General features: G+C 69.5%; 56 protein-coding genes and 3 pseudogenes (1 of these 59 cut by a window edge). 31 read left to right on the top strand and 28 right to left on the bottom strand.

Features of this window, described 5'->3' with window-relative positions; translation table 11 throughout:
- Positions 1-427, bottom strand: partial view of a lipid-transfer protein gene (locus MCHUDSM44219_RS19015; RefSeq protein WP_048419996.1) — the 5' end (the start) only. It extends 794 nt beyond the left edge of the window; 427 of the gene's 1,221 nt are visible here — the first part of the coding sequence; its start codon is at positions 425-427; its stop codon lies off the left edge, out of view.
- 103 nt (positions 428-530) lie between these two features.
- On the opposite strand from MCHUDSM44219_RS19015, the gene MCHUDSM44219_RS19010 reads away from it, so the two are divergent.
- From MCHUDSM44219_RS19010 to MCHUDSM44219_RS18995, 4 genes are read left to right on the top strand one after another with little or no spacing between them, the layout of a single operon-like run.
- Positions 531-1,577 (top strand): NAD(P)H-dependent amine dehydrogenase family protein, encoded by a 1,047-nt coding sequence (locus MCHUDSM44219_RS19010; RefSeq protein ID WP_048419811.1) that lies wholly within the window; start codon positions 531-533, stop codon positions 1,575-1,577.
- 37 nt (positions 1,578-1,614) lie between these two features.
- Positions 1,615-2,475 (top strand): class II glutamine amidotransferase, encoded by an 861-nt coding sequence (locus tag MCHUDSM44219_RS19005; protein ID WP_048419810.1) that lies wholly within the window; start codon positions 1,615-1,617, stop codon positions 2,473-2,475.
- 14 nt (positions 2,476-2,489) lie between these two features.
- Positions 2,490-3,182 (top strand): dienelactone hydrolase family protein, encoded by a 693-nt coding sequence (locus tag MCHUDSM44219_RS19000; RefSeq protein ID WP_048419809.1) that lies wholly within the window; start codon positions 2,490-2,492, stop codon positions 3,180-3,182.
- A complete protein-coding gene (locus tag MCHUDSM44219_RS18995; RefSeq protein ID WP_048419808.1) occupies positions 3,179-4,045 on the top strand; it encodes a patatin-like phospholipase family protein in 867 nt (288 codons plus the stop codon). Before MCHUDSM44219_RS19000 ends, MCHUDSM44219_RS18995 begins: the two co-directional genes overlap by 4 nt.
- On the opposite strand, the gene MCHUDSM44219_RS18990 is transcribed toward MCHUDSM44219_RS18995, so the two are convergent.
- A complete protein-coding gene (locus tag MCHUDSM44219_RS18990; RefSeq protein ID WP_048419807.1) occupies positions 4,034-5,011 on the bottom strand; it encodes a patatin-like phospholipase family protein in 978 nt (325 codons plus the stop codon). The genes MCHUDSM44219_RS18995 and MCHUDSM44219_RS18990 overlap by 12 nt on opposite strands.
- Before the next feature lie 51 nt (positions 5,012-5,062).
- Between MCHUDSM44219_RS18990 and MCHUDSM44219_RS18985 the strand changes: the two genes are divergently transcribed.
- Positions 5,063-5,431 carry a VOC family protein gene (locus MCHUDSM44219_RS18985; RefSeq protein ID WP_048419806.1) on the top strand — a complete coding sequence of 123 codons (369 nt, stop codon included), beginning with the start codon at positions 5,063-5,065 and terminating at the stop codon, positions 5,429-5,431.
- A gap of 4 nt (positions 5,432-5,435) precedes the next feature.
- Here the strand turns inward: MCHUDSM44219_RS18985 and MCHUDSM44219_RS18980 are convergent, their stop codons facing one another.
- Positions 5,436-5,876, bottom strand: coding sequence for a lipoprotein LpqV (locus MCHUDSM44219_RS18980; RefSeq protein WP_048419805.1), 441 nt, complete (start codon positions 5,874-5,876; stop codon positions 5,436-5,438).
- Between the two features lie 194 nt (positions 5,877-6,070).
- Here MCHUDSM44219_RS18980 and MCHUDSM44219_RS18975 point away from each other — a divergent pair, with 194 nt between their 5' ends.
- On the top strand, positions 6,071-6,583 hold the full coding sequence (locus MCHUDSM44219_RS18975) for a cysteine dioxygenase (RefSeq protein WP_048419804.1): 513 nt from the start codon (positions 6,071-6,073) through the stop codon (positions 6,581-6,583).
- Between the two features lie 2 nt (positions 6,584-6,585).
- On the top strand, positions 6,586-6,957 hold the full coding sequence (locus MCHUDSM44219_RS18970) for a rhodanese-like domain-containing protein (RefSeq protein WP_048419803.1): 372 nt from the start codon (positions 6,586-6,588) through the stop codon (positions 6,955-6,957).
- Here the strand turns inward: MCHUDSM44219_RS18970 and MCHUDSM44219_RS18965 are convergent.
- From MCHUDSM44219_RS18965 to MCHUDSM44219_RS18955, 3 genes are read right to left on the bottom strand one after another with little or no spacing between them, the layout of a single operon-like run.
- Positions 6,954-8,645, bottom strand: coding sequence for an alpha/beta hydrolase (locus MCHUDSM44219_RS18965; RefSeq protein WP_048419802.1), 1,692 nt, complete (start codon positions 8,643-8,645; stop codon positions 6,954-6,956). The two genes, MCHUDSM44219_RS18970 and MCHUDSM44219_RS18965, sit on opposite strands and share 4 nt — an antisense overlap.
- A gap of 9 nt (positions 8,646-8,654) precedes the next feature.
- On the bottom strand, positions 8,655-9,437 hold the full coding sequence (locus MCHUDSM44219_RS18960; RefSeq protein ID WP_048419801.1) for an enoyl-CoA hydratase: 783 nt from the start codon (positions 9,435-9,437) through the stop codon (positions 8,655-8,657).
- Entirely contained in the window at positions 9,434-10,483 is a 1,050-nt protein-coding gene (locus MCHUDSM44219_RS18955; RefSeq protein ID WP_048419800.1) for an enoyl-CoA hydratase/isomerase family protein, read from the bottom strand. Before MCHUDSM44219_RS18955 ends, MCHUDSM44219_RS18960 begins: the two co-directional genes overlap by 4 nt.
- A 162-nt stretch (positions 10,484-10,645) precedes the next feature.
- Here MCHUDSM44219_RS18955 and MCHUDSM44219_RS18950 point away from each other — a divergent pair, with 162 nt between their 5' ends.
- Both MCHUDSM44219_RS18950 and MCHUDSM44219_RS18945 read left to right on the top strand, forming a co-directional pair.
- Positions 10,646-11,500, top strand: coding sequence for a Bax inhibitor-1/YccA family protein (locus MCHUDSM44219_RS18950; protein ID WP_048419799.1), 855 nt, complete (start codon positions 10,646-10,648; stop codon positions 11,498-11,500).
- 157 nt (positions 11,501-11,657) lie between these two features.
- On the top strand, positions 11,658-12,527 hold the full coding sequence (locus MCHUDSM44219_RS18945) for a hypothetical protein (RefSeq protein WP_048419798.1): 870 nt from the start codon (positions 11,658-11,660) through the stop codon (positions 12,525-12,527).
- 33 nt (positions 12,528-12,560) lie between these two features.
- Here the strand turns inward: MCHUDSM44219_RS18945 and MCHUDSM44219_RS18940 are convergent, their stop codons facing one another.
- Positions 12,561-13,778 (bottom strand): acetyl-CoA C-acetyltransferase, encoded by a 1,218-nt coding sequence (locus MCHUDSM44219_RS18940; RefSeq protein ID WP_048419797.1) that lies wholly within the window; start codon positions 13,776-13,778, stop codon positions 12,561-12,563.
- A 39-nt stretch (positions 13,779-13,817) separates the two neighbouring features.
- A complete protein-coding gene (locus MCHUDSM44219_RS18935; protein WP_082162277.1) occupies positions 13,818-14,795 on the bottom strand; it encodes an SGNH/GDSL hydrolase family protein in 978 nt (325 codons plus the stop codon).
- Positions 14,796-14,988: 193 nt separating this feature from the next.
- Between MCHUDSM44219_RS18935 and MCHUDSM44219_RS18930 the strand changes: the two genes are divergently transcribed.
- The 4 genes from MCHUDSM44219_RS18930 to MCHUDSM44219_RS18915 all read left to right on the top strand — a co-directional run bounded on the left by MCHUDSM44219_RS18930 (position 14,989) and on the right by MCHUDSM44219_RS18915 (position 18,993).
- Entirely contained in the window at positions 14,989-16,059 is a 1,071-nt protein-coding gene (locus tag MCHUDSM44219_RS18930; protein ID WP_048419994.1) for an alpha/beta hydrolase, read from the top strand.
- Between the two features lie 29 nt (positions 16,060-16,088).
- The gene (locus MCHUDSM44219_RS18925) at positions 16,089-17,483 is read left to right on the top strand and encodes a cystathionine beta-synthase (protein WP_048419796.1); all 1,395 of its coding nucleotides are present in this window, start codon (positions 16,089-16,091) and stop codon (positions 17,481-17,483) included.
- 142 nt (positions 17,484-17,625) lie between these two features.
- A complete protein-coding gene (locus MCHUDSM44219_RS18920; protein ID WP_053081299.1) occupies positions 17,626-18,258 on the top strand; it encodes an Rv1078 family RDD domain-containing protein in 633 nt (210 codons plus the stop codon).
- Between the two features lie 18 nt (positions 18,259-18,276).
- Positions 18,277-18,993 (top strand): Rv1078 family RDD domain-containing protein, encoded by a 717-nt coding sequence (locus MCHUDSM44219_RS18915; protein WP_048419794.1) that lies wholly within the window; start codon positions 18,277-18,279, stop codon positions 18,991-18,993.
- An 18-nt stretch (positions 18,994-19,011) separates the two neighbouring features.
- Here the strand turns inward: MCHUDSM44219_RS18915 and MCHUDSM44219_RS18910 are convergent, their stop codons facing one another.
- Complete coding sequence (locus tag MCHUDSM44219_RS18910; protein WP_048419793.1) at positions 19,012-20,190, bottom strand: acyl-CoA dehydrogenase family protein; 1,179 nt, start codon at positions 20,188-20,190, stop codon at positions 19,012-19,014.
- Positions 20,191-20,222: 32 nt separating this feature from the next.
- Between MCHUDSM44219_RS18910 and MCHUDSM44219_RS18905 the strand changes: the two genes are divergently transcribed.
- Positions 20,223-21,395 carry a cystathionine gamma-synthase gene (locus MCHUDSM44219_RS18905; RefSeq protein WP_048419792.1) on the top strand — a complete coding sequence of 391 codons (1,173 nt, stop codon included), beginning with the start codon at positions 20,223-20,225 and terminating at the stop codon, positions 21,393-21,395.
- On the opposite strand, the gene MCHUDSM44219_RS18900 is transcribed toward MCHUDSM44219_RS18905, so the two are convergent.
- The 3 genes from MCHUDSM44219_RS18900 to MCHUDSM44219_RS18890 form a co-directional block, all read right to left on the bottom strand.
- Positions 21,392-22,063 carry a GOLPH3/VPS74 family protein gene (locus MCHUDSM44219_RS18900; RefSeq protein WP_048419791.1) on the bottom strand — a complete coding sequence of 224 codons (672 nt, stop codon included), beginning with the start codon at positions 22,061-22,063 and terminating at the stop codon, positions 21,392-21,394. The two genes, MCHUDSM44219_RS18905 and MCHUDSM44219_RS18900, sit on opposite strands and share 4 nt — an antisense overlap.
- 5 nt (positions 22,064-22,068) lie before the next feature.
- Entirely contained in the window at positions 22,069-22,563 is a 495-nt protein-coding gene (greA, locus tag MCHUDSM44219_RS18895) for a transcription elongation factor GreA (protein WP_043411784.1), read from the bottom strand.
- A 227-nt stretch (positions 22,564-22,790) separates the two neighbouring features.
- Positions 22,791-23,216, bottom strand: coding sequence for a DUF4307 domain-containing protein (locus MCHUDSM44219_RS18890; protein ID WP_172506291.1), 426 nt, complete (start codon positions 23,214-23,216; stop codon positions 22,791-22,793).
- Positions 23,217-23,334: 118 nt separating this feature from the next.
- Between MCHUDSM44219_RS18890 and mca the strand changes: the two genes are divergently transcribed.
- Genes mca through MCHUDSM44219_RS18870 form a run of 4 tightly spaced genes read left to right on the top strand, consistent with a single transcriptional unit; the run spans position 23,335 to position 26,586 of the window.
- Positions 23,335-24,207 (top strand): mycothiol conjugate amidase Mca, encoded by an 873-nt coding sequence (gene mca / locus MCHUDSM44219_RS18885; RefSeq protein ID WP_048419789.1) that lies wholly within the window; start codon positions 23,335-23,337, stop codon positions 24,205-24,207.
- 4 nt (positions 24,208-24,211) lie between these two features.
- Positions 24,212-24,469, top strand: a complete 258-nt coding sequence (locus MCHUDSM44219_RS18880) for a hypothetical protein (RefSeq protein WP_048419788.1) — start codon at positions 24,212-24,214, stop codon at positions 24,467-24,469.
- Positions 24,447-26,204: a thioredoxin domain-containing protein gene (locus tag MCHUDSM44219_RS18875; protein WP_048419787.1), complete on the top strand. Its 1,758-nt coding sequence runs from the start codon at positions 24,447-24,449 to the stop codon at positions 26,202-26,204. The genes MCHUDSM44219_RS18880 and MCHUDSM44219_RS18875 overlap by 23 nt, the downstream gene beginning before the upstream one ends.
- Before the next feature lie 10 nt (positions 26,205-26,214).
- Complete coding sequence (locus MCHUDSM44219_RS18870; protein WP_048419993.1) at positions 26,215-26,586, top strand: nuclear transport factor 2 family protein; 372 nt, start codon at positions 26,215-26,217, stop codon at positions 26,584-26,586.
- 198 nt (positions 26,587-26,784) lie between these two features.
- Here the strand turns inward: MCHUDSM44219_RS18870 and trhA are convergent, their stop codons facing one another.
- Positions 26,785-27,516, bottom strand: a complete 732-nt coding sequence (trhA, locus tag MCHUDSM44219_RS18865; protein ID WP_048419992.1) for a PAQR family membrane homeostasis protein TrhA — start codon at positions 27,514-27,516, stop codon at positions 26,785-26,787.
- A gap of 55 nt (positions 27,517-27,571) precedes the next feature.
- On the opposite strand from trhA, the gene MCHUDSM44219_RS18860 reads away from it, so the two are divergent.
- The 3 genes from MCHUDSM44219_RS18860 to MCHUDSM44219_RS18850 all read left to right on the top strand — a co-directional run bounded on the left by MCHUDSM44219_RS18860 (position 27,572) and on the right by MCHUDSM44219_RS18850 (position 30,217).
- The gene (locus MCHUDSM44219_RS18860) at positions 27,572-28,363 is read left to right on the top strand and encodes a (2Z,6E)-farnesyl diphosphate synthase (protein WP_048419786.1); all 792 of its coding nucleotides are present in this window, start codon (positions 27,572-27,574) and stop codon (positions 28,361-28,363) included.
- Positions 28,364-28,375: 12 nt separating this feature from the next.
- Complete coding sequence (locus MCHUDSM44219_RS18855) at positions 28,376-29,725, top strand: hypothetical protein (protein ID WP_048419785.1); 1,350 nt, start codon at positions 28,376-28,378, stop codon at positions 29,723-29,725.
- A 78-nt stretch (positions 29,726-29,803) separates the two neighbouring features.
- The gene (locus tag MCHUDSM44219_RS18850) at positions 29,804-30,217 is read left to right on the top strand and encodes a hypothetical protein (RefSeq protein WP_048419784.1); all 414 of its coding nucleotides are present in this window, start codon (positions 29,804-29,806) and stop codon (positions 30,215-30,217) included.
- Positions 30,218-30,690: 473 nt separating this feature from the next.
- On the opposite strand, the gene coaA is transcribed toward MCHUDSM44219_RS18850, so the two are convergent.
- On the bottom strand, positions 30,691-31,629 hold the full coding sequence (gene coaA, locus MCHUDSM44219_RS18840) for a type I pantothenate kinase (RefSeq protein WP_048419782.1): 939 nt from the start codon (positions 31,627-31,629) through the stop codon (positions 30,691-30,693).
- Positions 31,630-31,659: 30 nt separating this feature from the next.
- On the opposite strand from coaA, the gene MCHUDSM44219_RS18835 reads away from it, so the two are divergent.
- The 5 genes from MCHUDSM44219_RS18835 (at position 31,660) to MCHUDSM44219_RS18815 (ending at position 37,757) form a co-directional block, all read left to right on the top strand.
- The gene (locus MCHUDSM44219_RS18835; RefSeq protein ID WP_048419781.1) at positions 31,660-32,868 is read left to right on the top strand and encodes a hypothetical protein; all 1,209 of its coding nucleotides are present in this window, start codon (positions 31,660-31,662) and stop codon (positions 32,866-32,868) included.
- A gap of 52 nt (positions 32,869-32,920) precedes the next feature.
- Positions 32,921-34,390, top strand: a complete 1,470-nt coding sequence (locus MCHUDSM44219_RS18830; RefSeq protein ID WP_048419991.1) for a glycine hydroxymethyltransferase — start codon at positions 32,921-32,923, stop codon at positions 34,388-34,390.
- A gap of 53 nt (positions 34,391-34,443) precedes the next feature.
- On the top strand, positions 34,444-35,271 hold the full coding sequence (locus MCHUDSM44219_RS18825; RefSeq protein WP_048419780.1) for an acyl-ACP desaturase: 828 nt from the start codon (positions 34,444-34,446) through the stop codon (positions 35,269-35,271).
- Between the two features lie 212 nt (positions 35,272-35,483).
- Entirely contained in the window at positions 35,484-36,797 is a 1,314-nt protein-coding gene (locus MCHUDSM44219_RS18820) for an RNA 5'-3' helicase PhoH2 (protein WP_048419990.1), read from the top strand.
- A gap of 78 nt (positions 36,798-36,875) precedes the next feature.
- Entirely contained in the window at positions 36,876-37,757 is an 882-nt protein-coding gene (locus tag MCHUDSM44219_RS18815; RefSeq protein ID WP_048419779.1) for a polysaccharide deacetylase family protein, read from the top strand.
- A 3-nt stretch (positions 37,758-37,760) separates the two neighbouring features.
- Here the strand turns inward: MCHUDSM44219_RS18815 and MCHUDSM44219_RS18810 are convergent, their stop codons facing one another.
- The 3 genes from MCHUDSM44219_RS18810 to glpX all read right to left on the bottom strand — a co-directional run bounded on the left by MCHUDSM44219_RS18810 (position 37,761) and on the right by glpX (position 40,545).
- Positions 37,761-37,934: a hypothetical protein gene (locus MCHUDSM44219_RS18810; protein WP_318280451.1), complete on the bottom strand. Its 174-nt coding sequence runs from the start codon at positions 37,932-37,934 to the stop codon at positions 37,761-37,763.
- 122 nt (positions 37,935-38,056) lie between these two features.
- Entirely contained in the window at positions 38,057-39,481 is a 1,425-nt protein-coding gene (locus MCHUDSM44219_RS18805; protein ID WP_048419777.1) for a class II fumarate hydratase, read from the bottom strand.
- A 35-nt stretch (positions 39,482-39,516) separates the two neighbouring features.
- A complete protein-coding gene (gene glpX / locus MCHUDSM44219_RS18800; protein ID WP_048419776.1) occupies positions 39,517-40,545 on the bottom strand; it encodes a class II fructose-bisphosphatase in 1,029 nt (342 codons plus the stop codon).
- Between the two features lie 55 nt (positions 40,546-40,600).
- On the opposite strand from glpX, the gene MCHUDSM44219_RS18795 reads away from it, so the two are divergent.
- Both MCHUDSM44219_RS18795 and MCHUDSM44219_RS18790 read left to right on the top strand, forming a co-directional pair.
- Complete coding sequence (locus MCHUDSM44219_RS18795; protein WP_048419775.1) at positions 40,601-41,305, top strand: DUF4245 domain-containing protein; 705 nt, start codon at positions 40,601-40,603, stop codon at positions 41,303-41,305.
- 14 nt (positions 41,306-41,319) lie between these two features.
- Positions 41,320-42,147, top strand: a complete 828-nt coding sequence (locus MCHUDSM44219_RS18790) for a dienelactone hydrolase family protein (protein WP_048419774.1) — start codon at positions 41,320-41,322, stop codon at positions 42,145-42,147.
- On the opposite strand, the gene MCHUDSM44219_RS18785 is transcribed toward MCHUDSM44219_RS18790, so the two are convergent.
- Entirely contained in the window at positions 42,128-43,318 is a 1,191-nt protein-coding gene (locus MCHUDSM44219_RS18785; RefSeq protein WP_048419773.1) for an AI-2E family transporter, read from the bottom strand. The two genes, MCHUDSM44219_RS18790 and MCHUDSM44219_RS18785, sit on opposite strands and share 20 nt — an antisense overlap.
- Positions 43,319-43,328: 10 nt before the next feature.
- Complete coding sequence (locus MCHUDSM44219_RS18780; protein WP_048419772.1) at positions 43,329-44,099, bottom strand: SDR family NAD(P)-dependent oxidoreductase; 771 nt, start codon at positions 44,097-44,099, stop codon at positions 43,329-43,331.
- 103 nt (positions 44,100-44,202) lie between these two features.
- Here MCHUDSM44219_RS18780 and MCHUDSM44219_RS18775 point away from each other — a divergent pair, with 103 nt between their 5' ends.
- A complete protein-coding gene (locus MCHUDSM44219_RS18775) occupies positions 44,203-44,667 on the top strand; it encodes an SRPBCC family protein (RefSeq protein WP_048419989.1) in 465 nt (154 codons plus the stop codon).
- Between the two features lie 146 nt (positions 44,668-44,813).
- Here MCHUDSM44219_RS18775 and MCHUDSM44219_RS18770 read toward each other — a convergent pair whose 3' ends face one another.
- From MCHUDSM44219_RS18770 to MCHUDSM44219_RS18740, 8 genes and pseudogenes are all read right to left on the bottom strand, one after another.
- Entirely contained in the window at positions 44,814-45,692 is an 879-nt protein-coding gene (locus MCHUDSM44219_RS18770) for a formylglycine-generating enzyme family protein (protein WP_048419771.1), read from the bottom strand.
- Positions 45,685-46,602: an HAD family hydrolase gene (locus MCHUDSM44219_RS18765; RefSeq protein ID WP_048419770.1), complete on the bottom strand. Its 918-nt coding sequence runs from the start codon at positions 46,600-46,602 to the stop codon at positions 45,685-45,687. Before MCHUDSM44219_RS18765 ends, MCHUDSM44219_RS18770 begins: the two co-directional genes overlap by 8 nt.
- A 2-nt stretch (positions 46,603-46,604) precedes the next feature.
- A complete protein-coding gene (locus tag MCHUDSM44219_RS18760; RefSeq protein WP_048419769.1) occupies positions 46,605-48,152 on the bottom strand; it encodes an arylsulfatase in 1,548 nt (515 codons plus the stop codon).
- A 93-nt stretch (positions 48,153-48,245) separates the two neighbouring features.
- Positions 48,246-48,974: pseudogene (locus MCHUDSM44219_RS31205) on the bottom strand (3-beta-hydroxysteroid dehydrogenase); the annotation flags it as partial.
- Positions 48,975-49,013: 39 nt separating this feature from the next.
- Positions 49,014-49,432: pseudogene (locus MCHUDSM44219_RS31200) on the bottom strand (3-beta-hydroxysteroid dehydrogenase); the annotation flags it as partial.
- Between the two features lie 62 nt (positions 49,433-49,494).
- Entirely contained in the window at positions 49,495-49,707 is a 213-nt protein-coding gene (locus tag MCHUDSM44219_RS18750; RefSeq protein ID WP_048419768.1) for an exodeoxyribonuclease VII small subunit, read from the bottom strand.
- Positions 49,704-50,945 carry an exodeoxyribonuclease VII large subunit gene (gene xseA / locus MCHUDSM44219_RS18745; protein WP_048419767.1) on the bottom strand — a complete coding sequence of 414 codons (1,242 nt, stop codon included), beginning with the start codon at positions 50,943-50,945 and terminating at the stop codon, positions 49,704-49,706. Before xseA ends, MCHUDSM44219_RS18750 begins: the two co-directional genes overlap by 4 nt.
- Positions 50,942-51,520, bottom strand: a complete 579-nt coding sequence (locus MCHUDSM44219_RS18740; RefSeq protein ID WP_048419766.1) for a lipid droplet-associated protein — start codon at positions 51,518-51,520, stop codon at positions 50,942-50,944. Before MCHUDSM44219_RS18740 ends, xseA begins: the two co-directional genes overlap by 4 nt.
- A gap of 53 nt (positions 51,521-51,573) precedes the next feature.
- Here MCHUDSM44219_RS18740 and MCHUDSM44219_RS18735 point away from each other — a divergent pair, with 53 nt between their 5' ends.
- Both MCHUDSM44219_RS18735 and MCHUDSM44219_RS18730 read left to right on the top strand, forming a co-directional pair.
- The gene (locus MCHUDSM44219_RS18735) at positions 51,574-52,587 is read left to right on the top strand and encodes a 4-hydroxy-3-methylbut-2-enyl diphosphate reductase (protein ID WP_048419765.1); all 1,014 of its coding nucleotides are present in this window, start codon (positions 51,574-51,576) and stop codon (positions 52,585-52,587) included.
- Between the two features lie 66 nt (positions 52,588-52,653).
- Positions 52,654-54,366, top strand: coding sequence for a penicillin-binding transpeptidase domain-containing protein (locus MCHUDSM44219_RS18730; protein ID WP_048419988.1), 1,713 nt, complete (start codon positions 52,654-52,656; stop codon positions 54,364-54,366).
- Here the strand turns inward: MCHUDSM44219_RS18730 and MCHUDSM44219_RS18725 are convergent.
- A pseudogene (locus MCHUDSM44219_RS18725) lies at positions 54,363-54,793 on the bottom strand (DUF6542 domain-containing protein); the annotation flags it as partial. The gene MCHUDSM44219_RS18730 and the pseudogene MCHUDSM44219_RS18725 sit on opposite strands and share 4 nt — an antisense overlap.

Below are 54,793 nucleotides of genomic sequence, written 5' to 3'. Positions count from 1 at the left end.
GTCGCTTCATCGGCGATTCCCGGTCGTCGGCACCGCCCCCGAGCGAGCCGGGCTGCATCTTCTCGAAGCCCAGCGCCAGCACGCAGTCGGCGAGCCCGCCGCGAATCGATTGCGCGGCCAGATACAGCGCGGTGGATCCGGTCGAGCAATTGTTGTTCACGTTGACGATCGGGATCCCCGTCATCCCCAACTCGTAGAGGGCTCGCTGGCCCGATGTCGAGTCCCCCGAGCAGTAGCCGACGTAGCCCTGCTCGATCTCGGTGTAGGTGACCCCGGCGTCCTCGAGCGCCTTGGTGCCGGACTCCCGCGCCATGTCGGGGTAGTCCCAGCCCTCGCGGCCGGATTCATGGTCCGCTCCGCGAGCTGCGCGTCCGCCCGGCTTCTCGAACTTCGTCATTCCCACGCCGACGACGAACACTCGGTTCATCTCTGCCATCCCTTCGTCAATCGCGCCCGACCCGCCGTGCGCTGGTGTACACCTGAAGGTAGAACACGTTCTAGTTTCGATCCAGCGAACGCGAGGAGGCGACATGGCGCTGCGCGTCGTGCAGTGGGCGACCGGCGGCGTCGGGGTCGCCGCGATCAAGGGCGTGCTCGAGCACCCCGAGCTCGAACTCGCCGGGTGCTGGGTGCATTCGGCGGCCAAAGCCGGCCGCGACGTCGGTGAGTTGATCGGCACCGGACCCCTCGGCGTCACCGCCACCGACAGCATCGACGAGATCCTCGCCCTCGACGCCGACGCGGTCGTCTACTCGCCGCTGATCGCGAACCCCGAGGAGGTCATCGCGCTGCTGCGGTCCGGCAAGAACGTCGTCACCCCGGTCGGCTGGCTCTATCCCAGTGAGCGCAGTGGCGCCCCGCTGCGGGAGGCGGCCCTGGCCGGCAACGCGACCCTGCACGGCACCGGCATCGCCCCGGGCGGCATCAGCGAGAAGTTCCCGCTGATGCTCTCGGCGATGGCGACGGGCGTGACCTTCGTTCGCGCGGAGGAGTTCTCCGATCTGCGCACCTACGAGGCGCCGGACGTGCTGCGTCACGTGATGGGGTTCGGTGAGACGCCCGACAAGGCCCTGACGGGCCCGATGCAGAAGATGCTCGACGCCGGGTTCATCCAGGCCGTCCGGATGTGCGTCGACCAGCTCGGGTTCCATGCCGACCCCAGGGTGCGGGCCACCCAGGAGATCGCGGTGGCCACGGCCACCATCGACTCCCCGATGGGGCCGATCGAGCCGGGGCAGGTCGCCGGACGGAAGTTCCATTGGGAGGCGCTGGTCGACGGTGAGCCGGTGGTGCGAGTGACGGTCAACTGGCTGATGGGGGAGGAGCATCTCGACCCCGCGTGGTCGTTCGGCCCGGCGGGGCAGCGCTACGAGATGGAGGTGCGCGGCAACCCCGATTTCACCGTGTCGGTGACGGGCTTCCAGTCCGAGGTCGGCGGCGAAGGACCGGAGTACGGCGTGGTCGGTACGGCCGCGCACTGCGTGAACTCGGTGCCGGCGGTGTGTGCGGCGCCGCCGGGGATCGCCACCTACCTGGATCTCCCGCTGATCAGCGGCAGGGCGGCGCCCGGGCTGTAGGTGACTACCATCGCGGTATGCCCGGAGCCGCGCGCTGATGTGCCGACTGTTCGGGTTGCACGCCGGCACCCCGGTGCCGGCGACGTTCTGGTTGCTCGATGCGCCCGACAGCCTGGCCGAGCAGAGCCGGCGCAACCCCGACGGCACCGGGCTCGGATACTTCGACGCGACCGGCCGGCCGATGGTCGACAAGCAGCCCCTGGCCGCCTGGGAGGACGCGGAGTTCGCCCGGGAGGCCCGTGAGGTGACGGCGACGACCGTCCTCGCCCACGTGCGCTACGCCTCCACCGGTGGCCCCGACGCGGCCAACACCCACCCGTTCCTGCAGGATGGCCGGCTCTTCGCCCACAACGGTGTGGTCGAGGACCTCGATGTGCTCGACGCCCGGCTGGCCGAGCTGCAGGTCATCGATCTTGTTGCGGGACAGACCGATTCGGAACGAGTATTCGCGCTCATCACCGCCTCGGTGCGCATCCGCGGCGGCGACGTCGGCGCCGGCCTGCTCGACGCCCTGAACTGGCTCGCCGCCCACGTGGGCGTCTACGCGCTGAACATCCTGCTGTGCACCGCGACCGACATGTGGGCGCTGCGCTATCCCGACACCCACGACCTGTTCGTCCTCGACCGTCGCCGGCCCGCACGGCATGCACCGTTCGAGTTGCGCAGCAGCAGGATTCGCAGCCGGGCCGCGCGCCTCGACGATGCGCCGTCGGTGGTGTTCGCGACCGAACGGATGGATGACGACCCGGCCTGGCGCCCGTTGTGCGACGGCGAACTCGTCCACGTCGGACCCGGCCTCGACATCACCTGCGCCACCGGCGTGGTGGCAGCACCGGCACACCGCCTGACGGCGGCGGACTTGAACGCGGTCGCGGTGGCGAGCCAGAGCGCCGGCTGAGGGAAGGGATCAGGATGACAGACGTGGAGGTGCCGACGCCGGCGGGGCCGATCCCCGCCGCGCTCGCGGTTCCGGTGGGACAGGGTCCGTGGCCGGGCGTGGTCGTCGTGCACGACGCCTTCGGTCTGACCGCCGACATCCGGCGCAACACCGCGAGATTCGCCGACCACGGCTTCCTCGCGCTGGCGCCCGACCTGTACTCGCGGGGCAGTTACGTTCGCTGCGTCAGGACGGTGCTGCGCGCGCTGGCGCAGCGCCGCGGTGAGGCCGTCGACGACCTGCAGGCCGCACGCGCACTGCTCGCCGAACGCCAGGACTGCATCGGCAAGGTCGGGATCGCCGGCTTCTGCATGGGCGGCGGATTCGCCCTCGTGATGGGCACCCAGGGCTTCGACGTGTCGGCGCCGTTCTACCCGTCGATCATGCGCGACTACGGGTTCCTCGACGCCGGCACCTGTCCGGTGGTCGCCAGCTACGGCAGGAAGGACGTGCTCAACATCGGTAACGGGCCCCGGCTGGAGAACGTGTTGCAGCGCAACGATGTTCCGCACGACGTCAAGGTCTACCCCGACGTCGGGCACTCGTGGGCCAACGAGCTTCCCGGGCAACCGTTCCTGCGCATCGTCGGGTTCGGTCACGACGCCGACACCACCGACGACGCCTACCGCCGCGTGTTCGCCTTCTTCGACACCCACCTCGCGACGTGACGGCCGACAAGCGCGCCCTCGTGCTCGCCGGCGGCGGCCTGGCGGGAATCGCCTGGGAGACGGGAATTCTGGTGGGTATCGCCGATGTCGAGCCGGCTGCGGCATCCGCCCTGCTCGATTCCGACGTGCTGCTGGGCACCTCGGCGGGGTCGACGGTCGCCGCGCAACTGGGCAGCGGTCTGCCGCTGGAGGAGTTGTTCGCCCGGCAGGTGTCCGACGAGGCGGGCGCGGCCGAGATCCACCCCGGGGTGTCGGTCGACAACATCACGGAACTCTTCCTCGACGCGATGCTGACCCCCGGCGCCACCCGCGAGCAGAAGCTGCAGAAGATCGGCGCCGTGGCAGCGGCCACCGACACCGTCGCAGAACCGGTGCGCCGCGCGGTGATCGAGCACCGGCTACCGTCGCACGACTGGCCGGCCGGCGACCTACGCATCACCGGAATCGACATCGCTACCGGTGAACTCGTGGTGTTCGACCGCGCATCGGGAGTCGGGCTGGTCGACGCGGTGGCCGCCAGCTGCGCGGTGCCGGGAGCGTGGCCGCCGGTCACCATCGGCGACCGGCGCTACATGGACGGCGGCGTGCGCAGCACCGTGAACATGTCCGCGGTCACCGACTGCGACACCGCGATCGCCCTCGTGCCGTCCGGCACGGACACCCCGTCGCCGTGGGGAAGCGCCACCGTCGAGGAGATCGCCGCGTTCGCCGGGGCGACGCTGGCGGTGTTCGCCGACGCCGACGCGCTCGAGGCATTCGGCCCCAACCCGCTGGATCCGGCCTGCCGGGCACCGTCGGCGCATGCCGGCCGCGCACAGGGCCGCCGGGAGGCCCGGCGGGTCGCCGACTTCCTAGGCGTCTGAACCGGATTCGGACACCCTGGCCTCGAGGGTGTCGAGTGCGACGCTGGCGAGCTCCTGGCCGATGTCGATCACCTCGTTGGCCCGATGGAAGTCCAGGCTCCGGCACACCGTGCGCGGCACCTCGACGAGCAGATCGGGCGGATAGGCCGCCAGCGTGTGGCGGGCCAGTGCCGCCTGCGCGATGTCGATGGTCCGGTTCATCACCTCGAACGCACCCAGTTTGGGCACGAGGTGCCCGGCCGGTTCGGTGACGGGCTCGTCGTCGCCCACCGCGAACCGGCCCAGCACTGCCCGCCCGGTCGGGGTATCGAGCAGGGAGCGGGCCGCCTTGGTGTCCAGCAGCGACGACGAACTGCGCCACATCCGGTTGAGCCAGTCCCCGGTGGGCTGCCGCGATTCCTGCTGCCGGCGATGCGTTTCCGGGTCCTCCCCGGAGAGGCTGACCGCGATGGTGACGTCGGCCGCGACCGCCGCGATGGGCGCCATCGGCAGCGGATCGAGGATGCCCCCGTCGGCGAGCAGTCGCCCGTCGAGCACGTGCGGGGTGATCACGCCGGGGATCGCGATCGACGCCCGGATGGCGTCGTCGACCGGGCCTCGTTGCATCCACACCGACTTGCCCGTGATCAGATCGGTGGCCACCGATGTGTAGGGGATCGGCAGCGCCTCGATGGTGACGTCGCCGAGGATCTCGCGGACGGCGTCGAGGATCTTCTCCGCCCGCAGCACCCCGGCCGACGTGATCGACGGGTCGAGCAGGCGCAGCACCGCGCGCTGGGTCAGCGAGCCCGCCCAGGACGTGTACTGGTCGAGCCGGCCCGCCGCTTCCAACCCGCCGACCAGGGCGCCCATCGACGAGCCGGCGATGCCGACGATCTCGTGGCCGCGTTCGTGGAGTTCGTTGATCACGCCGATGTGGGCGTACCCGCGCGCGCCCCCGCTGCCCAGAGCCAATGCGACCCGCATGCGCTCATTCTCGCGCGTGAGATCCGGCGCGGACGGGCAACCCTGTCACCCATGATCGGACAACTGCGTTCTGTCGTCGTCGACTGCCCCGACCCGCAGGGGCTGGCGGGGTTCTGGGCCGAGGTGCTGGGGGGTGCCGTCACCGAGGAGGAACCGGACTGGGTCGTCGTCACCGACCTGTCGGGGCGCCGGCTGGCGTTCCAGCTCTCACCCCAGCACCGGCCGCCCCGGTTCCCCGACGCCCACGCCTCTCAGCAGATCCACCTCGACGTCGTCGTCGAGGACGTCGACGCCGCTGAGCGTGAGGTGCTCCGACTGGGTGGCACGCGCGTCACCGACGCCGAGGGGGAGGACCACTTCCGCGTGTTCCGCGACCCCGCGGGTCACCCGTTCTGCCTGGTGTGGGGCGTCGACGCCTGACGCGTCATCCGCACAGCGCGTCGGCGGCGGCCTCCACCGCGACGATCATCGCGGACTGCTGCCCGGCCGACAGCTCCGACCACTTCTTGTCGAAGTCGCCGGGACCCACCGTCGGCGCGCTCTGCAGCATCTTCAGATACGGCTCGATCTGCGTCTTCGGGTCACCGCCGCGCTGGCCCATCCACGTCCGCGCGGCGCTGCAGGCCTGGAAGTAGTCGTCCTCGGTGGACTCGGCGGGCGCGCCCACCTTGGTGGTGACGCCGCCCGGGGAGACGGCGACCGCGTCGGGCGCCAGCGACGGCGAAGGGGTCGGCGACGCCGACGACGACGAGGCCTCGGGCGTGGACGACGTCGGTGCCGCGGGCTCGGGAGCCGAGGAACACCCGGCGCAGGCCAGCACGCCCACGACGGCGACAGCGGCGACCCGGACAACTGGACTGGGCATGCCGCCAATGTAGGCAACCGGCCGCGGGCACCGAACTGCGGGTATTCAGATTCACCGTGAGGTTATCTGCCGGCCCTGGCGGGACGGCGAAACTCTGTGGAACACTGGCCACGTGATGAACGAGACGTCGTTGGAGTGTTGTCCGGCCTGACGCCGAACCCTCCCACCCGTTCGTCCCTTCCTGGAGTATCCCCATGGTTCTCGCGCCTACCCGGCTGCGCCCTGCCGACCTGCTGCACGCCACCGACCGCTACGCCGCCGACGTGCTGGGCGGGCGGTACGACCGGCTACTGCCGGCCGGCGGAACACCCACCACCGAACGCTGGTTCACCCGTCTGCACGGCGACGACGAGCTCGACGTGTGGCTGATCAGCTGGGTGCCCGACCGCTCGACCGAATTGCACGACCACGGCGGCTCCCTCGGCGCGCTGACGGTGGTGTCGGGTGCGCTGCAGGAGACCCGATGGGACGGCGAGCAGCTGCGGCACCGCCGGCTCGCGGCGGGGGACCAGGCCGCGTTCCCACTCGGCTGGGTGCATGATGTGGTCTGGGCCCGCGACACGATCAGCGTCATCGGACCCGGTCCCACCTTGAGCGTGCACGCCTACTCGCCGCCGCTGACCGCGATGTCCTACTACGAGGTCTCCGAGCGCAACACGTTGCGCCGCAAGCGAACCGAGTTGACCGACCAGCCGGAGGGGAAGTAGAGATGGGCAGCCGCATCGACGTGGTTCTGGAGAACGCACGCACGAAGATCAACCGGTTGTCCGCCGACGAGCTCCCGGCCGCGCTGCGCCGCGGCGCGATCCTCGTCGACATCCGTCCCGCCGCGCAGCGCGCGATCGAGGGGGAGGTGCCCACCGCGCTGATCGTCGAGCGCAACGTGCTCGAGTGGCGCCTCGACCCCACCAGCGACGCCCGACTGCCGGAGGCCGTCGACGACGACGTCGAGTGGGTGGTGCTCTGCTCGGAGGGCTACACCTCCAGCCTCGCGGCCGCGGCTCTGCAGGAGATCGGGCTGCACCGCGCCACCGACGTCATCGGCGGCTACCACGCACTCAAAGGCGTGCTGGTCTACTAGCTGTTCTCGTCGGACCGCAGCAGCGGCCGCAACCGCTCCGTCTTCTCCTGAGACCACCCCGGCGGCAACAGGATCGACGCCCAGGCGTCGGCCACGTTGCGCACGTACACGTGGCCGTGCCCGTCGGGCACGTTGACCGCGACGGCCATGTCGGCCGACACCTGCAGGAACGTCACCACCGGTATCCACTCCATGTCGGGGGAGACGTCGTAACCACGCGGTTCCCGAAGCCAATCCGGTTGAGCGAACAGCAGATCCGGGTTCCACCACGCGATCGGATCCGAGGCGTGCTGCAGGTACACCGCACGCGGCTGCTCCCACGGATCGTGCGGACGCTGCAGGTCCTTCGGCTCGGCCACGAAGCGGACGTTGGCGCCCTTGTCGTAGATAGGGAGCCATTCCGGAGACCCGGGGTCGCGGTTGTGCGTCAGGTCGGTCCAGATCGTGTTGTTGAACGTGGGCCCACTGAACAGCGCACCGTCGGTGCGGGCGATCAGATTGTTCAACGCCAGGAACGGCGCCTCACCGCCGAAAGAGCCGAGGCTCTCCCCGAACACCACCAGCTTGGGTCGCCGGGCTTCAGGCATCTCCCGGATCAGCTCGTCGACCGCCTCGAACAGGGCCTGCCCCGCCTGCCGGGCGTTCTCCTTGTCGACGAGGAAGGACAGCCAGCTGGGCAGGAACGAGTACTGCATCGACACGATCGCGGTGTTGCCGTTGTACATGTACTCCAGCGCCGAGGCCTCCGCCTCGTTGATCCACCCCGTCCCGGTGGTCGTCGCGACCGCGACCACGGCCCGGTCGAGTCCGCCGGTGCGCTGCAGCTCCAACGCCGCCAACTGTGCGGTGGCCTTGATGCCGTCCGCGGAATTCAGGCCGGCGTAGGCGCGGATCGGCTCGGTGGCCGGGCGGCCGTTGAACGCGCTGAGCTCGTCGGTCGACGGGCCGCCGGAGATGAAGATGCGGCCCTGATGGCCCAGCGACTCCCAACTCACCAGCGATTCGGGACCACCCGAGCGCAGCGCGGTGTCCGGCGGCGCGTTGTCGGGGTCGGTCTCGTCGTTGACCGCCGCGAACGTCTTGTTGATGGTGCTCATCGCGAACCGCACCACCACGCCGTTGAGCAGCGCGATCGTCAACGCCAGCAACAACGTCACCACGATGACCGCCGAAACCCGAGGCGGGGCAACACGATTGAGCTGACGGACGAGGTAGCGCACCAGTCTGCCGATCAACTGCCCGATTTCGACGAACACGAACAGCGTGACGACCGAGATGGCCGCGGCCAGCGGGTAATCGCCCAGCGTCAGCCGCGGGACGCCCATCAGATCGCGAACGTCGTCCTGCCACTCGTGGAACCAGATGATCGCCAGCACCAGCCCGATGACGCCGACGACCAGCAGCACCAACCAGGCCCAGCGCGGCGCCGGGGGGCTGGAGTCCTTCGACGCCATGTAGCGCCCCAGCCACACCGCGAACACACCGATGCCGTACCCGATCGCGCCCGCGCCGCCGCTGACGAGGCCCTGGAACAGCGGACCGCGGGGCAGCAGCGACGGCGTCATCGACAGCCACAGCAGGACCAGACCCACGGCGGTGCCGGTGAACGTGTAGCGCCGGACCCACCACGGTTTGCGGGGCGCCGGCGCCGGCGCCTCCACCTCGGTCGCGGGAACGGTATCGGTCACCAGGGCACTTTAGCGGTGCGTGAAGTTCGGCGAACGCTTCTCGGTGAAGGCGGCCATGCCCTCGGTCTGGTCGTCGGTGGCGAACGCCGAGTGGAACAGCCGGCGCTCGTAAAGCAGGCCCTCCGCAAGGGTGGATTCGAAGGCGCGGTTGACCGCCTCCTTGGCCATCCGCGACGCGGACAGCGACATGCCGGCGATCGTCTGCGCGACCGAACGGGCCTCCTCGAGCAGGGTGTCGGCCGGGACGACGCGGGACACCAGCCCGGCGCGCTCGGCCTCCTCGGCACCCATGTTGCGGCCGGTCAGGATCAGGTCCATCGCCTTGGCCTTGCCGATCGCGCGCGTCAACCGCTGGGAGCCGCCCATCCCCGGCAGCACACCGAGCTTGATCTCGGGCTGGCCGAATTTGGCGCTGTCGGCGGCGATCAGGATGTCGCACATCATCGCCAGCTCGCAGCCGCCGCCCAGCGCGTACCCGGCCACCGCCGCGATGGTCGGGGTGCGGGTGGCCGCGAATCTGCCCCAGGCGGCGAAGAAGTCGGAGGAGAAGACGTCGGCGAACGACAGGTTCGCCATCTCCTTGATGTCCGCCCCGGCCGCGAACGCCTTCTCGTTGCCGGTGACGATGATCGCGCCGACGCCCGGGTCGGCGTCGAGTTCGGCTGCGGCTGTGGTCACTTCGGTCATCACCTGGCTGTTGAGCGCGTTGAGCGCCTTGGGCCGGTTCAACGTGATCGTGGCAACCCGGCCGTCGCGGGCGACGAGGATGGTCTCGTAGTTCTCTGCGGTCATGGCTGCTCCTGGTCGAAGGTCAGATCGGGGTCGGCGGAGGCGAAGTACGCGTCGACGTCCGCGGCGGTCACGGCGTCGAAAGACGCCGGCGACCATTGCGGGTTGCGGTCCTTGTCGATGAGCTGCGCCCGGATGCCCTCCACCAGATCATGGGAACGCAACGCCGCGCAGGAGGTTCGGAACTCCTGGCGCAGCACGTCTTCCAGTGTGGTCAGCGACGCGGCCCGGCGCACGGCCTCCAGTGCGACCGACAGGGCCAGCGGAGAGCGGGACGCGATGAGGTCGGCGGCCTCGTCGGCCGGTCCCTCCCCGCGTCGGCGTAGTGCGTCGACGATGTCGGCAACGGTCGCACCGGAGTAGCACTCGTCGATCCAGTCGCGCTGGGCGAGCAGCGTGCTCGGCGGCGGCTGCTGCGCGAACGCGGCGACCGCGTGGTCGACCCCGTCGGCCTCCACGGCACCGAGGAACGCCTCCAGGTCGTCGTGGGGGACGAAGTGATCGGCGAAGCCCATCGCGATGGCGTCCGCGCCGCTGAACGGGGCGCCCGTCAGCGCCGCATGCACGCCGAGCAGGCCGGGCGCCCGCGACAGGATGAAGTTGCCGCCGACGTCGGGGATGAACCCGATGCCGACTTCGGGCATCGCCATCTTGGTGGTCTCGGTGACCACGCGGACGCTGCCGTGGGCACTGATCCCGACGCCGCCGCCCATCGTGATGCCGTTCATGACCGCGACGTACGGCTTCGGGTAGCGGCCGATGAAGGAGTTCAGCAGGTATTCGTCATGCCAGAAGCTGCGAGCCTCGGCGCCGTCGGCCCTGGCCGAGTGGTAGATCGCGACGACGTCGCCGCCGGCGCACAGGCCCCGGTCACCCGCCCCGGTCACGACGACGGCACGGATGTCGTCGTCGTCCTGCCACGCGTTGAGCGCCGCCGAGATCGCGGTGACCATCAGGTGGGTCAGCGAGTTGATGGCCTTGGGCCGGTTGAGGGTGAGGTGGCCGACGCCGTTGCTCACACTTACTAGGACATCCTCGTTTTCCTCCACGGGAGCAATCTAGATCGTCACCCCGGATTGCGCGGGCCCGGGTAAGGTTTCCTGTGAAGAGCCTGGGAACTGTTCTGCGGAACCGGGAACCGTCCCGGCCCGCCGATCGTTCAACCAGTGTTCGGCACAGGCCGACACACGACATCAGGAAAGGAACCGACGGTGCGCGAGAGCAGCAACCCGGTATTTCGCACGCTGCCCAAGGGGCAGCAGGGCGGATACGCGCAATTCGGTACCGGAGCCGCCGGCTACGGTGCGCAAGCGGTACACGCCGATCCCTACACTGCCTACCCCGATCAGCAGCAGCGCGGCGTCTCGCGCCCGCTGACGATCGATGACGTCGTCACGAAGACCGGCATCACGTTGGCCGTGCTGTCCGCGGTCGCCGTCGTCTCCTACTTCCTGGTCGCCCAGAACGTGGCGCTGGCGATGCCCTTCACGTTGGTGGGCGCCTTCGGCGGCCTCGCGGTCGTTCTGATCGCGACGTTCGGCCGTAAGCAGGACAACCCGGGTGTCGTCCTGACCTACGCCGCGCTCGAGGGCCTGTTCCTCGGCGCGTTCTCCTTCGTCGTCGCGAACCTGATGGTGTCGGGGATCAGCGCGGGTGCGCTGATCAGCCAGGCGGTGCTCGGCACCATCGGCGTGTTCGCGGGCATGCTCGTCGTCTACAAGACCGGCGCTATCCGCGTCACGCCGAAGTTCACCCGGTTCATGGTTGCGGCCATGATCGGCGTTCTGGTGCTGATGCTCGGCAATCTCGTGCTCGCGCTGTTCGGCGTCGGCGGCGGCGACGGCCTCGGCCTGCGCAGCGGCGGCCCGATCGCGATCATCTTCTCGCTGGTGTGCATCGGCATCGCGGCGTTCTCGTTCCTGCTCGATTTCGATGCCGCGGACCAGATGATCCGCGCCGGCGCGCCGGAGAAGGCGGCCTGGGGCATCGCGCTCGGCCTGACCGTGACCCTGGTCTGGCTCTACATCGAGATCCTGCGCCTGCTGAGCTACTTCAACAGCGACTAGTCTCGGCTCGAAATTGGGGCGCTCACTGCGGTGGGCGCCCCTTTTTCATGCGCTGGTGTGCGTCCAGACTGCTCACAGATCGCGATTCATCCCCAGATTGCGATCTGCCCGCAGTCTGGGCGACGGCCCCGGCGTTCAGGCGTGCGACGTTGGCAGCGTGACACCCCGCAGTTGGCCCTTCGTCGGCAGTGAAGCGATCGCACAAGGTCTCGTCAGGAAGCACGAATTGCGCTCGTCCTATCAGGCGGTCTACCCGGATGTATACGCACCGGCTGAGGTATCGCTGACTCTCGAGCACCGCGCCAAGGCGGCGTGGCTCTGGTCCCATCGCGAAGGCATCATCGCAGGACTGACCGCGTCGGCCCTTCACGGCGCGCGATGGGTCGATCCCGCGCTCCCTATCGAGCTCGTCTGGTCGAACGCGCGTCGGCCGCCCGGCCTGATCACCTCCGACGTCCGCCTGCGACCAGACGAGTACACGAGCCTTCACGGCCTACGGCTGACCACCGTTGCCCGGACCGCATATGACCTCGCTCGGCGGGGCCGTCTCGACGACGCGGTCGCGCGACTCGACGCCCTGGGCAATGCCACGGGACTCCGTGCCGACGACGTCATGGCCTGCGCTCGGCGGCACCGCGGCGCTCGTGGATTGAGGCAACTCGGGACGGTTCTGGACCTCTACGACGCGGGTGCGGCGTCGCCGAAGGAGACATGGCTGCGCCTGCTGATCATCCGTGCGGGCCACCCGAGACCTCACACGCAGATCCCCGTCGTCAGCCTCGACGGCCGACGGCGGTACTACCTCGACATGGGGTGGCCGGGCGTCATGATCGCCGTCGAGTACGACGGCGAACATCACCGCACCGACGACGCGCAGTACGCCAGAGACATCCGCCGTTCCGAGGATCTCCGAGACCTCGGGTGGCTCGTCATCCGCGTCCTCAAAGCGGACCGACAGTCCGACATCCGGGCGCGAATCGAGCGCGCCTGGGCATCGAGACTGCGGGGAGATCGTGGAATCTCGTGATCTGGCGATCTCCCCGCAGTCTCGCCGCACAAGCTAGGAGAGGCGCTCCACGACCATCGCCATGCCCTGGCCGCCGCCGACGCACATCGTCTCGATGCCGAACGTCTTGTCGTGCGTGGCGAGGTTGTTCAGCAGCGTGGCGGTGATGCGGGCGCCCGTCATCCCGAACGGGTGCCCCAGCGCGATCGCCCCACCCGAGACGTTGAGCTTCTCGAGGTCCATCCCGAGCTCCCGCGCCGAGCCGAGCACCTGGACCGCGAACGCCTCGTTGATCTCGTAGAGGTCGATGTCGCCGATCGACATCTTCGCGTTGGCCAGCGCCTTTTTGACCGCCTCGATCGGGCCCAGGCCCATGATCTCCGGGGACAGCCCGGACACCCCGGTTGACACGATGCGCGCCAGCGGTGTCAGCCCCAGCTCCTTGGCCTTCGTGTCGCTCATGATCACCACGGCGGCCGCGCCGTCGTTGAGCGGGCACGCGTTGCCCGCGGTGATCGTGCCGTTGGGTCGGAACACGGGCTTGAGCTGGCTGACGGCCTCGTAGGTGGTGCCGGCGCGCGGGCCGTCATCGGTGGTGACGACGGTGCCGTCGGGCAGCGTCACCGGCACGATCTCACGCTCGAAGAAGCCGCTCTTGATGGCCTCTTCGGCACGGTTCTGCGACCGCACGCCCCAGTGGTCCTGGTCCTCCCGGCTGATGCCGGTGAAGGCGGCGACGTTCTCGGCGGTCTGGCCCATCGCGATGTAGACGTCCGGCAGGTTGCCGTCCTCGCGCGGGTCGTGCCACTCGCTGGCCCCGGCGGCGGCCTGCTCGGTGCGGGCCATGGCGTCGGCGTAGATCGGGTTCTTCGAATCCGGCCACCCGTCGGAGGTGCCCTTGAGGAAACGTGACACGGTCTCGACGCCGGCGGAGATGAACGCGTCGCCCTCGCCGGCCTTGATCGCGTGGAACGCCATGCGCGTGGTCTGCAGCGACGACGAGCAGTACCGGTTCACCGTCGTGCCGGGCAGGAAGTCGTAGCCCAGCTGCACCGCCACCGTGCGTCCGATGTTGAAGCCGGCCTCACCGCCGGGCTGGCCACAGCCCATGATCAGGTCGTCGATGTCGCGCGGGTCCAGGGCCGGCACCTTGTCCAGCACGGCCTTGACCATCTGGGCGGCCAGATCGTCGGGCCGCATGGACACCAGCGATCCCTTGTTGGCCCGGCCGATCGGGGAGCGGGCGGTGGCGACGATGACGGCTTCGGGCATGACGACTCCTCGGTAGACAGCGAGTTCTCTGCTGTGAACCTAGCTCGCAGCCACCACGATCGGCGCGGGCACCCCGGTCGAGCGGCGCCACAGCCGGCTGAGGTTGGCGACCCGCGACAGCAGCGACGCGCCCTCCGCCGAACGCGACTCCAGCGCCGGATCACCGGCGGCCGATTCGCCGAGGGCCTCGCGCAGCGCGGGCAGCAACTGCTTGGCCGCCAGCGCGTAACCCGCCGCCGACGGATGGAACATGTCGGAGGAGAACATCTCCTCGGGCGCCTGCTGGAAGTGCGGCGCGAGCAGATCGGAGAACGGCACCGGGACTCCGCCCGCCGCGCGCACGGCGCCCGCCTGCACCCGCGCCAGCCGCAGTCCGCGGCTGCGGGCCACCCAGCGCAGCGGCTGCGGGATCGCCTTGATCACCCCGAAGTCCGGGCAGGTGCCGACGACGACGACCGCGCCGCTGCCGCGCAGCCGCCGCACGGCACGGCCCAGCCGGCGGGCCGACGGGCCGATGCCGTTGGGGGCGGTGATGTCGTTGGCGCCGATCATGATCACCGCGGCGTCCGGCGGGGGACCGGCGACGAACATCGCGTCGATCTGACCGGACAGGCCCTTGGACGTCGCGCCGACGATGGCCTTCGTGCTCAACCGGATGCTTTTCCCGGACTCCTCGGCCAGCCCCCGGGCCAGCAGCACGCCGGGCACCTCGTCGGCGGTGGCGCAGCCGTAGCCGGTGGCCGTGGAGTCGCCGAAGATCATCAGGTGCAGGTCGAACGGCACCCCGCGGTGCCAGCGCTGCGGAGGGCCGTCGTCACCGGTGTAGACGCCGTCGGCGCGCGGCGGGATGTCCCAGGACTTCGGGATGACGCGGCGGGCCTGATCGGCCTGCCCGGTCAGCAGATTGCGAGCGCCCACGTAGAACGAGCCCGTCGACGCCAGGGTTGCCACGGCCGCCAGGGCTACCGTCGACCGACGCGGCGTGCGGACGTGAGGAGCACGGTGGCTGATGCCCACGTCGTCAGTTTAGGTGCGATTTCGGCCGATTCGCGCGTTGCAGAGGTAATCGGCGGTCACGGTGCGGTATCAACTCCGGTACCAATAACGTTTAGACAATTGTGATAATGGTTACAGATGCCAAGCTAAGTTACGAGCTTGTCTGAGTATCTTGGCTTGTCCTGGGACTACAACGGCGTAGGGAGTGGTGGCGATGACGGCACCGAGCAAGATCCCCAGTTCTGCACACCTCGGTGTCAGACCAGGTCGAGGGCACAAACCGCGCCGCTTCCCGGTCAGTGACGGTGCGCCCGTCGAGGTGGTCGAGGACGGGCCGAGCATCGCCGGCCGACTGATGGGCCTGGCGGCGATGGCGACGATCAAGCCGTTCCTCTCCGTGGGCAGCTACGCCCCCAAGTTGCCGTGGCCGTGGGGTCTGGTCGACTTCGCGGCGCGGGTCATCCGCCCGGTGCCCGGTACCGTGCGCGCGACCATCGGCCTGCCGCACTGCACCGCGCAGCTGGTCCGCGCCTCCGGTGTGCTGCCGGCCGACGGCAAGCGCAGCGTGATTCTCTACATGCACGGCGGCGCATTCCTGACGTGCGGGGTGAACACCCACGGCCGGCTGGTGACCGCGCTGTCCCGCTACGCCGATGCGCCGGTGCTCGTCGTGAACTACCGGATGATCCCCAAGCACTCCGTGGGCACCGCCCTCGACGACTGCTTCGACGCCTACCGGTGGCTGCGAGAGACCGGTTACGAGCCGGACCAGATCGTGCTCGCCGGTGATTCGGCCGGCGGTTATCTGGCGCTGTCCCTCGCCGAGCGCCTGCAGTTCGAAGGTGTCGAGGGGTACGGCGCCGAGACCCCCGCGGCGATCGTCACGATGTCCCCGCTGTTCGAGATCGACAACGAGGCGCGGGCCGACCACCCGAACATCCGCAGCGATGTCATGTTCCCGCCCAAGGCTTTTCACGCGCTGGTCGAGCTGATCGAGCAGGCAGGGTCCAAGCGCATCGTCGACGGCAAGCCCGAAGAGGTCTTCGAGCCGCTCGACCACATCGAACCCGGATTGCCGCGCACGCTCATCCACGTGTCCGGCTCGGAGGTTCTGCTCAGCGATGCGCGCAAGGCCGCCCGGCTGCTCGCCGCGTCGGGCGTTCCGGTAGAGGTCCGCATCTGGCCCGGTCAGATGCATGTCTTCCAGCTCGGTGCGCCCGCGGTGCCGGAGGCCGGCCGCTCGATCAAGCAGATCGGCGAGTACATCCGAGAGGCCACCTGGTAGTCGTTCACCGGGCCTGAGACGATGGACGCATGCGGATCGCCCGGCACGTCAGTGAGCTCATCGGCAACACCCCTCTGGTGCAGCTGAACTCCGTCGTCCCCGAGGGGGCGGGCACGGTGGCCGCCAAAGTCGAGTACCTCAACCCCGGCGGCAGCTCCAAGGACCGCATCGCGATCAAGATGATCGACGCCGCCGAGGCCAGCGGCGAGCTCAAGCCCGGCGGCACCATCGTCGAACCGACGTCGGGCAACACCGGCGTGGGGCTGGCGCTGGTGGCCCAGCAGCGCGGCTACCGGTGCATCTTCGTGTGCCCGGACAAGGTCAGCGAGGACAAGCAGAACGTGCTGCGCGCCTACGGCGCCGACGTCGTGGTGTGCCCCACCGCCGTCGCACCCGATGACCCGGACAGCTACTACAGCGTGTCCAACCGGCTGGTCACCGAGATCGAGGGCGCCTGGAAGCCCGACCAGTACTCGAACCCGATGGGCCCGGAGAGCCACTACGAGACAACCGGCCCGGAGATCTGGGCCGACACCGACGGCAAGATCACCCACTTCGTCGCGGGCGTCGGCACCGGCGGGACGATCACCGGCGCCGGCCGCTACCTCAAGGAGGTCTCCGGCGGCCGGGTCAAGGTCATCGGCGTCGACCCGGAAGGGTCCGTGTACTCCGGCGGCACCGGGCGCCCCTACCTCGTGGAGGGCGTCGGCGAGGACTTCTGGCCGTCGGCCTACGACCCGTCGGTGCCCGACGAGATCATCGCGGTCTCCGACGCCGACTCGTTCGACATGACGCGGCGGCTGGCCCGCGAAGAGGCGCTTCTGGTCGGCGGATCGTGCGGGATGGCCGCCCACGCGGCGATCCAGGTCGCCGAACGGGAGGGCCCTGACGCGCTCGTCGTCGTGCTGCTGCCCGACGGCGGACGCGGATACCTGTCGAAGATCTTCAACGACGGCTGGATGTCGTCCTATGGATTCCTGCGCAGCCGGCTCGACGGATCGGTCGCCGAGTCCACGGTCGGAGACGTGCTGCGCGGCAAGTCGGGCGCGCTGCCCGACCTGGTGCACACGCATCCGTCGGAAACCGTGCGCGACGCGATCGGCATCCTGCGCGAGTACGGGGTGTCGCAGATGCCGGTCGTCGGGGCCGAACCACCGGTGATGGCCGGGGAGGTCGCCGGCAGCGTCTCCGAACGCGAGCTGCTCTCCGCGGTGTTCGAGGGACGCGCGAAGCTCGCCGACGCGGTCTCCCAGCACATGAGCCCCGCGCTGCCGCTGATCGGCGCCGGCGAACTGGTCAGCACCGCGGCCAAGACACTGCGGGAGTGCGACGCGGTGATGGTGGTGGAGGAGGGCAAGCCGGTCGGCGTGCTGACCCGCCACGATCTGCTGGGCTACCTGTCGGACACCAGCTCGCGCCGCTGATCGACGCTGTCCCCGACGGCTGGCAAACGCCGTGAACCGCGCTGCCCCCCACGCGGAGCAGACCGTAAAACCCCTGCTCGCAGGCTTTTCTCAGGTATGGTGTTCTCGCTTGTCCCAGCTAAGCAACTGACTGGAAGGCATCATGACCGATCAACCACCCCCTGCGAGCCCTCCGCCGCCACCACCACCGGGCGGGTATCCGCCGCCACCGCCGTCAGCCGGAGGCTATCCACCGCAGGGGATGATGGGTTACCCCGCGGCGCCCGCGGGCCCGGCGGCGGGGCTACCGAAGTCGGCCTACACCCCATGGCTCAGCAGAGTGCTGGCGTGGGTGATCGACGTCATCCCGTTACTGATCCTCCAGGGCATCGGTGTGGGCATCCTGCTCGGCACACAAGAGACCGCCTGCGTCACCGACACTTCGGAGTACGACCTCGGCGAGTTCTGCGCCAGCGGTGCCTCGACCACGGGTCAGATCGCGATCGCCGTCACCGCGATCCTCGCCCTGGCCTACTGGGTCTGGAACCTCGGCTACCGGCAGGGGACCACGGGGTCGAGCATCGGCAAGGGCGTCATGAAGTTCAAGATCGTGAGCGAAAAGACCGGGCAGCCGGTCGGTTTCGGCATGTCCTTCGTTCGCGAGATCATCTACTGGGTCATCGCGGGGCTCTGCGTCGGCATCGTCTGGTTGATCGCCGTGCTGTTCCCGCTGTGGGACGAGAAGCGTCAGACGCTCGTCGACAAAGTCCTGAACCACGTTGCGTTGCCGATCTGATTCGAGGAGGGAGATTCGATGACAGACACTCCAGGCGGTTACCCGCCACCGGGTGGCTACCCCCCGCCGGGTGGCTACCCGCCGCCGGGCCAGCCGACCCCGCAGGGCGGCTACACCCCGCCACCGCCTCCGGGCGGATATCCGCCGCCCCCGCAAGGCAATTACCCGCCGGGCGGCTTCCCGCCGCCGCAGCAGGGCGGCTACCCGCCGTCGGCCCCCGCACAGGTGCTGCCGAAAGAGAGCTACACACCGTGGATCTCGCGGGTGGCCGCATGGTTCATCGACAACATCCCGGTGTTCATCCTGGCCGGCATCGGGCAGGGCATCGCGATCGCCACCGGAGACAACAACTGCACGACCATCAACGGCGGCTACTCCTGCACCTCGAGCTACTCCGTCGTGGGGTCGCTGGCCACCTTCCTGGCCTCGGTGCTGTCGCTGGTCTACGTCGTGTGGAACTACGGCTACCGCCAGGGCACCACGGGCTCGAGCATCGGCAAGTCGGTGATGAAGTTCAAGGTGGTCAGCGAGAAGACCTGGCAGCCCATCGGTTTCGGGTTGTCGATCGTGCGCCAGCTCGCCCACCTCGTCGACGCGATCATCTGCTACATCGGCTACCTGTTCCCGCTGTGGGACGCCAAGCGGCAGACGCTCGCCGACAAGATCATGACGACGGTCTGTGTGCCGTTGGCCCCGCAGGGTCAGCACTCGCAGCCGCCGACCCACCACTACTAGAGCGGGCCGGGGCCGGCGTCAGCGGAACGCGCTGACGCCGGTCAACGCCTGACCGATGACCAGCTGGTGCACCTCCGAGGTGCCCTCGTAGGTGAGCACCGACTCCAGGTTGTTGGCGTGCCGGATCACTGGATACTCCAGCGTGATTCCGTTGGCGCCCAACAAGGTTCGGCACTGTCGCGCGATCTTGATGGCTTCGCGGACGTTGTTCAGCTTGCCGACGCTGACCTGCTCGGGCCGGATGCGGCCCTCGTCCTTGAGGCGGCCCAGGTGCAGCGCCAGCAGCTGCGCCTTGCCCAGTTCCACGGCCATGTCGGCGATCTTGGCCTGCGTCAACTGATACCCGGCCAGCGTCTTGTCGAAGACCTGCCGGCTGCCGACGTAGTCGAGGGCCGACTCGAGGCAGTCCCGCGCAGCCCCGACAGCGCCGAACACGATGCCGAAGCGTGCCTCGGACAGACAGCTCAACGGACCCGACAGTCCCCGGGCGCCCGGCAGTCTCGCGTCCTCGGGCACCCGCACGTCGTCGAGGCTGAACTCGGAGGTGACCGACGCCCGCAGCGACATCTTGTGCGTCATCTCGCGGGCGCTGAATCCTGGGGTCGACGTCGGCACCGCGAAGCCGAGCACGCCGTCGTCGGCGCGGGCCCACACGATCGCGACGTCGGCCACCGAGGCGTTGGTGATCCACATCTTCGACCCGTTGAGGATCCAGTCCGACCCGTCGCGCCGCGCGGTGGTGCGCATCCCGCCCGGGTTGGAGCCGAAGTCGGGTTCGGTCAGCCCGAAGCAGCCGATCAGCTCACCGGCGGCCATCCCGGGCAGCCACTGCTCGCGCTGCTCCTCGCTGCCCCAGTGGTGGATGGCGAACATCGCCAGCGAACCCTGCACCGAGACGAGGCTGCGCAGCCCGCTGTCCACGGCCTCGAGCTCCTGGCACACCAGGCCGTAGGCCGTCGCGCTCGACCCGCTGCAGCCGTATCCGGTCAGGTGCATGCCGAGCAGACCCAGCTTGCCGATCTCGACGGCGAGGTCGCGAACCGGCACTTGGCCGGTCTCGAACCATTCGGCGATGTGCGGGCGCAGCCGTTGCTCACCGAACTGGCGCACCATCGTGCGCAGGTCGATGTCCTCGGCACTCAGCAGCGAGTCGAGGTCCAACAGGCTTTCGATCGAGGTGACGCCTTCGGTGGACATGGATAAGTTCTACACCGCTACCCTGGGCCACCATGAGCGAGCAGCGCAGCGCAGCCGACCATTTCCGCGCCCTCGGCCCCGCCACCAAGGCCATTCACGCCGGATACCGGCCTGACCCGGCGACCGGAGTGGTCAACCCTCCGATCTACGCCAGCTCCACGTTCGCCCAGGACGGCGTCGGCGGGCTGCGCGGCGGCTTCGAGTACGCGCGTACCGGCAATCCGACCCGCTCGGCGCTCGAGGCCGCGCTGGCCGCCATGGAGTCGGCGTCCTACGGGCGGGCGTTCAGCTCGGGCATGGCCGCCACCGACTGCGTGCTGCGGGCGGTGCTGCGACCCGGTGACCACATCGTCATTCCCGACGACGCCTACGGCGGCACATTTCGGTTGATCGACAAGGTGTTCTCGCTGTGGGGCATCAGCTACACCGCGGTCGCGCTGGGCGACCTGGACCTGGTGCGGGCGGCGATCACCGACCGCACCAAGCTGATTTGGGTGGAGACGCCCACCAATCCGCTGCTGTCGATCGCGGACATCGCCGCGATCGCGGCGCTGGCCGCGGAAAAGAAGGCCAAGGTGCTCGTCGACAACACCTTCGCCTCGCCGGCGCTGCAGCAGCCGCTGACGCTGGGCGCCGACATCGTGCTGCACTCGACCACCAAGTACATCGGCGGGCACTCCGACGTCGTGGGCGGCGCGCTGCTCACCAACGACGAGGCGCTCGACGAGGCGTTCGCCTTCCTGCAGAACGGCGCCGGCGCCGTGCCGGGTCCGTTCGACGCCTACCTGACCATCCGAGGCCTGAAGACCCTGCCGTTGCGGATGCAGCGGCACAGCGAGAACGCCGCGGCCGTCGCGGAGTTCCTCGACGGGCATCCCGCCGTCGAGACCGTTCTCTACCCGGGCCTGCCGGGCCACCCCCACCACGACGTCGCCGCCAAGCAGATGAGTGGCTTCGGCGGGATGGTGTCGCTCCGGTTGAAGGGTGGCCCGCAGGCCGCGCGCGACTTCTGCGCCCGCACCGAGATCTTCATCCTCGCCGAATCGCTCGGCGGGGTGGAGTCCCTGATCGAGTACCCCGGCGCGATGACGCACGCCTCGACCGCCGGATCCCAGCTGGAGGTGCCCGACGATCTGGTGCGTCTGTCGGTCGGGATCGAGGACGTCGCCGATCTGCTCGGCGACGTCGAGCAGGCCCTGTCCTAAGACAGCTGCGCGAGCGCCTGGCGCACCGCGGACGCGGTGACCGCCAGGTTCACCTCGGCCATGCCCGTCGGGGACTCGTCGACCCAGCTGCCGCTGGCGATCTCCCCGGCACGGGCGTGCACCCAGCGCCAGCCCCGGTCGTTGAGGCTGAGCAGCGCACCGAGCCCGTCGGCGGCGTGCAGCACCGTGATGATCGCCGCTGCCTGTGCAGCGGGCGGCCTGCGGTCGAACAGTGCCGCCAGAACCGCGTCACGGGCCGGCCCGGCCCGGCGTCGGTCGGTCAGCGGAAAAGCCTCGCGCCGACGAAAACCTTTGCTCGGCAAGCTGACCCGGCGAAGCTGACCCATCCGCTCGAGGTGTTCGAGGAGGCGGCCCTCGGTGCGCCGGGCCAGGACCTTGATCGCGTCGGCCGGCCGGCGCGGGGTGGCACGCAGGTAGTCCAGCGCGGGTGCGATGACAGGATCGGACGGCCCCGCGGCGTCGAGCGCCACCAGGCGGCCCGGCGGGACGGGTTCACCGTCGACCGACGGGCGCACCCGGCAGGAGTACGCGATGTCGAGCAGGGTCGCGGCGGCCAGCACGTGGCCACGCCGCGGATTGTCCAGCCCGGGCTGTGCGGACCCGTTGTCCAGCAGAAGCAACAACAGGTCCTCGGCGATCTGCGCCACGGCGGTCAGCCGTGATACGGCTCCGCGGAGACCAGCGTCACCTTGACCGTATTGCCGTTGGGCACCGTGTAAGTGCGGGTCTCGCCGACCTTGGCGTCGATCAGCGCGCCGCCCAGCGGGGAGTTCGGCGAGTAGACCTCGAGCTTGCCGTCGCTGACGCCCTCCTGCCGGGTGGCGATCAGGAACGTCTCGGTGTCGCCCTCGTCGTCGTCGTAGTAGACCTTGACCACCGAGCCCGGCAGGGCGACGCCGGACTGCTTGGGGGCCTCGCCGACCTTGGCGTTGTTGAGCAGTTCCTGCAGCTGGCGGATGCGGGCCTCCTGCTGGCCCTGCTCCTCGCGGGCGGCGTGGTAGCCGCCGTTCTCGCGGAGGTCGCCCTCTTCGCGCCGGTCGTTGATCTCGGCGGCGATGACGGGACGATTCGCGATCAACTGGTCCAGTTCGGCCTTCAACCTGTCGAAGGCCTCTTCGGTCAGCCAGGTGACCTGGGTATCGGTCATGTCGGCGCGCTCCTGTCGTCGTCGCTTTCATCGCTGTGTGCGTGAAAAGTTCTCCGGTTCACGGCGCCGGGGCTGTCGTACGTGTATCGCCGCATCCGTCGCCGGTCGATCGGCTCTCAAATGCAGCAATACACGGCCCCAGCAGGAACCGTGTATCGGTCCATGATAGCACCGGGGGGATACCCGGTTTTCACGTTTTCGCAGTCCGCAGTTGGTTGCGGGACCGTTCAGGACGGTCCGACCAGGTACTCCGGCACATCGCTGCCGCAGCCGTAGACGTCGCCGACGACGGCAGGCGCGCTCGTCTTGACGACCGTCTTGACCTGCACCGTCTTGGCCGGGGACGGGGCCACCAGCAGTTCCCGGCGGCCGACCTCGTCGCCGTCGTAGGACCGGGCCCGCACGATGCAGACGACGGGCGCCGACGGGTCGTCGCGGGTGACGCTGACGGTCACCTCGACCGTGCCGGGGTCGACGACCCGGTAGCCGCCCAGTTCGCCCTTGACGTCCGCGGAGCCCAGGCGGGTGAACGCGACGGCCGCGATCGCCACGCCCAGGGCCACCACGAGGACCGTCGCGGCGATGACGATCAGGCGGCGCTTGGGTCGGCTGGGTCCCTGGGTGCCGTAGCGCGCGGCGGGACGATCGATCATCTCGTTTTGCATGCCCGTCGTTCGGATAGGTGTACTAGGACTGGAACTATAGAACCCGTGGGTTCTGTTGAACCTGATCGTGAGAGTCCATGCAGGTGAGCAGCTAAGAGGAACCAGGTTGAGCGAACTGCGGTTGATGGCCGTACACGCGCACCCCGACGACGAGTCCAGCAAGGGCGCCGCGACGATGGCGCGGTACGTCGACGAGGGCGTGCGGGTGCTGGTCGTGACGCTGACGGGCGGGGAGCGCGGCGACATCCTCAACCCCGCGATGGATCTGCCGGAGGTGCACGGCCGGATGGCCGAGATCCGTCGCGAGGAGATGGCCAAGGCAGCAGCGATCCTCGGCGTCGAGCACCAATGGCTGGGCTTCGTCGACTCCGGGCTGCCCGAGGGTGACCCCCTGCCGCCGCTGCCGGAGGGCTGCTTCGCGCTCGAACCGCTCGAGGTGCCCACCGAGGCGTTGGTCCGGGTCATCCGGGACTTCAAGCCGCACGTGATGACCACCTACGACGAGAACGGCGGCTACCCGCACCCCGACCACATCCGCTGCCACCAGGTGTCGGTCGCGGCCTATGAGGCCGCCGCCGATCACCTGCTGTACCCGGATGCCGGCGAGCCGTGGAGCACCCACAAGCTGTACTACAACCACGGGTTCCTGCGGCAGCGCATGCAGGTGCTGCAGGACGAGTTCACCAAGCACGGCCAGGAAGGCCCGTTCGCGAAGTGGCTGGAGAACTGGGATCCCGAGGAGGATCTGCTCGCCAAGCGCGTCACCACCCGCATCGAGTGCTCCAAGTACTTCACCCAGCGCGACGAGGCGCTGCTGGCCCACGCCACGCAGATCGACCCGAAGAGTTTCTTCTTCACCACGCCGATGGAGTGGCAGCAACGGCTGTGGCCGACCGAGGAGTACGAACTCGCCCGGTCCCGCGTCCCGGTGCGGCTGCCCGAGACCGATCTGTTCACCGGGATCGAGGGACGAGAATGAGCCGATGCTGACACTGCTCGCGACCCAGGTGCTGGCCCAGGACGGGCCCCAGCAGACCGGACCCGATTTCGGTAAGGCCAGCCCGTTCGGGCTCATCGTGATCGTGCTGCTGCTGATCGGCGTCTTCCTGCTGGTGTGGTCGATGAACCGGCACCTCAAGAAGCTGCCGAAGTCGTTCGACGAGCAGGACGCCGACCCCGATCTCGCCACCGACAACCCGGCCGACCCGGGGGCGGCCCGTGAGCCCGGCTCCGGGACGTAACACCCTCGGGGCGTCGACCAGCCCCTATCTGCGCCAGCACGCCGACAACCCGGTGCACTGGCAGCAGTGGACGCCCGCGGCGCTCGCCGAGGCCGCCGACCGCGACGTCCCCATCCTGCTGTCCATCGGATACGCCGCCTGCCACTGGTGCCATGTGATGGCCCACGAGTCGTTCGCCGACCTGGAGGTGGCCGCGCTGGCCAACGCGCATTTCGTTCCCGTCAAGGTCGACCGTGAGGAGCGGCCCGACCTCGACGCCGTCTACATGAACGCGACGGTCGCGCTGACCGGGCAGGGCGGCTGGCCGATGACGTGCTTCCTGACCCCGGACGGCAGGCCCTTCTTCTGCGGCACGTACTACCCGAAAGCGACCTTCTTGCAACTGCTTTCGGCCGTCGAGGAGACGTGGCGGACCCGGCGCGCCGAGGTCGAGCAGACGTCGGACCACATCGCCGGTGAACTGCGCGCGATGGCCTCCGGCCTGCCGGGCGGCGGGCCGGAGGTGACGGCCGGGCTGTGCGACGCGGCGGTCGAGGCGGTGCTGGCCGACGAGGACACCGTGCACGGCGGCTTCGGGACCGCGCCGAAGTTCCCGCCGTCGGCGCTGCTGGAGGCGTTGGTGCGGCACCACGAACGGACCGGTGCGGCGGCCCCGTTGGCGACGGCGGCCCGCGCCTGCGAGGCGATGGCGCGCGGCGGTCTCTACGACCAGCTCGCCGGCGGCTTCGCCCGCTACAGTGTGGACGCCGCATGGGTGGTCCCGCATTTCGAGAAGATGCTGTACGACAACGCCCAGCTGCTGCGGGTCTACGCGCACTGGTCGCGGTTGTCGCCGAATGCGCTGGCGCGCAGAGTCTCTCATGAGACCGCTCGGTTCCTGCTCGATGAGCTGCGCCGCGACGGCATGTTCGTCTCGTCGCTGGATGCTGACGCGGCGGGCCAGGAGGGCCTGACGTACGTGTGGAGCCCGGCCCAGTTGCGCGAGTCGCTCGGCGAGAACGAAGGGCGTTGGGCTGCGGAGCTTTTCGGCGTGAGCGACGCCGGCACGTTCGAGGGTGGCGCGTCGGTGCTGCAGCTGCGGGCGGACCCGGACGACGCCGCCCGGTACGAGAGGGTTCGCACGGTTCTGCGCGCCGCGCGCTCGACGCGTCCGCAACCGGGCCGCGACGACAAGATCGTCACCGCCTGGAACGGGCTCGCGATCACCGCGCTGTGCGAAGCCGGCGTCGCCCTCGGGGATGCCGAATTGGTCGACGCGGCAACGGGTTGCGCGGAAGCGCTGCTGGCCCTGAACGTCCGGGACGGCCGGCTGCGGCGGGCCAGCCTCGGCGGAGTGGTGGGCGAGAGCGCCGCGATCCTCGACGACCACGCGGCGCTGGCCACCGGATTGCTCACCCTCCATCAGCTGACCGGAGAGGACAGATGGCTGGCCGCGGCGGGTGACCTGCTCGACGTCGCGCTCGACCATTTCGCCGACCCGGAACATCCCGGGCGCTGGTACGACGTCGCCGACGACGCCGAGCAGTTGCTGCTGCGGCCCGCCGATCCGCTCGACGGCGCCACGCCCTCGGGGGCGTCGTCGATCGCCGAAGCATTGCAGCTGGCCGCGCATCTGGCCCCCGCCGAGCGCGCGCTGCGCTACGCCGACGCCGCCTACGTGTGCCGCGGACGGGTGTGCGACCTGCCCGTTGGCACCGCCGCGGATCTCGCTGCCGCCCTGAGGCCGTCCGTGTAGCGTGCCGCTCATGAGCTTCGAGCCCGACGTCTTGCAAGGTTTCGTCCAGCGCTACCTCGACACGGTCGCCGGCGGCACCGCCGACGAGGTCGCCGCGCTCTACACCGAGGACGCCACGCTGGAGGATCCGGTCGGCGGCGGCGAGGTGCACATCGGGCGGCACGCCATCGCCGGCTTCTACAAGGGCATGGAAGGCGATCACGAGATCACCACCGAGCTGCTGACGTTCCGGGCGGGCGGGCACGAGGCCGCGTTCGTGTTCGCGATCACGGTGGGCGGCGCGATGCGCATCGAGCCGATCGAGGTCATGACGTTCGACGGCGACGGCAAGATCACGTCGATGAAGGCCTACTGGGGCCCGGAGAACATCACGCCGCTGTAACCCCGTCACATCCCTAAGCGCGAGCGTGCGTGTCTGCGGCCGACACGCCGCAGGAATCGCGAAGTCTGCGCACGTTCGCGCTGTCGGCGCGGCACGCCCTCGCCCGCGGGCGTTTCACGAGCGTGCGGAAACTCGTGGGATTGCGCGGCGTGTTGCCTGCAGACACGCACGCACGCGCACAGGGGGGAGCAGGTCAGGTCAGAAGACGGCGAACCACATCGCGATGTAGTGGCAGATCGCCGCGACGGCCGTGCATGCGTGGAAGAACTCGTGGTGGCCGAACGTCGTCGGCCACGGGTTCGGCCACTTCAGCGCGTACAGCACCCCACCGATGCTGTACAGCGCGCCGCCGACGATCAGCAGCACCACCGCTGCCACACCTGCGCCCTGCATGATCGGTCCGATGAACCACGCCGCGACCCACCCCAGCAGGATGTAGAGCGGCGTCCCGACCCACCGCGGCGCCGACGGCCAGAACATCTTGAGCAGTACCCCGGCCAGCGCGCCGCCCCAGACGATCCACAGCAGCACCTCGCCGCTGCGTTCCGGCAGGGCGAGCACCGCGAACGGCGTGTAGCTGCCGGCGATGAAGATGAAGATGATCGAGTGGTCGGCGCGCTTCATCCACTTGCGCGCGGTGGGCGATGTCCAGTTCACCCGGTGGTAGACGGCGCTGACGGTGAACATCGCGACGATGGTCAGCGTGTAGATCAGCGTCGCGACGCCCGCGCGCGTCGACTGCAGCGACCACGACACCGCCACCAGCGTGGCGCCGCAAATCACCGCCGCCGCCGCGGAGTACACATGGATCCACCCCCGCAGCCGCGGCTTGCCCAGGAATTGGGTGACGCCGTCGGCGACCGCCTCGGGCAGGTCCTCGGCTCCCCGCGATTCGTCTTCCGTGTTCCGAGGATCGACAGACGTGGGCATGTCACCTCCGCTGACCGGCTTGGGGTTTCCGTGGGCCACAGTAGTCTGGATCCTCGTGGACCTCATTCCGCGGCGGCTCAAGGAACCGGCCTACCGGCTCTACGAGATGCGGCTGCGTCAGGGGCTCTCCCGGCAGAAATCCGAGCTTCCCCGGCATATCGCCGTGCTGTGCGACGGGAACCGCCGCTGGGCGCGTGAACTCGGTCACGACGACGTCGCCTACGGCTATCGCGCCGGCGCCCACAAGATCGCCGAGATGCTGCGCTGGTGCGCCGACGCCGGCATCGAGATGGCGACGGTGTACCTGCTGTCCACCGAGAACCTGCAGCGCGACCCAGACGAGTTGGCGTCGCTGATCGAGATCATCACCGACGTCGTCGAGGAGATCTGCGCGCCGGCCAACCAGTGGAGCGTGCGCACGGTCGGCGACCTCGAGCTGATCGGCGAGGAGCCGGCCCGGCGGCTCCGCGAGGCCGTGCAGTCCACCGACGGCAACGGCGGCACGTTCCACGTCAACGTCGCCGTCGGCTACGGCGGCCGCCAGGAGATCGTCGACGCGGTGCGCGCGCTGCTGTCCAAGGAGCTGGCCAACGGCGCCACCGGCGATCAGCTGATCGAAGCGGTGACCGCCGAGGCCATCTCGGAGAACCTGTACACCTCCGGCCAGCCCGATCCCGATCTGGTGATCCGCACCTCCGGCGAGCAGCGGCTCTCGGGCTTCCTGCTCTGGCAGAGCGCGTATTCGGAGATGTGGTTCACCGAGGCGTACTGGCCGGAGTTCCGGCGGGTCGACTTCCTGCGGGCCCTGCGCGACTACAGCGCCCGACACCGGCGTTACGGGCTGTAGAGGACACCGGTCGTGATCGGCCTGTCCGCTCTGGTGTTCGCACTGAGCTGGTGGCTGGGGCTCTACCTGCTGGCCCGTGACCCGCGCAAGCCCGTACTTGTGCTCGCCGCCGTCGGGCTGACCAGCTTCGCCGCGGTGGTGGCGCTCGACGCCATCCGGACCACCGGCGGCGTCGACGCGCTCGGTCGCGTCGAGGTCTACTTGATGGCGGTGCCCGGCATCGCCTGGTTCGCGGTGCTGCTGGAGTTGTCGCGGCGGCGCGACTCGTGGCGCAGCCGGGCCGGCGAGGCGGCGTTGGTCGGCGCCGCCGCGATCGTCGCGTTCAGCGGCGCCGCGATGGCCGGCGGTGTGGAGGGTCCGCTGCGGCTCGGCCACTGGGTGCTGTTCGCCGCGGTGTCGGTACCCGCGCTGGGCGCCATGGTGTACGCGATCGTGCGCCGCAACCAGCCCCGCCCGGTCGTCGGCTTCGTCGTGGTGGCCACGCTGTTCTTCGCGCTCGGCAACGCGATCCTGGTCATCCCGCTCGGCCTGGTCCCGAGCTGGCTGGCGTTGGCGTCCACCGGCTTCGACGTCGTGCTGCTCGGCGTTGCGGTCGCGATCGGGGACGCGTTCGACGAAGGTCAGGCGCTGCGCAACGCCATGCTGCGCTCGTTCATCGGGACGACGGTGGTGGCGGCGCTGTTCGGCGGGCAGGTGCTGATCGGGCTGGCCGTCTCCGGGCAGACCACCACGCTCGCGGTGCTGCTGTTCACCAGCCTGGCCGTGGCGATCGCAGTCAACGTGCTGGCCGACCCGCTGGCCGGGCTGCTCGACCGGCTGGCGTTCTCCCGCTCGCCGGATCTGCGGGCCGAACGGGCCGCGCTACGCAGCACCGAGGCTGCCCTGCCGCTGCGGGCGTCGGGCCCGCTGGACGGGATGGACGAGGAGACGTTCGTACGGGTCACCCGCCGCGCCCTCGGGCATTACTCGGATCTGTCCAAGCTGGTCGCCAGCCCGCTGACGGCCCTGCCGATCATCGACGACCGGTTGGCTCGCCGCGGCGCCCCCGATCAGCCGCTCGAGCGGGCCAACGAACTGCGCGCGCTGCTCGCCGAGCGGATCGCCGCCCTCAAGCCCCGCGACGGCGCCGACTTCGGCACCACCGAACAGTGGCGCCACTACAACGCGCTGTACTTCCCGTACGTCGTGGGTGTGCGGGCCTACGCCCAGAACGCCACCGCCGCCGGCCTGGACCCGGTGGCGCGCCAGGCGTGGCAGTGGCTGGTCACCGAGGTGCCGCAACGTTCGCTGCACAACTGGCAGAACGCCGCCGCGCGCGTCATCGCCACCGACCTCAAGAGCAGCCTCGTCGCCGTGCGCTGACCCCGCTGACCTGCGGTTGGCAGCAGTTGGCAGTAACCGGTGTCGATGTGGCAGCGGAATCTGCGAACCGTGAGTGACATGACCGCCGTCACCCACCGCCCCGCCGGGGTCACCCCGTCGCAGGACCAATTGCTGCGCGTCGCGCTGCGCGCCGACGCGACGATGTGCGCGGGCCTCGGCCTGTTCGTCGCGATGGCCGCAGACCCGTTGGGCCGCCTGTTCGGGCTCACCGCCACAGCCGCCTGGCTCGGCGGAGCCGCGCTCGTCGCGTACGGCGCGGCGCTCTTCAGCGCGGCGCGGCTGGCCGGCATCCGCCGGGTCGGCGTCGCGGTACTCGCCGGGAACGTCGTCTTCACCGCCACCGTGGCCGTCGTGCTGGTGAGCGGCGCGCTGCCGCTGACCCACGCCGGCGTCGCCGCCGCGCTGGCATTCATTGCGGCCACCGTCGGGCTGTCCTGGCTGCAGTACCTCGGGGTGCGCCGGTTGGCGTGACCCCCGCATGAGCCGGTCCGGAGTCGCCGTCGGGAGAGGTCACGGCGTCGACTCCGGCACCGGTCGAATCGAAATGTCCCTACCAGAAAGGAATCGTCATGACCGCTGCACTCAATTCCCGCCTGAACACCTCCACCGACTCCCTGCTCCGCTTCGCGATGCGCGCCGACGCGGTGCTCAGCGGGCTGACCGGCATCGGACTGCTGATCTTCGCGCCCCGGGTGGCCGAGCTGTCCGGCACCACGGCAACGTTCGAGTACGCGACGGGTGCGTTCTTCGTCGTCTTCAGCCTCGCGGTGCTGGTGCTCGCGTCGCGCCCGGCGATCCGCACGTCGGGTCTGGTGCTGGCCGTCGGCAACCTGCTGTTCACCGTCGCGACCGTGATCCTGGTTCTCTCCGGTCGAGGCCAACGAGGTGTTCGTNGTCTACACGCTGGTGATGGCCGAGCTGCAGTACCAGGGCGTGCGGCGCATCTAGAGTTTGCGCAGCCGCAGCCGGTTGATGGAGTGGTCGGCGTCCTTGCGCAGCACCAGCGTGGCCCGCGGCCGCGTCGGCAGGATGTTCTCGATCAGGTTCGGCCGGTTGATCGAATGCCAGATGTCGCGGGCGGCGAACACGGCCTGCTCATCGTTTAGCGTGGAGTAGTGATGGAAGTGCGATGCCGGGTCGGCGAAGGCGCCGGCCCGCATCGACAGGAACCGGGAGATGTACCACTCCTCGATGTCCTCGATGCGGGCGTCGACGTACACCGAGAAGTCGAACAGGTCCGAGACCATCAGCGCCGGCCCGGTCTGCAGCACGTTCAGTCCCTCCAGAATGAGGATGTCGGGATGCGTGATGATCTGCTTCTCGCTCGGCACGATGTCGTAGAGCAGATGTGAGTAGACCGGGGCGCACGCCGCGTCGGCACCGGACTTGACCGCGGTGACGAAGCGCATCAGCGCCCTGCGGTCGTAACTCTCCGGGAAACCCTTGCGGTGCATCAGGTTCCGGCGGGAGAGCTCGGCGTTGGGATACAGGAAGCCGTCGGTGGTCACCAGGTCCACCCGGGGGTGGTGTTCCCAGCGCGCCAGCAGCGCCTGCAGCACACGCGCGGTGGTCGACTTGCCGACCGCCACACTGCCGGCCACCCCGATCACGAACGGCACCGGCCGGTCCGGATTCTGCTGCGGCTCCCCGAGGAAGTCCGCGGTGGTGGAGAACAGCGCCTGTCGCGCCGCGACCTGCAGGTGAATCAGCCGGGCCAGTGGCAGGTAGACCTCTTCGACCTCGAGCAGGTCGATCTTCTCGCCGAGGCCGCGCAGCCTGACCAGCTCGTCCTCGGTCAGCTTGAGCGGCGTCGACATCCGAAGTGCCTGCCACTGACTTCGGTCGAACTCCACGTAGGGGCTGGGTTCGCTCAGCCGCGCCATGGCCCCAGTCTTGCAGTTAGCGTGGTGGGTATGGACGCCGGTACTGGTTCTGCGCCCCTGATCCGCGACTACCTGATGCTCGGGCTGCGCTTCGACCGCATCGAGGAGGGCTACGTCGACTCCTTCACCGGCGACCCGGCACTGCGGCGTGCGGTCGCCGACGAGCCCGCGCCCGATCCGGCCGGGCTCGCCCGTGAGGCGCGCAGGTTGCTGGCCGAACTCCCGGCCGGACTCGACGGCGACCGCGCCGCGTTCGTCGGCGCGCACCTGCGCGCGCTGGAGTGCGCGGCCCGAAAGTTCGCCGGCGGGGATGTCGGTTTCGTCGACGAGGTCGAGGCCTACTTCGACGTCCGCATCACCAAGGGCGACCCGGAGCGCTACCGGGAGGCGCACGCCAAGCTCGACGACGCGCTCGGCGGCACGGGTCCGCTCGCCGAGCGGATCGGGGCCCACCGGGTGGCCGAGGAGATCCCGCCGGCGCGGCTCGAGGAGGCCATCGGAGCGTTCTCCTCCGCGCTGCGCGACCGCGTGCGCGCGACGTTCCCGCTGCCCGACCGCGAGACCATCACCTATGAGGTGGTGACCGACAAACCGTGGTCGGGGTTCAACTACTACCTCGGCGACTACCGGTCGACGGTCGCCGTCAACGCCGATCTGAAGCAGCAGATGTCCAACCTGCCGCGGCTGGTGGCCCACGAGTCCTATCCCGGGCACCACACGGAGCACTGCCGCAAGGAGGCCGGACTGGTCGAGGGCAAGGGGCAGGCGGAGCAGACGATCTTCCTGGTCAACACGCCGCAGTGCCTGATGGCCGAGGGGCTGGCCGATCTGGCGCTCTATGCCGCCGTCGGACCAGGCTGGGGGAGCTGGGCCGCCGACATCTACGCCGATCTGGGGCTGCGGTTCGACGGCGCGCGGGCGGAGACGATCTCGGAGGCGACGGCCGCGCTGGCCGACGTCCGCCAGGACGCCGCGCTGATGCTGCACGACGAGCACCGCGACGTCGACGACGTGGTCGACTTCCTCAAGCGGTGGCTGCTGGTCGGCGACGAACGCGCCCGGCAGATGCTGCGGTTCCTGTCCTCGCCGCTGTGGCGGGCGTACACCAGCACCTACGTCGAGGGTTACCGGCTGCTGCGCGGCTGGCTCGACGACCGCCCCGACGGGGTGACGCTGACCGATCGCTTCACCACACTGCTGGACGAACCGCTGATCCCGTCGTCGCTGCGGGCCGCCTGAAACGCCCGATGTGGTTTCTCGGGGGCGCCCGTCGCGGACTACTCTCGTGGGCATGACCGCCGAGTCCGTCACCACCTCTGGCCAGGGCGCCGAGTACGCCGACACCGCCAGTGAGGCCTACCGGGCCGCGCTGCGGGTGATCGAGAGCGTCGAACCCCGCATCGCCGAGGCCACCCGCAAAGAGCTTGACGATCAACGTCATTCGCTGAAGTTGATCGCCAGCGAGAATTACGCGTCGCCGGCCGTGCTGCTGACGATGGGCACCTGGTTCTCCGACAAGTACGCCGAGGGCACCATCGGGCACCGGTTCTATGCCGCCTGCCAGAACGTCGACACGGTCGAGGCGCTGGCCGCCGAGCATGCCCGCGAGCTGTTCGGCGCCCCGTACGCCTACGCGCAGCCGCACTCGGGCATCGACGCCAACCTGGTGGCCTACTGGGCGATCCTGGCCACCCGGGTGGAGACACCGGGCCTGGCCGAGTTCGGCGCCAAACACATCAACGACCTGTCCGAGGCGGACTGGGAGACGTTGCGCGCCAAGCTGGGCAACCAGCGGCTGATGGGAATGTCACTGGACACCGGCGGCCACCTGACGCACGGTTTCCGGCCCAACATCTCCGGCAAGATGTTCCACCAGCGCCAGTACGGGACCAATCCGGAGACCGGGTTCATCGACTACGACGCCGTCGCCGCCGCGGTGCGCGAGTTCAAGCCGCTGATCCTGGTGGCCGGCTATTCGGCGTATCCGCGCCGGGTCAACTTCGCCAAGATGCGCGAGATCGCCGACGAGGTGGGCGCCACCTTCATGGTCGACATGGCGCACTTCGCCGGCCTGGTGGCGGGCAAGGTGTTCACCGGTGACGAGGACCCGGTGCCGCACGCGCACGTCGTGACGACGACGACGCACAAGTCGCTGCGGGGCCCGCGCGGCGGGCTGGTGCTGGCCACCGCGGAGTACGCGCCCGCGGTGGACAAGGGCTGCCCGATGGTGCTCGGCGGACCGCTCTCGCACGTGATGGCCGCCAAGGCCGTCGCGCTGGCCGAGGCCCGCCAGCCCGAGTTCCGCACCTACGCCCAGGCCGTCGCCGACAACGCGCAGACGCTGGCCGACGGGTTCGTCAAGCGGGACGCCTCTCTGGTCACCGGCGGCACGGACAACCACCTGGTGCTGCTCGACGTGACGTCGTTCGGGCTCACCGGCAGGCAGGCCGAGTCGGCGCTGCTGGACTCCGGCATCGTCACCAACCGCAACGCGATCCCGGCCGACCCGAACGGCGCCTGGTACACCAGCGGCATCCGGTTCGGCACGCCGGCGCTGACCACCCGCGGGTTCGGCGCCGACGACTTCGACCGGGTCGCCGAGCTCGTCGTCGACGTGCTGTCCAACACCCAGCCCGCAGCCGGGCCGAACGGTCCGTCGAAGGCCAAGTACACGCTGGCCGACGGGACCGCGGAGCGGGTGAAATCCGCCGCCGCCGAACTGCTCGACGCCAACCCGCTGTACCCGGGGCTGACCCTCTGACGACACGGCGCGGAAATTTTACGATTCCCACAGAATTGGGTTAATGTAACCGCATGGCACAGAAACCTGTCGCTGATGCGTTGACCCTCGAGCTCGAGCCCGTCGTCCTGGAGCAGCTGCGGCGCCACCTCGACACCGAGGACGCCTGGTTCGCGCACGACTACGTGCCGTTCGACCAGGGCGAGAACTTCGCCTTCCTCGGTGGCCGGGACTGGGACGCCTCGGACGTGACGCTGCCCAAGAAGGTCACCGACGCCCTCGAGATCCTGCTGATCACCAAGGACAACCTCGCCGGGTACCACCGCGAGCTGGTCGAGCACTTCATCCTCGAGGACAAATGGGGCCGGTGGCTGGGCCGCTGGACCGCCGAGGAGCACCTGCACGCGATCGCGCTGCGCAACTACCTGGTGGTCACCCGTGAGGTGGATCCGGTCGCGAACGAGGACGTCCGCGTCGCCCATGTCATGAAGGGCTACCGCGCCGACACCTACAGCCAGCTCGAGACCCTGGCCTTCATGGCGATGTGGGAGCGCAGCCATGCCGTGTTCTGCCGCAACCTGGCCGCCCAGATCGACGAGCCGGTGCTGCGCGGGCTGGTCGGTCGGATCGCGAGCGACGAGGAACGCCACGCCGAGTTCTTCACCAACGTGGTCGCCTACTGTCTGAGCTCCTCGCGTGAGGAGACCGTCGAGGCGATCGCCACCCGCGCCGCCGCGCTCGACCTCGTCGGCGCCGACATCGACGCCTACGCCGACAAGGTGGCCACCGTCGCGGAGGCCGGCATCTTCGACCGCGCCGCGCTGCGCTCCGCCGTCGCCAACTCGCTCGCGGCATGGGGACTCACCGACGAACCCCGGTTCGCGGAGTTCACGAGCTCGTAACCGGCACGCCGTTTCGTCCCGGCGCGCCTGCGAGGCGCGGATGCTGCACCGGGAGTAGCGTCGTTTTCGATGGCTAGCGACATGCTCTGCTATCCGGGCGGTCCGAATTCGTTTCGACGAAAGGGCCGGCCCCGGTCCTTTCGGCCGCGCTCGTGTCCACCGAGATGTTCGCGTGGGGCACCGCGAACTCGCGCAGCCTCGAGGAGCGCTACGTGACCGATTCTCCCGTCCGCACCTACGTGCTCGACACCTCCGTGTTGTTGTCCGATCCCTGGGCCATCACGAGGTTCGCCGAGCACGAGGTCGTGGTTCCGCTGGTGGTGATCAGCGAACTCGAGGCCAAACGGCACCATCACGAACTCGGCTGGTTCGCGCGCCAGGCACTACGGATGTTCGATGATCTACGCCTGGAGCACGGCCGCCTCGATCAACCCATTCCCGTTGGGACACAAGGCGGTACGCTCCACGTCGAGCTCAACCACAGCGATCCGACCGTGCTGCCCGCAGGCTTCCGCACCGACAGCAACGACGCCCGCATCCTGACCGTCGCAGCCAACCTGGCCGCCGAGGGCAAGCGGGTGACGCTGGTCAGCAAGGACATCCCGCTGCGCGTCAAGGCCGGCGCGGTCGGGCTGCTTGCCGACGAGTACCACGCGCAGGACGTGATCACGTCGGGCTGGACCGGGATGGCCGAGCTCGAGGTGGGCTCCGAGGACGTCGACGCCTTGTTCGCCGACGGCGAGATCGACCTGCAGGCCGCCCGCGATCTGCCCTGTCACACCGGAATCCGGTTGCTGGGCAGCAACTCTCACGCACTGGGCCGGGTCAATCCCGACAAGCGGGTGCAGCTGGTCCGCGGTGACAGGGAGGTGTTCGGCCTCCGGGGAAGGTCAGCCGAACAGCGTGTCGCCCTTGATCTGCTGCTCGACGAGTCCGTCGGCATCGTGTCGCTGGGCGGCAAGGCCGGCACCGGCAAGTCCGCGCTGGCGCTGTGCGCCGGCCTGGAGGCGGTGCTGGAGCGCCGCACCCAGCGCAAGGTCGTGGTGTTCCGGCCGCTGTACGCGGTCGGCGGCCAGGATCTGGGCTACCTGCCGGGCAGCGAGAGCGACAAGATGGGCCCGTGGGCGCAGGCCGTCTTCGACACCCTCGAGGGGCTGGCCTCCCCGGCGGTGCTCGAGGAGGTGCTCTCGCGCGGCATGCTCGAGGTGCTGCCGCTGACCCACATCCGCGGCCGCTCGCTGCACGACTCCTTCGTGATCGTCGACGAGGCACAGTCGCTGGAGCGCAACGTGCTGCTGACCGTGCTGTCCCGGCTGGGCAGCGGCTCGCGGGTGGTGCTCACCCACGACGTCGCCCAGCGCGACAATCTGCGCGTCGGCCGGCATGACGGCGTGGCCGCGGTGATCGAGAAGCTCAAGGGGCACCCGCTGTTCGCGCACATCACGCTGCTGCGCAGCGAGCGCTCACCGATCGCGGCGCTGGTCACCGAGATGCTGGAGGAGATCAGTCCCGGCGCCCTGCCGTGACGCGAATCGGGCGCGGACACCGACGCTGAGCGTCATCGCCCGCGCCCGATTCGCAGGGTGGGTAGGTAAGCTGCCTCCGTGCTCACCCGCTTCGACAGCCTGACCTGGCGTTACACCAGGACGGTGCTCGGCGTCGCCGCCGCCGTGGCGGTGCTGGTGGTCGGCGGCCTGACCGGGCACGTCCGGCCGGCCAACGCCGACGACGTGAACTGCGCACAGGTCAAGTGCGTGGCGCTGACGTTCGACGACGGGCCCAGCCCGTTCACCGACCGCCTGCTGTCGGTGCTGCGCGCCAACAACGCCGAGGCGACGTTCTTCTTGATCGGCAACAAGGTGGCCGCCAATCCGGCCGGAGCCCGGCGGATCGCCGACGCCGGCATGGAGATCGGCACCCACACGTGGGAACACCCGAACATGACGACGATCCCGCCGCAGGACATCGCCGCCCAGTTCAGCAAGGGCATCGACGCGATCCAGGCCGCCACCGGTCAGCGCCCCACGCTGTCGCGCACTGCCGGCGGGCTGGTCAACGACGCGGTGCTCGCCGAGGCCGGCCGGCAGGGGCTGGCCGACATCAACTGGGACGTCATCCCGTTCGACTGGGCCAACGACAGCAACACCGCCGCGACCCGCGCGCTGCTGATGAGCCAGATCAAGCCGAACTCGGTGGTGCTGCTGCACGACACCTACTCCTCGACGGTGGATCTGGTGTCCCAGTTCATCCCGGTGCTCAAGGCCAACGGCTATCACCTGGTGACGGTGAGCCGAATGCTCGGCCCGCGCGCGCCGGGCAGTCTCTACGGCAGTCGCGAGAACGGCCCGCCGGTCAACGAGCTCGTCGACATCCCGGCCGACCAGATCCCGTCGCTGCCGGACACGCCGTCGCCCGCGCCGATGCCGAATTTCCCGATCACCGACATCCCGGACCAGAACTCGGGCGGCCCCACCAACGGCGCGTAACCGTCACTGCCTGCGACGTTCCTCCATCAGGTACCACCCGGCGGCGGCGGCCCCGGACACCGCGAGCACGCGGTCGGCGCCCCAGGCGCGCCTGCCTGTCGACAGGTCGAGCAGAGACGCCAGTCCGAGCATGACGAAACCCGTTGTCAATGCGGGTTGGCTGGTCGCCGTGGTCACGAGCGCTGCAGAATCGCGGTCGGCAGGCAACATCGCCTCCTGGGAAAGCCTGGAACAGGGTGTGGCCCTTATCTTCTGCCCACCGCCGCGATTCGTCAGGCGATTCGACTGATTCGTCGCCGTCAGCGCCCGTCGTGCACCTTGGCCATCTTCAGCACGTCCAGCCGGCGGTCCAGCTCTTCTTCGGAGAGCTTGTCGCCGATCAGACCGCGGTCGATGACGGTCTGGCGGATCGTCTTGCGTTCCTTGAGCGCTTCCTTGGCGACCTTCGCGGCCTCCTCGTAGCCGATCGCCGAGTTCAGCGGCGTCACGATCGAGGGCGAGGACTCGGCCAGCTCGCGCAGGTGCGCGTCGTTGGCCACCAATCCGTCGATGCACTTGGCGGCGAACAGCTTCGACACGTTCGACAGCAGCGTGAACGACTCGAGGACGTTGCGCGCCATCATCGGGATGTAGACGTTGAGTTCGAAAGCACCGGACAGGCCGCCGACGGTGACGGCCGCGTCGTTGCCGATCACCTGCGCGGCCACCTGAGTGACGGCCTCGGGGATGACGGGGTTGACCTTGCCCGGCATGATCGAGCTGCCCGGCTGCAGGTCGGGCAGCTGCAGCTCGCCCAGCCCGGTCAGCGGACCCGACCCCATCCAGCGGATGTCGTTGGCGATCTTGGTCAGCGACACCGCGATCGTCTTCAGCGCACCCGACGCCTCGACGAGCCCGTCGCGGGCGGCCTGAGCCTCGAAACTGTCCACAGCCGTGCGCAACTCGGCGATCCCGGTCTGGTCGACCAGCACCTCGACCACCTTGGCGCCGAACCCGTCGGGGGCGTTCAGGCCGGTGCCCACCGCGGTGCCGCCGATCGCGAGCTCACCGAGCCGGGGCAGCGTCGCCTTGACCCGCTCGATGCCCGCCTGGATCTGGCGGGCGTACCCGCCGAACTCCTGGCCGAGCGTCACCGGAACGGCGTCCATCAGGTGGGTGCGGCCGGACTTGACGGTGGTGCGCCACTGGCGGGCCTTGGCCTCCAGCGATTCGTGCAGTACCTCCAGAGCCGGAATCAGATGGCGCACTGCGGCTTCGGTCGCCGCGATGTGCGTCGCGGTGGGGAACGTGTCGTTCGAGCTCTGCGACATGTTCACGTCGTCGTTCGGGTGCACCGTCACCCCGTTCGCCGCCGCGATCGACGCGATGACCTCGTTGGTGTTCATGTTCGAGCTGGTGCCCGAGCCGGTCTGGAACACGTCGATCGGGAACTGGTCGTCGTGCTGTCCGTCGGCGATCTCGGCGGCCGCGGCGATGATCGCGTCGGCCTTCTCCGGCGCCAGCAGGCCCAGGTCCTTGTTCACCTGGGCGCAGGCGCCCTTGAGCAGGCCGAGCGCGCGGATCTGGGTGCGCTCCAACGGCCGGAACGAGATCGGGAAGTTCTCCACCGCGCGCTGGGTCTGCGCCCGCCACAGCGCGTTCTTGGGCACCCGCACCTCGCCCATGGTGTCGTGCTCGATGCGGTACTCGGGTTCGTCGGCTGCGTTGACAACACTGTCGGCCATGGGCTCCCTGTTCGTTTTTTCTCGAGGTGGTTGGACTACGGCAATGGATAGGCGGCGGACTTGTCGCCGGTGAAGTCGACCGCGGAGTACTCGTTGAGCTTCGAGAGCCGGTGGTAGGCCTCGATCATCCGGACCGTGCCCGACTTCGAGCGCATCACGATCGACTGCGTGGTTGCGCCGCCACCGGAGTAGCGGACACCGCGCAGCAGGTCGCCGTCGGTGACGCCGGTCGCGGAGAAGAACACGTTCTCGCCGGAGACGAGGTCCTCGGTGTGCAGGACGCGGTCCAGGTCGTGTCCGGCGTCGACGGCTTTCTGCCGCTCGGCGTCGTCGGTGGGGGCGAGCACCGCCTGGATGGCGCCGCCCATACAGCGGATGGCCGCGGCGGTGATGATGCCCTCGGGCGTGCCACCGATGCCGGCGAGCAGATCGGTGCCGGAGTTGGGCCGGCAGGCCGAGATGGCGCCGGCGACGTCGCCGTCGGAGATCAGCCGGATGCGGGCACCGGCGTCGCGCACCTCGGCGATCAGCTGGGCGTGCCGCGGACGGTCGAGCACACACACGGTCAGGTCGGCGACGCTGGAGTTCTTGGCCTTGGCGACCCTGCGGATGTTCTCGCCGATCGGCACGGTGATGTCGATGACGTCCACGGCGTCCGGGCCGACGGCGATCTTGTTCATGTAGAACACCGCCGACGGGTCGAACATCGCGCCGCGCTCGGCGACTGCGAGCACCGAGATGGCGTTGGGCATGCCCTTGCTCATCAGCGTGGTGCCGTCGACCGGGTCGACCGCGAAGTCGCACTCCGGGCCGTCGCCGTTGCCGACCTCCTCGCCGTTGTAGAGCATCGGGGCGTTGTCCTTCTCGCCCTCGCCGATCACCACGACGCCGCGCATCGACACCGAGTTGACCAGCTCCCGCATGGCGTCCACGGCGGCTCCGTCGCCGCCCTCCTTGTCTCCGCGTCCCACCCAGCGGCCGGCCGCCATGGCGCCCGCCTCGGTGACCCGCACCAGTTCCAGGGCCAGGTTGCGGTCCGGGGCTTCACGTCTCGATGGCGTCATGCGCCAGATTCTCCCACTAACCGCCCACTGTTCGGGAAGAGGGATACTGGCAGACATGACGACGCCGCCCGACTCCGGTCACGCCGCGGAGCGCGAGAGCACCGACCCGGCCGAAGCGGGCTACACCGTGCCCGTGGCGCGGCCGGCGAAGTCCCGCCTGCTGCAGGACGGCCGGGACATGTTCTGGTCGATCGGCCCGCTCGTGGTGGCCTGCGTGATCCTCGCCGGCGTGCTCGGGATGTGCTCGTTCGCGCCCACCGGCCCGGGCCCCGGCCCGGTGCCCGACTACGACGCCCCCGCGGCACTGCAGGCCGATGCCGATGCGCTCAAGATCCCGATCCGGGTGCCGCTGCTGCCGCGCGACTGGCGGGCGAACTCCGGCAGCCGCAAGGGCATCGACGGCGGGCGCACCGATCCGGTGACCGGCCAACCGGTGCGCGCGGTGGCGTCGGTGGTCGGCTTCCTCGCCCCGAGCGGGATGTATCTGAGCCTGACGCAGAGCAACGCCGACGAGGACAAGCTCATCGCGTCGTTCGGGCCGGATCTGGTGCCCACCGGCACCGTGGACGTCGACGGCGTGCGCTGGATCGTCTACCAGGGTGGCGAGCGGGACGGCAAGGCGGCCGAGCCGGTGTGGACGGCGCAGGTGCGCGGCCCGACCGGGCCCGCGCAACTCGCGCTGACCGGCGCCGCGGGTACGGACGAGTACCGTACGCTGGCGGCGGCGACGCAGTCCCAGTCGCCGCTGACCGTGACCTGACCGACGGAGCCGCCATGACCTCGCGCAAGCCCCATGTCGCCGCTGGGGCGGCTCCCGAAGCCGACCTGTCCGGCTGGGTCGCCACGCCGTTCACCGCGGCCGGCTACACCCATGACGTGTACCGCAAGGGCGAGGGACCCGGGGTCGTGCTGATCCCCGAGATGCCCGGGCTGCATCCCGGTGTGCTGGCCCTCGGCAACCATCTTGTCGACAACGGCTTCACCGTCGCCGCACCGTCGCTGTTCGGCACCCCGGGCGCACCCGCGCTCGGTCCCGGTGCCGTCCCGGTGCTGTTGAAGGGTTGCGTGGCCAAGGAATTCGCGGCGTTCGCGACCAACGCCGACCGGCCGGTGGCGCACTTCCTGCGCGCGCTGGCCCGCGACCTCAACGAGAAGACGCCGGGCAAGGGTGTTGGGGTGATCGGGCAGTGCTTCACCGGGGGTTTCGCGCTCGCCGCGGCCGTGGACGACAGCGTGCTCGCGCCGGTGATGAGTCAGCCGTCGGTCCCGCTGCCGCTGACGCCGCGGCACAAGCGCGACCCGGGGGTCTCCGAGGCCGAGATGAAGGTGATCGAGCAGCGCGCGGCCACTGAGGGTCTGTGCGTGATGGGGTTGCGGTTCAGCGAGGACGCCATGTCGCCGGGGGAGCGGTTCACCACGTTGAAGAGCCGGCTCGGCGACGCGTTCGAGGTCATCGAGATCAGCTCGAAGAAAGGCAACCCCGACGGCATCGGCCGGATGGCGCACTCGGTGCTGACCGACCAGGTCCGCGAGGTCGACGGCCACCCCGCCTACGAGGCGCGCAAGCGTGTCGTCGAGTTCCTCACGTCTCGTCTGACGTGACGGCCGGCGCCGGCTCACCGGGCTTACCGGGGAGCAGGCGGCGCCACCACGGGACCGTGCGTTCGGCCTCGTCGTCGGCGGGATCGGCCCGGGTCCCGGTGATCGAGTCCAGCGGCGCACCCTGGTAGACGGCCAGGTAGACGCTGATCGTCGTGACGATGACGATCATCAGCACCGGGCCCAGCACGATGCCCCAGAAGCCGAACATCTTGAGTCCGGCGAACACCGCCAGCAGCATCAGCGCGGGATGCAGGTGCGCGCTCTTGGGCACCAGGAACGGGCGGAGCAGGTTGTCGATGCTGGTGACCACCACGATGTGGAACACCACGACGAAAATGCCGCCGGCCACGTTGCCGAAGACGGCCAGCCCGATGCCGAGCGGGATCGTGACGATGCCGCTACCCAGCGGGATGAACGACAGCGCGGTCAGGAAGATCACGAACATGAAGAAGCCGTCGTGCAGGCCGGCGATGTAGATCGACACCGCGCCCGCGACGCCCTGGCACACCGCGATGATGAACTGCCCCTTGACCGTGGCGGACACCATCGCGCCGATCTTGGCCAGGTAGATGTCGGACACCTGCGGCCCCAACGGATTCAGGTCGCGGAACAGGTCGACGACCTTGCCGCCGTTGGTGACCAGTGCGAGGAAGACGTAGAGGAACAGGATCAGCGCCGTCACCGTCGACGCGATGCCGCCCACCGAGTTCCGCGCGAAGTCCAGCGCCACCTGCCCGGCGCCCTGGCCGAGCTTGGTGGCCGCCTGGCGCACCGAGTCCGGTGTCAGCGTGATGTCCAGGAACGGCACGCGGGCGAGCAGCGCGTTGGCCGAGTCGAGCAGCCGCTGCGCCAGCGCGGTGAAGTCGGTCTGTTCCGCCCAGTGCCCGATGCTGGTCACCATCTGACTGATCTGCAGCACCGCCAGGAAGATCACCCCGGCCAGCGGGATCGCGACCGTCGCGACGGCGGCCAGCAGGGTCACCGTCGCCGACAGGCCGACGTTCATCGACGTCCGCAGCCGTTGGTAGAGCGGGGTGAACAGATAGGCGAGCACCGCCGCCACCGCCATCAGCAGCAGATAGTGGCGCAGGAAGTAGGCGCCGAACCCCAGCGCGATCAGCGTCGCCACCGCGAGGGCGCGCTTCTGGGTCACGCTGAAGCTGCCGGTCACGGCATGCCCCTCACGACGACTGGTCCACCAGGCGCATCACGTGACCCAGCACGTCGGGATAGCGCTTGAGGTGGGCGCCGCCGTTGATGTCGAGCACCTCACCGGTCAACCAGGACGACCGCGGATCGCACAGGTAGACAACGGCATTCGCGATGTCCTCGGGGGTGCCCGCCCGGCCCAGCGCGGTGTTGTCGATGTAGTCCTCGACGACGCCGGGGATCGCGGCGGCCGGCGCGGTCAGCGGGGTGTGCACGAAGCCGGGGGCGACGGCGTTGACGCGGACCCCGCGGGCACCCATCTCCAGGGCGGCCACCTGGGTCAGCATCGCCAGCCCCGCCTTGGCGGCGCAGTACGCACTCATACCCGCCGCGGGCTGCCGGCCGTTGAGCGAACCGATCTGCACCAGCGAGCCGCCCGCGCGCAGGTGCCGGCCCGCGTGCTTGGCGACCAGGAACGCCCCGGTGAGGCAGACGTCGATGACGGACCGGAAATCCTCGGCGGCCATATCGGTGATCAGGCCGACGGTGCTGAAACCCGCGCAGTTGACCGCGATGTCGATCGGGCCGTCGAACAGACTTTCCACCGAGCCTTCGTCGGTGACGTCGACGTGCGCCGCGGTGTGCGGACCGCCCAGTTCGGTCGCGCGCCCCTGCGCCGCGTCGCTGTTGACGTCGGCCACCGTGACCCGGCAGCCGTCGGCCGCCAGTGCCTGCGCGGTGGCCCAGCCGATGCCCGACGCCCCGCCGACGATCACGGCGATCCGGTCGCTGGCGTCGATCATCGAACACTCCTGACGGCCGGAAACGAGAACGTGTTACAAGGTCACACCTGGGCGGCCGAAACGCAATAGCGCCGTCCGTTTCCGTGCTGGCACACTCGTGCGGGTGACGGAGCTGAAGAGATCAGAGTCGGTGTCGGTGGCCGTGCCACCGGACGAGCTCTACGCGCTGGTGTCCGACGTGACCAGGACGGGGCAGTGGAGCCCGGTGTGCAAGGCCTGCTGGTGGGACGAGGGCGACGGACCCCGCGTGGGCGCGTGGTTCACCGGCCGCAACGAGCTGCCCGAGCGCACGTGGGAGACCCGCAGCCAGGTGATCGCGGCCGATCCAGGGCGCGAGTTCTCCTGGGAGGTCAACAAGGGCTGGGCCCGGTGGGGCTACACCCTCGAACCCGAGGATGACGGCACCCGGCTGACCGAGCACTGGGAGTTCCTGCCCGCCGGGCTCGAGGGGTTCCGCGAGCGCTTCGGTGACGCGGCCGACGACGAGGTCGCCAAGCGCAGCGAGGCGGCCCGCACCGGCATCCCCGCCACACTCGCGGCGATCAAGGAGTTGGCCGAAGGAGCCTGAGGGCTACCAGTGCGACGCGCGGCAGCCGGCCGCGAGGTTGTGACAGTGCTTGCCCTCCTTGCACTTGCTGCACGAGCACCGGCATTCGTGGTCGGATCGGCGCGGGGGTGTGTGCTGTTCCATGGTGCTCCTCGGTGGTTGAACCGTCATCGTTTGACGCAGCGGAACCCGATGTGGCTCATGCCGGTGTCCACCGGCTGCGGACGCCGGGCTGCGGGCCGGTAACGCATGCAGTAGCTGTCGGCGCACAGGAACGAGCCGCCCTTGATCACCCGGCGGGGCACCGCGAACTGCGGCTGATCGGGATCGTATGTGTCTGCGGCGCAACAGGGTTGCGCGTCGCGGGTGGCGCCGTACCAGTCGCTCGTCCACTCCCAGACATTGCCGGCCATGTCGAAGAGCCCATAGCCGTTGGGCGGGAACGATCCGACCGGGGTGCTCTGCCCGTAACCGGTGTGGGGCAGATACGGGAATTCGCCGTGCCAGTAGTTCGCCAGCCGACGTTCTCGACCCTCGGGCTCGTCGCCCCACGTGTACACCGCGTGTGCGAGTCCGCCCCGGGCGGCCACCTCCCATTCCGCCTCGGTCGGGAGGTCGTACCCGGCCCACCGGGCGTAGGCCAGCGCGTCGTCGAACGCGATGTGCACCACCGGATGGTCGTCACGACCGCTGATCGACGAGCGAGGTCCGCGGGGGTGGTTCCAACTCGCTCCCGGCGTCCACCGCCACCACAGATTGAGGTGGCGCAGGTCGACCGGGCCGTCCGTGCGCCGGAACACCATCGACCCTGGTTGCACGTTCTCCGGCGGCGCCCCCGGGTAGTCGTTCGGGTCGAGCGGTCGCTCGGCGATGGTGACATAGCCCGTCGCCGCGACGAACTCACCGAACTGGGCGTTGGTGACCGGGTGGGGCTGGATCCAGAACCCGTCGACGGTGACCTCACGCGCCGGTCCCTCTTCCGGATAGTGCTCGTCGGACCCCACCACGGCGGTCTGGGCCGGGATCCACACCAGGTCGTCAGTCACCGAAGACCGTGGCCCAGTCGTTCTTCATGCTCACCACGGTCCATCCGTGCGCTCCGGCGTGCTCGAGCAGGCGCTCGGCCCCTGCGGTGTAGGAGAATTCGCGGTCGTCGTCGTCGTGCAGCACGATCAGTCGCAGTGCGCTGGCGTCGGGCCGCCCGGAGTACATCAGCATCTCGTCGTCGCCGTTGGAGTTGCCTGCCGACAGGATCGGCCGCCGGCCGATGCGGCTCCAGATGCGCACCGGTTTCTCCGGCCCGTCGTCGAACACATCGAGGGTCGGCTGGATCAGCAGATCGCCGTGGCCGGTGGAGTCGCCGGTGAACTTCAGCCCCTGCGCGCTGCCGACCACGCGTTCCGGCGGGATGCCGTACACGGCCTCGGTGACCGGGCGCATGAAGTCGCGCGCACCGCCGGAGACGATGTAGCAGCTGAACTGATGGTCCTCGAGGTAGCGGAGAAGTTCCACCATCGGGGCGTACACACAATCCCGGTACGGCCGACCCAGTGTCGGGTGCGTCGCCTCGGCGAAGAACGCGCTCACCAACGCGGCGTGATCCTCGACGGCCATCGACTCGTGCAGCGACATCACCGCAGCGGCAAGGACTTTCAATGCCGTGTCATCACCCTGGTAGTGCCTGGTGATCGCGGCACCGAACCAGCCCAGGTCGGCGGTGCTCGCCGCCAGGTAGGGCTGCTCGCGGGCGAGGCCGGGATCGGCCGCGGCCTTCGCAGCGAGCCTGCGGATGAGGAAGTCGAGTTGGATGTAGGCCGGCTTCTCACACCACAGCGTGCCGTCGTTGTCGAACACCGCGACGCGTTCGGGGGGCGCGACGTCGCGGACGACCCGGTCCACGAAGTCGACGATCGCCGACTTCGCGGAGCCGTCGTTCCATGACGCGAGTGGGGTCATTCTCACCCGCCGCCGGTCGCCAGGAACTTCTCGAGCTCTTCGACCGCATTGTCGATCGTGAAGGACGCCGGCTCCTGCCGCGGCGGGAAGTCCTTGAAGGTCTCCAGGAACTGGGTCACGATCGCCGACCCGTAGAACATCAGGTACAGCCGGTCGATCAGCCAGTCCCAGTACGTGTTCGACGTGACGTCGGCGCGCTCGAACGGATCGGTGCGCAGGTTGAACAACTTCGGGGCGCGTAACCGGGTGAACGGTTCGAACCACACCTGCAACGTGCCCTGGCAGCGCTGCTCCATGAACACGATCTTCCAGTTGTCCGCCCGGATACCCAGCACGTCGCCGTCGTCGGAGAAGTAGATCATCCCGCGGCGCGGGCTCTTGTCCACCTCGCCGGTCAGGTACGGCACCAGGTTGTAGCCGTCGATGTGCACCTTGTACGTCATGTCGCCGATCGTCAGGCCCGCCTTGAGCTTGTCGATGATGTCGGGGTCGCCCGCGGCGGCCAGGAACGTCGGAAGCCAGTCGTGGTGTTGGACGATCTCGTTGGACACCGAGCCCGCCGCGATCTTTCCCGGCCAGCGGATCAGTTCCGGGATGCGGAAGGCGCCTTCCCAGTTGGTCGCCTTCTCGCTGCGGAACGGGGTGGTCGCGCCGTCGGGCCAGCTGTTGGCATGGGGGCCGTTGTCGGTGCTGTAGATGACGATGGTGTCCTCGGTGATCCCGAGTTCGTCGACCAGGTCCAGCAGCGTTCCGACGTTGCGGTCGTGGTCGATCATCGTGTCGTGATACGGCGACTGCCACCGGCCGGCCTGTCCGCGGCTCGCCGGTTTGGTGTGCGTCCGGAAATGCATGTGCGTCATGTTCATCCACACGAAGAACGGGGTGCTCGACTCGTGCTGGCGGCGGATGAAATCAACTGCCGCCGAGGTGGTCTCGTCGTCGATGGTCTCCATCCGCAGCTTGGTCAGCGGTCCGGTGTCCTCGATGCGCTGCTTGCCGACCGGGCCGTAGCGCTCGTCGACCTCGCCGGAATCCTCGTCGGTGGCCCACGAGTGGATCACGCCGCGGGGGAGCAGCGCCTTGCGCAGCAGCGGGGCTTCCTCTGCCGTCGGGTAGTCCTCGTGCTCGGGCTCCTCCTCGGCGTTGAGGTGGTAGAGGTTGCCGAAGAACTCGTCGAACCCGTGCGCGGTCGGCAGATACTTGTTCAGATCGCCCAGGTGGTTCTTGCCGAACTGGCCGGTGGCGTATCCCAGCGGCTTGAGCAGCTCGGCGATCGTCGGATCTTCTTTCTGGAGTCCGATGTCCACACCGGGCATGCCGACCTTGCTCATCCCGGTGCGGTACACGCTTTGGCCGGTGATGAACGACGAGCGCCCCGCGGTGCAGCTCTGCTCGCCGTAGGAATCGGTGAACAGCATGCCCTCGGTGGCGATCCGGTCGATATTGGGCGTGGAGTAGCCCATCATTCCGCGGCTGTAGCAACTGAGGTTCCAGATGCCGATGTCATCTCCCCAGATGACGAGGATGTTGGGACGGGACTGATCGGACATGGCGGCTCCTTCACCATCGGTTCCGCCAATCTAGGACTGCGTCGGTGTCGGGTCAGCCGATTCGCCGAGATCTCAGGCGGTGTTCACCCGCGCTCAGCCCTTGGGTGCGGACGGTGCCGCGGCGTGCACCAGCGGCTCGCCCGAGCCGGCCTTCATCCGGTCGAACAACTCGACGTAGTAGGGCAGGCACTGCTGCAGCGCCTGCTCGGTGGTGAACAGCGGCCGGTAGCCCAGATCCTGCTCGGCCTTCGCGATCGAGAAGTAGTTGTCCAGGTAAAGGCGTTCCACCGCAAGCGGTTCCAGGAGCGGCTTGGGCAGGCCGAAGCGGAAGTGCAGGAACTGCCACGCCTTCATCGCGAACCACACCAGGCGGCCCGGCACCCGCACCGTCGGCCACGGCTGGCCGCACGCCTCGACCACGGGGCGGGAGAACTCGAACATGTTGATCGGCTCGCCGTCGTTGACGAAGTAGGCCTGGCCGGGTGCCGACCCGCCGGGCACCAGGTGCTCGGCGGCGAGGATGAAACCGTGAATCAGGTTGTGCACGTACGAGTTGTCGAGCTTGACCTTCTCGCTGCCGACCAGAACCTTGACGTGGCCGGCGAGCACGCTCTCGAACACCTTGCGGAACATCGTCTGGTCGCCGCGGCCCCAGATGCCGCTGGGCCGGATGGAACAGGTGAGCATGCCGCCCACCCCGTTCTGCGACAACACGAACTTCTCCGCGACCACCTTGGTCTCGGTGTAGAGGTCGTTGAACCGCTCGGTGTAGGGCAGGGTCTCGTCGCCGCCGGAGATCCGCTGACCGCCCATCACGACGCTGGTGCAGAAGGACCTCGACGCCTAGTCGTTCCCCTTCCNAGCGCGGCGAGCAGCCCGTCCTTGTTCGAGAACCTGTTGGAGGCGGTGTAGACGAACCGCTGGACGCCCGCCGCCTGCGCGGCGCGCACGAGGTTCTCGGTGCCGGTCACATTGACCGCGAAGCTGCGCCGGCGGTATTCCTCGGTGACCGAGGCGCCACCCATCAGGTCGATGATCGCCGCGGTGTGGATGACGGTGTCGATCCCGGCGACGGCCCGGGCGACGACCTCGGGGTCGGTGATGTCGCCCTCGACGGTCTCCAACCGGGGGTGCGCGGACAGCGGCGACGGCGCGCGGTCGAACGACCGCACCTCGAGGCCCCGGTCGAGCAACGTGGTCACCAGGTTCGCGCCCACGAAGCCGGAGCCACCGGTCACCAGGACCCGGCCGAGTTCGGTCGTCAACGATGCATCACCCATGCGGGCAGACTAACTGAAACGTGTTCCAGTTTTCCAGCCCCGGCCGCGGAAAAACGGCCGGCTCAGCCCTCGCCGCCGTCGCCGGCGGCCAGCGCATCCTCGACACGCTTACGGGCTCCAGCTAAATGCGCCTCGCAGCATTTGGCCAGTTCCTCCCCGCGTTCCCACAGCTTCAGCGATGCATCGAGGTCGAGGCCGCCGTGCTCGAGCTGCTGCACGACCTCGATCAGCTCGTCGCGGGCCTCTTCGTAGCCGAGCTTGCTAATAGGCTTCATTCTTCGTCTCCCGCCCCGCCCTCGCTGACGGCCGTGATCGCTCCGTCGGACACCCGCACGCGCAGCCGCGTCCCCGCCGGCGCGTCGGCGACGGCGTGCAGAACGTGCGGAGCACCGTTCGCCGGCACCGCCTGTACCACCGCGTACCCGCGCGCCAACGTCGCCGCCGGCCCCAGAGTGGTCAACCGCGCCGCCAGGTGGCCCACGCGGTCGGTCTCGGCGGTCAGCAGCCGGGTGATGTCGCGGCGCGCGGCCCGGCGGGCCCGGTGGATCTCGTCGGCGCGGGCGTTGATCGCCTCCAGCGGCCGGGCCAGCACCGGCCGGCTGCGCAGCTGGGCCAGCGTGTGTTGCTCGCGGTTGACCCAGTTGCGCAGCGCCCGGGCACTGCGCCGGCGCAGGTCGTTCACCAGCGCCTGCTCGGCAGCGGTGTCCGGCACGATCCGTTTGGCCGCGTCGGTGGGGGTGGCCGCACGCAGGTCGGCGACCAGGTCGCAGAGCGGGTTGTCGGGTTCGTGGCCGATCGCGCTGACCACCGGCGTGGTGCAGCGGACGATCTCCCGGCACAGCGTCTCGTCGGAGAACGGCAGCAGATCCTCGACGCTGCCACCGCCGCGCGCCAGCACGATCACGTCGACCTCGGGGTTTGCGTCCAGCGCGCGCAGCGCCTCGACGATCTGCGGGACCGCGTTGGGCCCCTGCACGACGGTGTTGCGCACCTCGAACCGCACCGCGGGCCAGCGGCCGGAGGCGACCGCCATGATGTCGTGTTCGGCGGCCGAGGCGCGGCCGGTGATCAACCCGATGGTGCCGGGCAGAAACGGGATCGGCCGCTTGAGCCGCGGGTCGAACAGGCCTTCGGCGTCGAGCAGCCGGCGGAGCCGCTCGATGCGGGCCAGCAGCTCCCCGACCCCGACCGCCCGGATGTCACTGACGCGCAGCGAGAACGTGCCGCGGCCGGTGTAGAAATTCGGCTTGCCGTAGACGATCACCTGCGTGCCGTCGGTCATCTTCACCGGGGCATTCGTGACCAGGTCCCGCGGGCAGGTCAGCGACAGCGACATGTCGGCGGCCGGATCGCGCAGCGTGATGAAGGCGGTGTTGGAATTCGGCCGCAGCGTCAGCTGCGCGATCTGCCCCTCCACCCACACGGGGCCGAGCTTGTCGATCCAGCCGGCGACGCGAATCGCGACGCCGCGGACGGGGAACGGATTCTCCGGCGACTGCCCCGGGGCGCTCACTTCGCCGACGCGCGGGTGATCCTGTTGGCCAGCAGCGTCTGGAACGGGGCGCGCGCCTTCGTCGACTCCTCGTAGCTCAGCAGCGCTTCGAGATCGGCGATGCGCAGCGAGGTGAGCCGGGCGCGCAGCTGGGCCAGCGTCAGGTTCTCGTAGTCGATCTCGGTGACGATCTCCGGGGCATCGGACGCCGCCGACGAGGTGGTGGGGGCCGCCGTCGTGTTCGGGCTCTCCGGCTCCTCGCTGAACAGCGCGAACCGGCCCTCGGTCAGCCGCTCGCCGTCGCGCACCGGCAGCGGGACCACGTCGCCGTCAGTCTGCGGCCCGTCGGACAGATCCTCGTCGAACGTCGCCCACTCCGGTTGCTCGTCCTTGGGCGGGAAAATCGTCTCGAGGGTCTCGTCGCCCTTGATCACCAGGACCGCGACGTCCTGCTGCACCTTCATGACGATCTGGGCGATCTGGCTCGCGATGGTCATCGGGTACATCAGGATCGTCTGCGGGAGCTTGCGGGTTTCCTCGATGGCGGTGACCGCAGCACCCACCAGCAGACGAACCCCGTACGGTGCAGTTGCCATGGCGACAGCCTACGGCTGGGCGTCGGGGGTGGCGGGTCAGTACCCTGGGACTCATGCCGCCGACTGTCAACATGGGGATTCCGGGCGCCAGCCGCTCCGCGCTGGGCACGACCCCCGGCCAGGACACCGGCAAGCGGGTGCTGCTGGCCGAACCCCGGGGATATTGCGCAGGCGTGGACCGCGCCGTGGAAACCGTCGAGCGTGCGCTGGCCAAGCACGGCGCGCCGGTGTACGTGCGCCACGAGATCGTGCACAACCGCTACGTCGTCGACACGCTGACCAAGGCCGGTGCGGTGTTCGTCGAGCAGACCGACGAGGTGCCCGAGGGCGCCATCGTGGTGTTCTCGGCGCACGGCGTCGCCCCCTGGGTCCACACCGAAGCCGCCGAGCGCAACCTGCAGACCATCGATGCGACCTGCCCGCTGGTCACCAAGGTGCACAACGAGGCCAAGAGATTCGCCCGCGACGACTACGACATCCTGCTCGTCGGCCACGAAGGCCACGAGGAGGTGGTCGGCACCGCCGGTGAGGCGCCCGACCACGTCCAGGTCGTCGACAACCCCGACGCCGTCGAGAACGTGACTGTCCGCGACCCGGACAAGGTGGTGTGGCTGTCGCAGACCACGCTGTCGGTCGACGAGACGATGGAGACCGTGCGCCGGCTGCGGGAGAAGTTCCCGACGCTGCAGGATCCGCCCAGCGACGACATCTGCTACGCGACCCAGAACCGCCAGGTGGCGGTCAAGGCGATGGCGCCGGAATGCCAGCTGGTGATCGTCGTGGGTTCGCGCAACTCGTCGAACTCGGTGCGGCTGGTGGAGGTGGCGCTGGGCGCCGGCGCGGAAGCGGCGCACCTGGTCGACTACGCCGAGGACATCGACCCGGTGTGGCTGTCCGGCGTGACGACGGTCGGGGTGACCTCCGGCGCGTCGGTCCCCGAGATCCTGGTCCGCGGGGTGCTCGACCGGCTGGCCGGCTACGGCTACGACACGGTGCAGCCCGTCACCACCGCCAACGAGACACTCGTCTTCGCTCTGCCCCGGGAGATCCGTCCCGCGCGCACCTAGCGGGTACGTTCGGGCCCTGTGCGCCCTCTGCGAACAGTCACCGTCGTCCTGCTCGTCGCCACCCTCATGCTCGCCGGCTGCAGTGATGCCGGTGACCGCCTGCGCGCCACGGTGGCGGCGTTCGCGGACGCGCTCAGTCGCGGCGACGCGGCCGCTGCGGCGGCGCTGACCACCGACGAGGCGGCGGCCGGAAAGACCCTCGGGGCGCTGTTCGACAGCCTCGGCAAGGACGTCCACGTCGGCGTCGGCGCAGTCGACGACAACGACGGCGCCGGCACCTTCACGCTCGACACCACGTGGAAGTTCGGTCAGGACAAGCAGATCCAGTGGAGCTACACCGGCAACGGCCGCGCGACCGCCGACGGCGACGCCTGGAAGATCCAGTGGGACGCGGCGACCGTCGCGCCGGGCCTGGACAAGGGCCCGCTGACGTTCAGCACGCTCGTAGCCCAACCCGCGGCGCGCGTGCTCGACCGGACCGGCGCCGAACTGCTCACCCAGCACGTCGTCACCCTCGTCGACGTCGCGCCCGGAGCCGACGTCAATGCCGTCGCCGCACTGCTCAATCCGATCGCGCCGACGATCACGCCCGCATCGCTGAGCGGGGACCTCGCCGCCGGCAAACCCGTCACGGCCGTCACGCTGCGCGACGACGACCTGGCTCCGATCGAGGCCCAGCTGACCGCGCTGCCGAACGTCACGCTGCGACCGCAGACCAGGCTGCTGGCCACCGACCGGACCCTGACCTCGCCGACGCTGTCCGGGCTGTCCGAGCTGTGGCAGCAGCGGATGGACGCGGCAGCCGGGTGGGCGGTGACCGCGCAGACCACCGCCGGTGCGCAGCGCGTCGGCGGCGCGGACGCCAAGCCGGTCGGCGACATCTCCAGCACGCTCGACATCGGCATGCAGCGCGCCGCCGAGGACGCCCTGGCGTCACTGCCCACGCCCGCGGCGCTGGTCGCGATCCAGCCGTCGACGGGCAACCTGCTGACCGTCGCGCAGAACGCCCCCGCCGACGCGCAGGGACCCATCGCGCTGACCGGGCTGTATCCGCCCGGCTCGACCTTCAAGACCGTGACGGTGTCGGCCGCGCTGCAGGCCGGCCAGGTGACCCCCGACAGCGTCGTCGGCTGCCCAGGCACGGAGAACATCGAGGGCCGGCAGATCCCCAACGACGACGACTTCGATCTCGGCCAGGTGCCGCTGCACACCGCGTTCGCCCGGTCATGCAACACCACGATGGGGCGGCTCGCGGTGAACCTGCCCCCCGACGGTTTGACCAAAGCCGCCGCCCAGCTGGGCCTGGGCGTCGACTACACCGCGCCGGGCATGACGACCGTGACGGGTTCGGTGCCGGTCGCCGACACCTCCGCGCTGCGCGTGGAGGAAGGCATCGGTCAGGGCAAGGTCACCGCGTCGCCGTTCGGGATGGCGCTGGTGGCCGCGACGCTGGCCCACGGCTCGGTGCCGGCGCCGGCGATCGTCACCGGTCAGCCCGGCAAGGCCGACCGCACGCCCGAACCGCTGCCCGCCGGTGTCGACGAGCAGGTGCAGGCCATGATGCGCGAGACCATCACCGGCGGCACCGCCACCCAGTTGCAGGACATCCCGGACATGCTGGGCAAGACGGGCACGGCCGAGTACATCGACGACCAGCATGCCCACGGCTGGTTCGTCGGGATCCGGGGTGACCTCGCGTTGGCCGTGTTCGTCAGCGACGCAGGCAGTTCCACACCCGCGGTCGATGTGGCGGGACGCTTCCTGCGGGCCGTTCCTTAGATGTCGTACTCCCAGCGGTCCGCGTCGGCGTCGCGGGGCGCCCGCCTGCGGCTGCGGTACTCCGGCTCGGCGGTGTCGTCACCGCCGCGGTAGCGGACCCGCGAGATCGGGTGATACGCGCCGGGGGACAGGGGTGCGTGCGGTTCGAGCGGTTCATAGCCGCCCCGGCCCTCGTAGCCGTCGTAGCCGTCGTAGCCGTCGTAATCGTCGTAGCGGGGTCGGCGGGCGGGGCGGGGACGTTCGGAGCGCTGCCGGTCCCGCTCGCGCCGCTCCGCCGGTGGGACGCGCGGTTCGCGGGGTTCGCGCGACGACGACCTGGCGCGCCGACGTGACTCCGTCGTCGGTTCGTCGGCCGGGCGGGGCCGGCGCCGGCGGGGCCGTTCCAGGTCGACGACGGGTTCGATGATCTCGGTCTGCGGGGGTCGCG

Origin of the sequence: Mycolicibacterium chubuense (assembly GCF_001044255.1) — a bacterium.
In the GTDB taxonomy this organism is placed as follows: Bacteria; Actinomycetota; Actinomycetes; order Mycobacteriales; family Mycobacteriaceae; genus Mycobacterium; species Mycobacterium chubuense.
This window is presented reverse-complemented; position numbering and strand designations above follow the sequence as displayed.

Coding starts and splice junctions, on each gene's coding strand:
- MCHUDSM44219_RS18920 (WP_053081299.1), top strand. CDS start 17,626: ATGACCGATCAACCACCCCCTGCGAGCCCTCCGCCGCCACCACCACCG.
- MCHUDSM44219_RS18975 (WP_048419804.1), top strand. CDS start 6,071: ATGGTTCTCGCGCCTACCCGGCTGCGCCCTGCCGACCTGCTGCACGCC.
- MCHUDSM44219_RS18790 (WP_048419774.1), top strand. CDS start 41,320: ATGACCTCGCGCAAGCCCCATGTCGCCGCTGGGGCGGCTCCCGAAGCC.
- MCHUDSM44219_RS18985 (WP_048419806.1), top strand. CDS start 5,063: ATGATCGGACAACTGCGTTCTGTCGTCGTCGACTGCCCCGACCCGCAG.
- MCHUDSM44219_RS18910 (WP_048419793.1), bottom strand. CDS start 20,190: ATGTCCACCGAAGGCGTCACCTCGATCGAAAGCCTGTTGGACCTCGAC.
- MCHUDSM44219_RS18835 (WP_048419781.1), top strand. CDS start 31,660: ATGGACGCCGGTACTGGTTCTGCGCCCCTGATCCGCGACTACCTGATG.
- MCHUDSM44219_RS19010 (WP_048419811.1), top strand. CDS start 531: ATGGCGCTGCGCGTCGTGCAGTGGGCGACCGGCGGCGTCGGGGTCGCC.
- MCHUDSM44219_RS18735 (WP_048419765.1), top strand. CDS start 51,574: ATGCCGCCGACTGTCAACATGGGGATTCCGGGCGCCAGCCGCTCCGCG.
- MCHUDSM44219_RS18990 (WP_048419807.1), bottom strand. CDS start 5,011: ATGCGGGTCGCATTGGCTCTGGGCAGCGGGGGCGCGCGCGGGTACGCC.
- MCHUDSM44219_RS18925 (WP_048419796.1), top strand. CDS start 16,089: ATGCGGATCGCCCGGCACGTCAGTGAGCTCATCGGCAACACCCCTCTG.
- MCHUDSM44219_RS18880 (WP_048419788.1), top strand. CDS start 24,212: ATGCTGACACTGCTCGCGACCCAGGTGCTGGCCCAGGACGGGCCCCAG.
- MCHUDSM44219_RS18960 (WP_048419801.1), bottom strand. CDS start 9,437: ATGACCGCAGAGAACTACGAGACCATCCTCGTCGCCCGCGACGGCCGG.
- MCHUDSM44219_RS18760 (WP_048419769.1), bottom strand. CDS start 48,152: ATGTCCGATCAGTCCCGTCCCAACATCCTCGTCATCTGGGGAGATGAC.
- greA (WP_043411784.1), bottom strand. CDS start 22,563: ATGACCGATACCCAGGTCACCTGGCTGACCGAAGAGGCCTTCGACAGG.
- MCHUDSM44219_RS18850 (WP_048419784.1), top strand. CDS start 29,804: ATGACCGCCGTCACCCACCGCCCCGCCGGGGTCACCCCGTCGCAGGAC.
- MCHUDSM44219_RS18870 (WP_048419993.1), top strand. CDS start 26,215: ATGAGCTTCGAGCCCGACGTCTTGCAAGGTTTCGTCCAGCGCTACCTC.
- MCHUDSM44219_RS18805 (WP_048419777.1), bottom strand. CDS start 39,481: ATGGCCGACAGTGTTGTCAACGCAGCCGACGAACCCGAGTACCGCATC.
- MCHUDSM44219_RS18740 (WP_048419766.1), bottom strand. CDS start 51,520: ATGGCAACTGCACCGTACGGGGTTCGTCTGCTGGTGGGTGCTGCGGTC.
- glpX (WP_048419776.1), bottom strand. CDS start 40,545: ATGACGCCATCGAGACGTGAAGCCCCGGACCGCAACCTGGCCCTGGAA.
- coaA (WP_048419782.1), bottom strand. CDS start 31,629: ATGGCGCGGCTGAGCGAACCCAGCCCCTACGTGGAGTTCGACCGAAGT.
- MCHUDSM44219_RS18730 (WP_048419988.1), top strand. CDS start 52,654: ATGCTCGCCGGCTGCAGTGATGCCGGTGACCGCCTGCGCGCCACGGTG.
- MCHUDSM44219_RS19005 (WP_048419810.1), top strand. CDS start 1,615: ATGTGCCGACTGTTCGGGTTGCACGCCGGCACCCCGGTGCCGGCGACG.
- MCHUDSM44219_RS18980 (WP_048419805.1), bottom strand. CDS start 5,876: ATGCCCAGTCCAGTTGTCCGGGTCGCCGCTGTCGCCGTCGTGGGCGTG.
- MCHUDSM44219_RS18930 (WP_048419994.1), top strand. CDS start 14,989: ATGACGGCACCGAGCAAGATCCCCAGTTCTGCACACCTCGGTGTCAGA.
- MCHUDSM44219_RS18830 (WP_048419991.1), top strand. CDS start 32,921: ATGACCGCCGAGTCCGTCACCACCTCTGGCCAGGGCGCCGAGTACGCC.
- MCHUDSM44219_RS18905 (WP_048419792.1), top strand. CDS start 20,223: ATGAGCGAGCAGCGCAGCGCAGCCGACCATTTCCGCGCCCTCGGCCCC.
- MCHUDSM44219_RS19000 (WP_048419809.1), top strand. CDS start 2,490: ATGACAGACGTGGAGGTGCCGACGCCGGCGGGGCCGATCCCCGCCGCG.
- trhA (WP_048419992.1), bottom strand. CDS start 27,516: ATGCCCACGTCTGTCGATCCTCGGAACACGGAAGACGAATCGCGGGGA.
- MCHUDSM44219_RS18940 (WP_048419797.1), bottom strand. CDS start 13,778: ATGCCCGAAGCCGTCATCGTCGCCACCGCCCGCTCCCCGATCGGCCGG.
- MCHUDSM44219_RS18915 (WP_048419794.1), top strand. CDS start 18,277: ATGACAGACACTCCAGGCGGTTACCCGCCACCGGGTGGCTACCCCCCG.
- MCHUDSM44219_RS18795 (WP_048419775.1), top strand. CDS start 40,601: ATGACGACGCCGCCCGACTCCGGTCACGCCGCGGAGCGCGAGAGCACC.
- MCHUDSM44219_RS18780 (WP_048419772.1), bottom strand. CDS start 44,099: ATGATCGACGCCAGCGACCGGATCGCCGTGATCGTCGGCGGGGCGTCG.
- MCHUDSM44219_RS18750 (WP_048419768.1), bottom strand. CDS start 49,707: ATGAAGCCTATTAGCAAGCTCGGCTACGAAGAGGCCCGCGACGAGCTG.
- MCHUDSM44219_RS18765 (WP_048419770.1), bottom strand. CDS start 46,602: ATGACCCCACTCGCGTCATGGAACGACGGCTCCGCGAAGTCGGCGATC.
- MCHUDSM44219_RS18890 (WP_172506291.1), bottom strand. CDS start 23,216: ATGATCGATCGTCCCGCCGCGCGCTACGGCACCCAGGGACCCAGCCGA.
- MCHUDSM44219_RS18970 (WP_048419803.1), top strand. CDS start 6,586: ATGGGCAGCCGCATCGACGTGGTTCTGGAGAACGCACGCACGAAGATC.
- MCHUDSM44219_RS18825 (WP_048419780.1), top strand. CDS start 34,444: ATGGCACAGAAACCTGTCGCTGATGCGTTGACCCTCGAGCTCGAGCCC.